Source organism: Kitasatospora sp. NPDC028055 (assembly GCF_040637885.1).
GTDB lineage: Bacteria > Actinomycetota > Actinomycetes > Streptomycetales > Streptomycetaceae > Kitasatospora.
Genome location: NZ_JBEZXE010000007.1, coordinates 1 through 56447, shown reverse-complemented (window position 1 = coordinate 56447; position 56447 = coordinate 1). Strand labels below are relative to the sequence as shown.

Sequence of the window (56447 nt, the reverse complement as noted above, 5' to 3'; positions counted from 1 at the left end):
GGAGCAGCGCGCCGCCTACGCCAAGCCCCGGCCGGACGCCGACGGCACGCTCGAGTCCCGCGGCAACTACGGCCGCAGCGGCACCGAGGAGATCGACCGGCTGTTCGACCGGGCGGCCGCCGAACTCGATCCGGCGGCCCGGCTGGACCTGCTGCAGGAGGCGGACGTCCGGATCTGGCAGCTCGGGCACTCCGTCCCGCTCTACCAGCGGCCGGAGCTGGTGGGGGTACGGACCGGCGTGGTCGGGGCGGGGGCCTTCGGCTTCGGGTGGCCGCGCTTCCAGGACGTGGGCTGGAGCCGGTAGCGGGGCCGCGCGGCCCGGGCCGCCGGAGCGCGAACGGGGGTGTCGGAACTCGACCGCGGGGTGAAGGGCGCGTGACTCGTCTGTGATCTTGGTCCCGCCCGACCTGCTCGTTTCTGCCCCCTTGGGCGCTTCCCCGTACCATAGGGAAAAGCCGAGGCATGTCCAGATGCCCGGCGGGTGGACCGGTAGTAGCAGGCGGAACGGGTGGCGCGGCCGAAGGGCCGCCGATGCGCGTCTCGCGGCCGGGCCCGCCGTAACCCACGATTCCGGGAGAATCCGCTAGGCATGCCCACGCGCAACGACATCCGTAACGTCGCCATCGTCGCCCACGTCGACCACGGCAAGACCACGCTGGTCGACGCCATGCTCAAGCAGGCCGGCGCCTTCGCGGCCCACCAGCAGCTCGACGACCGCATGATGGACTCGAACGACCTGGAGCGCGAGAAGGGCATCACCATTCTCGCGAAGAACACCGCCGTCAAGTACCACCCGAAGGATGGTGGCGCGCCGATCACCATCAACATCATCGACACCCCGGGCCACGCCGACTTCGGTGGCGAGGTCGAGCGCGGTCTGTCGATGGTGGACGCGGTCGTGCTGCTGGTCGACGCCTCCGAGGGCCCGCTGCCGCAGACCCGCTTCGTGCTGCGCAAGGCGCTCTCGCAGCGCCTGCCCGTCATCCTGTGCATCAACAAGACGGACCGCCCGGACTCCCGGATCGACGAGGTCATCAACGAGACCTACGACCTGTTCCTGGACCTGGACGCGGACGAGGAGCAGATCGAGTTCCCGATCGTCTACGCCTGTGCGCGTGACGGCGTCGCCTCGCTGACCAAGCCGGAGAACGGCACCGTTCCGGCGGACAGCACCAACCTGGAGCCGTTCTTCTCCACCCTGCTGGAGCACGTCCCGGCCCCCAGCTACGACGTGGACGCGCCGCTCCAGGCCCACGTCACCAACCTGGACGCCGACAACTTCCTCGGCCGCATCGCGCTGCTGCGCGTCGAGCAGGGCGAGCTGCGCAAGGGCCAGACCGTGGCCTGGATCAAGCGCGACGGCACGATCCAGAACGTGCGCATCTCCGAGCTGCTGATGACCGAGGCGCTCACCCGCAAGCCGGCCGAGATGGCGGGCCCGGGTGACATCTGCGCCGTCGCGGGCATCTCCGACATCATGATCGGCGAGACCCTGGCCGACCCGGAGAACCCGATCGCGCTGCCGCTGATCACGGTGGACGAGCCGGCCATCTCGATGACCATCGGCACCAACACCTCCCCGCTCGTCGGCCGCGGCGGCTCGGGCAAGGGCGCGGACGCCAAGTCCGGCGTCAAGGTGGACCGCAAGGTCACCGCCCGCCAGGTGAAGGACCGCCTGGACCGCGAGCTGATCGGTAACGTCTCGCTGCGCGTCCTCGACACCGAGCGTCCGGACGCCTGGGAGGTGCAGGGCCGCGGTGAGCTGGCGCTGGCCATCCTGATCGAGACCATGCGCCGCGAGGGCTTCGAGCTGACCGTCGGCAAGCCGCAGGTCGTCACCAAGGAGGTCAACGGCAAGACCCACGAGCCGGTCGAGCGCCTCACGGTGGACGTGCCCGAGGAGCACATGGGTGCCGTCACCCAGCTCATGGGCGTCCGCAAGGGCCGGATGGACAACATGTCCAACCACGGTTCGGGCTGGGTCCGGATGGAGTTCGTCGTGCCGTCCCGCGGCCTGATCGGCTTCCGTACCGAGTTCCTCACCAGCACCCGCGGCACCGGCATCGCCCACTCGATCCACGAGGGCCACGAGCCGTGGTTCGGCCAGCTGACCACCCGCAACAACGGCTCGCTGGTCGCCGACCGCGCCGGTGTGGTCACCGCCTTCGCGATGACCAACCTCCAGGAGCGCGGCGTGCTCTTCTGCGAGCCGGGCACCGAGGTGTACGAGGGCATGATCGTCGGCGAGAACTCGCGCTCCGACGACATGGACGTGAACATCACCAAGGAGAAGAAGCTCACCAACATGCGGTCCTCGACCGCCGACGTGGCCGAGTCGATCGTCCCGCCGCGCAAGCTCTCGCTGGAGCAGTCGCTGGAGTTCTGCCGCGAGGACGAGTGCATCGAGGTGACCCCGGAGACGGTTCGCATCCGTAAGGTCGTGCTGGACCAGAAGGACCGCGGACGTACCGCCTCGCGCGCCAAGAAGGCGTGATCCGGACGGCTTGACCGGCCTTTGGCCGGAATGCTTCGCCCCCCTTTCCGATGGAGAGGGGGGCGAACTTTTTCAACTACTCCAAGTTGTCGGGGCCGCTATTAACGGAATAGCGCTCATCACACCCAGGTGTCCGCTGAGCGAACGTGACAGTTCGTCATCCGTGACGACTGTCCGTTTGGTGCCTGTCTGGCTATGTCTCATATGTCCGGTTTTCGAAACTTACCGACTGTTCATGTGACCTAATTGAGATCGTCACTGGTCACTTTCGTGTCCGTGCGTGACGGATAGTGGGTGCAGTCAGGCTCGGGTCAAGGGTGAACGCGCAGGGGTGCGCGCCGAAACCACGAGCGCGGACGGCATTGCGGGCCCGGTGACAACCGATCCGTGGTGCCCTCCTCGTCGCAAACGTCGAATTCAGGAGGCACACCGATGCGTGGTGTGAGCCAGGCCAAGTGGGTTGTCGCAGCTGTCGCTGTCGCGCTCGCCGCGACTGCTTGTAGCAGCAGCGGCAGCAGCGACACCTCCGGCGGGAGCTCGGACAGCGCCGCGGTCGACCCCTCGGGCACGTTCAGCTTCCAGAGCGCGGAGCCGCAGCGCCCGCTGCAGCCGGCCAACGCCATGGAGAACCAGGGCGGTCGCATCGTCAAGCAGCTCTTCACGGGCCTCGTCGACTACGACCCCGCGACCGGTGCTCTTCGCAACCAGGTGGCCGACAAGATCGAGACCACCGACGCCAAGAACTACACCGTCACGCTGAAGTCCGGCTGGACCTTCCACGACGGCACCCCGGTCACCTCCAAGTCCTTCGTGGACTCCTGGAACTGGTCCGCCAACACGGCCAACAACCAGATCAACTCCGACTGGTTCTCGGACATCGTCGGCTACGACGCCGTCCACCCGGAAAAGGGCGACCCGACCGCCAAGGAGATGTCCGGCCTCAAGGTCGTCGACGACACCCACTTCACCATCGAACTGTCGCAGCCCGTCTCGTACTTCACGTACAAGCTCGGCTACTCGGCCTTCTTCCCGCTCCCCACCGGGTTCTTCGCGGACCCGAAGGGCTACGGCGAGAAGCCGGTCGGCAACGGCCCGTACCAGTTCGTGTCGTGGGAGCACAACAAGGCCATCACGCTCAAGGCCTACGACAAGTACACCGGCACCAACAAGGCGAAGAACGGCGGGATCGTCTTCCGCGCCTACACCTCGCCCGAGGCCGCGTACAAGGACCTGATGTCCGACACCCTGGACGTGCTGGACCAGGTCGACTCGACCGACCTGCCCAAGTACAAGGACGACCTGGGCAAGCGCGCGATCGACCAGGCCCAGGGCGCGATCCAGAACATCTCCTTCGCGCTGTACAACGCGGACTGGTCCTCCATGGACAAGGACAAGGCCGCCAAGGTGCGCCAGGGCCTGTCGATGGCGATCGACCGCGACACCATCACCAAGACCGTGCTGAACAACAGCCGTCAGCCCGCCGACTCGTTCGTGGCGCCGGGCGTCATGGGCTACAAGGCCGGCGTCTGCGGCGACGCCTGCAAGTACGACCCGGCGAAGGCCAAGCAGCTCGTCACCGAGAACGGCGGCGTTCCCGGCGGCAAGATCACCATCCTGTACAACTCCGACGGTGGCCACAAGGAGTGGGTGGACGCGGTCTGCAACTCGATCCGCCAGGCGACCGGCGTCGAGTGCCTCGGTGACCCGAAGCCGGACTTCAAGACCTCGCGTGACATCGTCACCAAGAAGCAGGTCCAGAGCATGATGCGGACCGGCTGGGTGCAGGACTACCCGCTGAACGCCAACTTCCTGCGGGACGTCTACGGCACCGGTGCCGCCGCGAACGACGCCGGCTACTCCAGCCCGGAGTTCGACAACCTGGCGAAGCAGGCCGACGCGGCCACCACGGTCGAGAAGACCGCCGAGCTCTACCAGCAGGCCGAGGCCGTCCTGGCCAAGGACATGCCGGCGATCCCGCTCTGGTACTACAAGACCAACTCGGGCTACTCGAACAACGTCCAGAGCGTGAAGTTCAACTCCTTCGGCGACCCGGTCTACACCGACGTCGAGGTCAAGAAGAAGAAGTAATCGGTCGGCACCGCCTGACCCGGTGACAACGGCCGGTGCCCGTCCCATCCCCACAAGGGCGAGGACTGGCACCGGCCGTTGGCACGCCGACTTATCTCTTGCCGGGTTGACGGGCCCGGCAGAGCCATACATGGAGGCACGATGGGGCGCTTTGTCGCGAGGCGACTGCTCCAGATGATTCCGGTGTTCCTCGGAACGACCGCACTCATCTTTTTCATGGTGCACTTGCTGCCCGGTGACCCGCTGGCGGCACTGTGGGGCGACAAGGCGCCGGACCCGGTGCAGCTCGCAGTCCTGAGGCACCAGCAGCACCTGGACCAGCCGCTGGTCCAGCAGTACCTCTCCTACATGGGGGGCCTGCTCACCGGTGACTTCGGCACGGCACTGGACGGACGTCCGGTGCTCGACAAGATCACCGAGGCGCTCCCGGTCACGGTCCGGCTGGCGCTGTTCGCGTTCGCCATCGAGATCGTGGTCGGCATCGGCATCGGCCTGTTCGCGGGTCTGCGCCGCGGCAAGCTCTTCGACAAGGGCGCGCTGGTCTTCACCCTGCTGCTGATCTCGATCCCGGTCCCGGTGCTGGGCTTCCTGTTCCAGACGATCTTCGGCATCAACCTCAAGTGGGTCACGCCGACCGTCCAGCACAGCGACGACATCACCCAGCTGGTGCTGCCGGCCGTCGTGCTCGGCTCGCTGTCGCTGGCCTACGTCGCGCGCCTCACCCGTACCTCCATCGCCGAGAACATCAAGGCCGACTACGTCCGCACCGCGGTGGCCAAGGGCCTGCCGCGCCGGAAGGTCATCGGCACCCACCTGCTGCGCAACTCGCTGATCCCGGTGGTCACCTTCCTCGGCACCGACCTCGGCGCCCTGATGGGCGGTGCGATCGTCACCGAGGGCATCTTCAACGTCCAGGGTGTCGGCCACGCGCTCTACCAGGCGATCAACATGAAGGAGGGCGCGACCGTCTCCGGCTTCGTGGCCTTCCTGGTGCTCGTCTACCTGGCCGCCGGCCTGATCGTCGACCTGCTTTACGCGGTCCTGGACCCGAGGATCCGGTATGCCTGACCTGACCGAGAAGAAGACGGCCGGGAAGATCCCGGCCCAGACCACCGTCGCGCCGGCCGCCAAGCCGGAGAAGCCGCGCAGCCTCGGCTCCGACGCCTGGCACGACCTCCGGCGCAAGCCGATCTTCGTGCTGTCCGCGCTGCTGATCCTGCTGCTGATCGTGATCGCGATCGCCCCCGGGCTGTTCACCTCGGTGGACCCGCGGGCCGGCGACCTGCGCAACCACTTCCACACGCCGCCGAACTACAGCCACTTCTTCGAAGGGGACTGGTTCGGCTACGACGGCCAGGGCCGCAGCATCTACGCCCGCGTCATCTACGGCGCCCGCGCCTCGGTCGTGGTCGGCATCTGCGTCACCGTCGGTACGGCCGTCATCGGCGGCATCACCGGCATGCTCGCCGGCTACTTCGGGGGCTGGATCGACACGATCATCTCCCGGGTCACCGACATCTTCTTCGGCATCCCGCTGCTGCTCGGCGCGCTGGTGATCCTGAACGCCTTCCCCACGCGCACGATCTGGAGCGTGGTCTTCGCCCTGGTCGCCCTGGGGTGGACCCAGATGACCCGTGTCATGCGCGGTTCGGTGATCACGGTCAAGCAGTCCGACTTCGTGACGGCGGCCCGGGCGCTCGGCGCCAGCACCAGCCGGATCATGTTCCGGCACATCCTGCCGAACGCGATCGCCCCGGTGATCGTGGTCGCCACCATCGCGCTCGGCGGCTTCATCGCCCTGGAGGCCACGCTGAGCTTCCTGGGCATCGGTCTGCAGGACCCGACCATCTCCTGGGGCATCGACATCAACTCGGCCCAGAAGCTGATCCGTACGGCGCCGTTCGCCCTGTTCTTCCCCGCAGGCATGCTGAGCCTCACCGTGCTGGCCTTCATCATGCTCGGCGACGCGGTCCGCGACGCCCTCGACCCGAAGCTCCGCTGAGAGAAGAGGTGACGACCCGATGACCACCGTGATCGAGAAGAACAACCAGAACAAGGACCGTCTCGAAGTCGGAACCCCGCTCCTGGAGGTCAAGGACCTCCACGTGGAGTTCCACACCCGGGACGGGATCGCCAAGGCCGTGAACGGCGTCAACTACTCCGTCTCGGCCGGCGAGACCCTCGCCGTCCTCGGCGAGTCCGGCTCCGGCAAGTCCGTGACGGCCCAGACCATCATGGGCATCCTGGACATGCCCCCGGGCAAGGTGACCCAGGGCGAGATCCTGTTCCGCGGCCAGGACATGCTCAAGATGAGCAACGAGGAGCGGCGCAAGATCCGCGGCCGGAAGATCGCGATGATCTTCCAGGACGCGCTGTCCTCGCTCAACCCCGTGCTCAGCGTGGGCTACCAGCTCGGCGAGATGTTCCGGGTGCACGAGGGCGCCTCCAAGGCCGAGGCCAAGGCCAAGGCCGTCGAGCTGATGGACCGGGTGCGCATTCCCGCCGCCAAGCAGCGGGTGAACGACTACCCGCACCAGTTCTCCGGCGGTATGCGCCAGCGCATCATGATCGCGATGGCGCTGTCGCTGCAGCCCGACCTGATCATCGCCGACGAGCCCACCACCGCCCTGGACGTCACCGTCCAGGCCCAGGTGATGGACCTGCTGGCGGAGCTCCAGGCCGAGTACAACATGGGCCTGATCCTGATCACCCACGACCTCGGCGTGGTCGCCGACGTCGCGGACAAGATCGCCGTGATGTACGCGGGCCGGATCGTCGAGACCGCCCCGGTGCACGAGCTGTACGCGAAGCCCGCGCACCCGTACACCAAGGGCCTGCTGCGCTCGATCCCGCGCCTGGACCAGAAGGGCCAGGACCTGTACGCGATCAAGGGCCTGCCCCCGAACCTGCTCAAGGTTCCGGCCGGCTGCGCGTTCAACCCCCGCTGCGACGTCGCCACCGACCTGTGCCGCACGGAGGTCCCGCTGCTGCACCACGTGACCGACGAGGACGGCACGGAGATCACCGGCCGCCGCAGCGCGTGCCACCTCTGGAAGGAGACCCTCCATGGCTGAGAACATCCTGGAGGTCAAGGACCTGGTCAAGCACTACCCGCTGACCCAGGGCGTCCTGTTCAAGAAGCAGGTCGGCGCGGTCAAGGCCGTCGACGGCATCAGCTTCGACCTCAAGAAGGGCGAGACGCTCGGGATCGTCGGCGAGTCCGGCTGTGGCAAGTCCACGCTGGCCAAGGTGCTGATGAACCTGGAGCGGGCCACCTCCGGTCAGGTGCTGTTCAAGGGCGAGGACATCTCCACCCTGGGCGGCGCGGCCCTCAAGGCCGTCCGCCGCAACATCCAGATGGTGTTCCAGGACCCGTACACCTCGCTGAACCCGCGCATGACGGTCGGCGACATCATCGGTGAGCCCTTCGAGATCCACCCCGAGGTGGCGCCCAAGGGCGACCGCCGCAAGGCCGTCCAGGACCTGCTGGACGTCGTGGGTCTCAACCCGGAGTACATCAACCGGTACCCGCACCAGTTCTCCGGCGGCCAGCGCCAGCGCATCGGCATCGCAAGGGGGTTGGCGCTCAAGCCGGAGATCATCATCTGCGACGAGCCGGTCTCCGCGCTGGACGTGTCCGTCCAGGCGCAGGTGATCAACCTGCTGGAGCAGCTGCAGGGCGAGTTCGGCCTGTCGTACATGTTCATCGCGCACGACCTCTCCATCGTCCGGCACATCTCCGACCGCGTCGGCGTGATGTACCTGGGCAAGATGGTCGAGATCGGCTCCGACGAGGAGATCTACGAGAACGCCACCCACCCGTACACCCAGGCGCTGCTGTCGGCCGTGCCGGTGCCGGACCCGACGGCGCGCGAGAACCGCGAGCGGATCATCCTGACCGGGGACATCCCCTCGCCGGCCAACCCGCCGTCCGGCTGCCGCTTCCGCACCCGCTGCTGGAAGGCGGAGGAGCGCTGCGCCGAGGAGATCCCGCTGCTGGCGATCCCGACCACGCTGGAGGGCCCGGCCGCCCACGAGTCGGCCTGCCACTTCGCCGAGGTCCGGGAGTCGGCCGCGGCCTGACGTCCCGTACGCACCAGGAAGGGTCCGCGGCTCCGGCCGCGGGCCCTTCCGGCGTTCCGGGCGCCGGGGAGGATCCGGCGCCGCGTCAACTCGGCAGGGGGTCACGGCACCCGTCCGGGTGCACCCGGCTCGCGCCGTCGCCGGGGCGCGCTTCTCATGGGGTGTGATGCGACACACACCCCTGAGGAGGGACCTCCATGCCCGTAGCCGCCCGTGCTCGCCTGGTCCTCGCCGCTGCGACGTCCGTGGTCCTGGTGGCCACCGGGTGCAGCAGCAGCGGGGGAGGCGGTGGCAGCAGCTCGTCGGACGCCGGCAAGACGTTCAGCTACCAGAGCAATGAGCCGCAGAACCCGCTGCAGCCCGCCAACGCCAACGAGGTGGGCGGTGGCCGCATCATCCAGAACCTGTTCAAGGGGCTGGTGGACTACGACCCCAGCACGGCGAAGATCCGGATGCAGGTCGCGGACAAGATCGACACCAGTGACTCGCAGACCTTCAACATCACCCTGAAGGACGGCTGGAAGTTCCACGACGGCACCCCGGTGCACGCCAAGAACTTCGTGGACGCCTGGAACTGGGGCGCCAACCCGGCCAACGCCCAGATCAACAGCTCCTGGTTCTCCGACATCGAGGGCTACCAGGACGTCCACCCGGCCACCGGCAAGGCGACCACGGACAAGATGTCCGGCCTGACCGTCACCGACGACCTGCACTTCACCGTCAAGCTCAGGAACAAGGTCTCGTACTTCGAGTACAAGCTCGGCTACATCGCCTTCTCGCCGCTGCCGGACGCCTTCTACTCGGACCCGGCCGGGTACGGGCAGAAGCCGGTGGGCAACGGCCCGTACCAGTTCGTCAGCTGGTCGCACAACACCGAGGTGGTCACCAAGACCTTCCCGGACTACCAGGGCGTGGACAAGCCGAAGAACGGCGGCATCGTCTTCAAGATGTACACGACGTCCGAGGCCGCCTACGCGGACCTCCAGTCCAGCAACCTCGACGTGATGGACCAGGTGCCGCCGTCGGCGCTGGCCAACTACAAGAACGACCTCGGCGACCGGGCCATCGACGCCCCGCAGGGCGCGATCCAGAACATCGGCTTCACGCTCTACCAGGCCGACTGGTCCTCGCCGGACAAGGCGAAGGTGCGCCAGGGCCTGTCGATGGCGATCGACCGGGACGTCATCACCAAGACGGTGCTCCAGGGCTCCCGCAAGCCCGCCACCGCCTGGGTCGCCGAGGGCGTCGAGGGCTACAAGGACGGCGCCTGCGGCGACTTCTGCAAGTTCGACGCGGCCAAGGCCAAGCAGCTGATCCAGGAGGGCGGCGGCGTCCCCGGCAACAAGCTGCTGATCACCTACAACGCGGACGGCGGCCACAAGGAGTGGGTCGACGCCGTCTGCAACTCGATCCGGCAGAGCACCGGCGTGGACTGCCTGGGCGACCCGAAGCCCGACTTCAAGACCGCCCGCGCGGCGATCACCGCGCACCAGCTCAACGGCGCCTTCCGCACCGGCTGGGTGCAGGACTACCCGCTGAACGCCAACTTCCTCTCCGACGTCTACCGCACCGGCGCGGCCTCCAACGACTTCGGCTACAGCAACCCGCAGTTCGACGACGCCGCCACCAAGGCCGACGAGGCCGCCAGCGTCGCCGACACGGTGACCGGCTACCAGCAGGCCGAGGCGGTGCTGCCGAGCGGCATGCCGGCCATCCCGCTCTGGTACTACCGCACCAACTCGGGCTACTCGAACAAGGTGCAGAACGTGAAGTTCGACTCCTTCGGCAACCCGGCCTGGACCCAGGTCGAGGTCAAGGGCTGACCCGCCCCCCACGCGGCCCCGTCCTCCCCGCACGGAGGGCGGGGCCCGGTTCTCCCGGCCGGTCGCCCCCGGCCGGTCACGCCCTGGAAGGAGGCTCGGATGGGCAGTTACGTGCTGCGGCGGGTGCTGCAGATGATCCCGGTGTTCTTCGGCACCACGCTGCTGATCTTCCTGATGGTCTACACGCTGCCCGGGGACCCGGTGACGGCGCTGTTCGGGGAGAAGGCGGCCGACCCGGCCGTGGTGGCCAGCATCAAGCACAAGTACTTCCTCGACCAGCCGGTCTGGAAGCAGTACCTGCACTACATGGCGAACCTGTTCCAGGGCGACTTCGGCACCAGCTTCACCGGGCGCCCGGTCTCGGACATCATGGCCGGGGCCTTCCCGGTCACCATCCGGCTCGCGCTGCTGGCCTTCGTGTTCGAGCTGATCCTCGGCCTCGCGCTCGGCCTGGTCTCCGGACTGTGGCGCGGCAGCATCGCCGACACCCTGGTGCTGGTGCTGACCCTGGTGGTGATCTCGATCCCGGTCTTCGTGCTGGCGTACATCGCGCAGACGGTCTTCGCCACCAATCTGGGCTGGGTCACCCCGACCGTGCAGGACAGCTACGACCTCTCCCAACTCGTCCTGCCCGCCGTGGTGCTGGGCTCGCTCTCGCTCGCCTACGTGGCCCGGCTGACCCGGACCTCGATCGGCGAGAACCTGCGGGCCGACTACATGCGCACCGCCGTCGCCAAGGGCCTGCCCCGGCGCACCATCATCCTGCGCCACCTGCTGCGCAACTCGCTGATCCCGGTGGTCACCTTCCTCGGCACCGACCTGGGCGCGCTGATGGGCGGCGCGATCGTCACCGAGGGCATCTTCAACGTGCAGGGCATCGGCAACGTCCTGTACCGGGCGATCAACACGAAGGAAGGGCCCACCGTGGTCGGCATCGTGACCGTCCTGGTGATCGTCTACCTGGTCGCCAGCCTGCTCGTCGACCTGCTCTACGCGGTCCTGGACCCGAGGATCCGCTATGCCTGACATCCACGACGAGGACTCGCCCAAGCCGCACCCCAAGCCCGGTGTCTCGCACCTGGACTACGCGGGCGAGCAGGGCATGGCGGTCGAGCTGGAGACCCTGGTCGAACCCGACGTGGAGAAGCGGGAGGAGGCCCGCAGCCTCTGGGGCGACGCCTGGCGGGACCTGCGCCGGCGGCCGATCTTCCTGATCTCCGCGGTGCTGATCCTGCTGCTGGTGGTGATGGCGGTCTTCCCGTACGCCTTCACCGACGCGGACCCGCGCAGGGCGGACCTGGTGAACAACTACCTGCGCCGGCCGGACTGGGGCGACGTCTTCGGCGCCGGCTGGTTCGGCTACGACGCCCAGGGCCGCTCCATCTTCGCCCGGGTCATCTACGGCGCCCGCGCCTCGATCACTGTCGGCATCTTCGTGACCGCCGCGGTCACCGTGCTCGGCGGGCTGACCGGCATGGTCGCCGGGTACTTCGGCGGCGCCGTGGACGCGGTGATCTCCCGGATCGTCGACATCTTCTTCGGCATCCCGCTGCTGCTCGGCGCCCTGGTGCTGCTGAACGCCTTCTCCACCCGCACGGTCTGGAGCGTGGTCATCGCCCTCGGCGTGCTCGGCTGGACCCAGATCGCCCGCGTCATGCGCGGCGCGGTGCTGACCGTCAAACAGGCCGACTACGTGGTGGCGGGCCGGGCGCTCGGCGCCGGGACGGGGCGGCTGATGTTCCGGCACATCCTGCCGAACGCGATCGCCCCGGTGATCGTGGTCGCCACCATCGCGCTCGGCGGCTACATCGCGGCCGAGGCCACGCTGAGCTTCCTCGGCATCGGCCTCCAGGACCCGACCATCTCCTGGGGCATCGACATCTCCTCCGCCCAGAAGGTGATCCGCACGGCGCCGTACGTGCTGTTCTTCCCGGCCGCGGCGCTCTCCGTCACCGTGCTGGCCTTCATCATGCTGGGCGACGCGGTGCGCGACGCCCTCGACCCGAAGCTTCGCTGAGCGAGGGGAGCGCATCGTGAGTACAGCTGTGGACGCCACCGGGCAGGAGCGGCAGACGCCCTACGAGGGGCCGCTGCTCGACGTGCGGGACCTGCACGTCGAGTTCGTCACCCGGGACGGCGTCGCCCGTGCCGTCAACGGGGTCAACTACAGCGTCCGGGCCGGGGAGACGCTGGCGGTGCTGGGCGAGTCCGGCTCCGGGAAGTCGGTGACCGCCCAGGCGATCATGGGCATCCTGGACATGCCGCCGGCCCGGATCCCGCGCGGGGAGATCCGCTTCCGGGGCCAGGACATGTTGAAGATGGGCAAGGAGGAGCGGCGCAGGATCCGCGGCCGGAAGATCGCGATGATCTTCCAGGACGCGCTGTCCGCGCTCAACCCGGTGCTCAGCGTGGGCTACCAGCTCGGCGAGATGTTCCGGGCGCACCAGGGCGTCTCCCGGGCCGAGGCGAAGGCCAAGGCCGTCGAGCTGATGGAGCGGGTGCGCATCCCGGCGGCCAAGCAGCGGGTGAACGACTACCCGCACCAGTTCTCGGGGGGCATGCGCCAGCGCATCATGATCGCGATGGCGCTGGCGCTGGAGCCGGACCTGATCATCGCCGACGAGCCCACCACCGCCCTGGACGTGACGGTGCAGGCCCAGGTGATGGACCTGCTGGCCGAGTTGCAGGCAGAGTTCCACATGGGGCTCATCCTGATCACCCACGACCTGGGCGTGGTCGCCGACGTCGCGGACAAGATCGCCGTGATGTACGCGGGCCGGATCGTCGAGACGGCGCCCGTGCACGAGCTGTACGCCCGGCCCGCGCACCCGTACACCCGGGGCCTGCTGGACTCCATCCCCCGGCTGGACCAGAAGGGCCAAGAGCTCTACGCCATCAAGGGCCTGCCGCCCAACCTGCTGCGGATCCCCAAGGGCTGCGCCTTCAACCCCCGCTGCCCGCGGGCCCAGGACGTCTGCCGGGCCGAGGTGCCGGAGCTGTTCCCGGTCACCGAGGAGGACGGCACCCCGCTGGAGGGCCGCGGCAGCGCCTGCTTCTTCTGGAAGGAGACCCTCCATGACCGTTAACGGGGCCAGCGCGTCGGGCGTGGCGGTGCCGGAGGAGGTCGCCTTCGAGCAGCCGGTGCCGCGCGGCGAGCCGATCCTGGAGGTCCGGGACCTGGTCAAGCACTTCCCGCTGACCAAGGGCGTGCTGTTCCGGAAGCAGGTCGGCGCGGTCAAGGCGGTGGACGGGGTCAGCTTCGACCTGATGCAGGGCGAGACGCTCGGCATCGTCGGCGAGTCCGGTTGCGGCAAGTCCACGCTGGCCAAGGTGCTGATGAACCTGGAGCCGGCCACCGGAGGGTCCGTCCGCTACAAGGGCGAGGAGATCTCCCGGCTCTCCGGGGCCGGCTTGAAGGCCGTCCGGCGCAACATCCAGATGGTGTTCCAGGACCCGTACACCTCGCTCAACCCGCGGATGACGGTCGGCGACATCATCGGCGAACCGTTCGAGATCCACCCCGAGGTGGCGCCCAAGGGCGACCGCCGCAAGGCCGTCCAGGACCTGCTGGACGTGGTCGGGCTCAACCCGGAGTACATCAACCGGTACCCGCACCAGTTCTCCGGCGGCCAGCGCCAGCGCATCGGCATCGCAAGGGGGTTGGCGCTCAGGCCGGAGATCATCATCTGCGACGAGCCGGTCTCCGCGCTGGACGTGTCGGTCCAGGCGCAGGTGATCAACCTGCTGGAGCAGCTGCAGGGCGAGTTCAACCTCTCGTACATGTTCATCGCCCACGACCTCTCCATCGTCCGGCACATCTCGGACCGGGTGGGGGTGATGTACCTGGGGAAGATGGTCGAGCTCGGCAGCGACCTGGAGATCTACGACCACGCGACCCATCCGTACACCCAGGCGCTGCTGTCGGCGGTGCCGGTGCCGGACCCGACGGCGCGCGAGAGCCGGGACCGGATCGTCCTCACCGGGGACGTGCCCTCGCCGGCCAACCCGCCCTCGGGGTGCCGGTTCCGCACCCGCTGCTGGAAGGCGCAGGAGCGCTGCTCGGTGGAGGTGCCGCTGCTGGCCGCGCCGGGCTGGCTGAGCGGGGCGGCGGTGCACGACTCGGCGTGTCACTTCGCGGCGGAGCGCGGGACCGGGCAGAGCGCGGCGGAGTGGGGGAAACGGCAGCCCGACGACGGCTCCGGCCAGGAGCCTTAGCGGTCGGTGCCACCCAGGGCGCGTCCTCGTACCGAGGGCGCGCCCTTCGCCGTGATGGAACCGAGATCTGCCGCACACTCCCCAAGTGAACGTCGTTCCTTGATAGTTGCTCTGCGCCAGGCGATGGTCGCGGCTGCGCTGAGGAGGGCTGCCCGGATGGATGCGGTCGAGGTGGTCGGCGGCGGACGGGAGAACCTGGTGCCCGGGACGCCGTTGCTGGAGGTCGAGGACCTGCACATCGAGTTCCACACCCGGGACGGTGTCGCCAAGGCCGTCAACGGGGTGAGCTACTCGGTGGCGGCGGGGGAGACGCTGGCGGTGCTGGGCGAGTCCGGCTCCGGGAAATCGGTCACGGCGCAGGCGATCATGGGCATCCTGGACGTGCCGCCCGGCCGGATCACCTCGGGGCGGATCCTGTTCCGGGGCGACGATCTGCTGACCATGAGCCCCCGGCTCCGGCGGACCGTCCGGGGCCGGCAGATCGCGATGATCTTCCAGGACGCGCTGTCCGCGCTCAACCCGGTGCTCAGCGTGGGCTACCAGCTCGGCGAGATGTTCCGGGTGCACCAGGGGTTCTCGCGCGCCGAGGCGAAGGTGAAGGCCGTCGAGCTGATGGAGCGGGTGCGCATCCCGGCGGCCAAGCAGCGGGTGAACGACTACCCGCACCAGTTCTCGGGCGGCATGCGCCAGCGCATCATGATCGCGATGGCGATGGCGCTGGAGCCGGACCTGATCATCGCCGACGAGCCCACCACCGCCCTGGACGTGACGGTGCAGGCCCAGGTGATGGACCTGCTGGCCGAGTTGCAGGCCGAGTTCAACATGGGCCTGATCCTGATCACCCACGACCTGGGCGTGGTCGCCGACGTCGCGGACAAGATCGCCGTGATGTACGCGGGCCGGATCGTCGAGACCTCCCCCGTGCACGAGCTGTACGCGCGCCCGGCCCACCCGTACACCCGGGGCCTGCTGGCCTCCATCCCCCGGCTGGACCAGAAGGGCCAGGACCTGCACGCCATCAAGGGCCTGCCGCCCAGCCTGCTGCGCATCCCGGAGGGCTGCGCGTTCAACCCCCGCTGCGACCGGGTGCAGGACCGCTGCCTGACCGAACTCCCGCCGCTGGTGCCGGTGGCGGACGCGGAGGGGGCCGAGCTGCCCGGCCGCCGCAGCGCCTGCCACTACTGGCGGGAGACCCTGCACGGCTGAGCCGGGGCGCTACTTGGTGAAGCCGACGTTCTCCCAGACGATGTCGGACAGGCCCTGGGCGCCGATGTTGGCGAGGTCGGCGCGGGCGCCGTACAGCTGCGGGCGCTGGTAGAGCGGCAGGACGCCGGCCACCTTCCAGAGCTCGCCGTCGGCCTGGTTGATCGCCTCGGAGGCGGTGCCGGCGTCGGTCGCGCCGGCGGCCCGGTCGAGCGCGGCGTCCACCGCGGGACTGCCGGCGCCGGCCCGGTTGGAGGAGCTGTTCTGGACGTAGCTCGCGCGGCTGCCGCTGGCCGGGAACGGGGTGCCGAGCAGTGCGTAGACGGCGATGTCGAAGTCGTCGCGGTTGACGTACTTGTCGAAGAACTCGTTGGCGGCGGCGGTCACCGGGGTGACCTTGACGCCGACGTCCTTGAGCATCTTCGACACGGAGGCCGTCTCGTTCTGGGCCACGGCCACCCCGGCGGGGACGACCATCCGCAGGTTCAGCTCGCGGCCGTCCTTCTTCCGTACGTCGCCGTCGAGCTTCCAGCCCGCCGCGTCCAGCTTGCGGGCGGCCTCGGCCGGGTCGAAGCGGGACAGCCCCAGGGAGTTGTCGCGGTAGCCGTTCTGGTTGGCGACCAGCAGGTGGTTGTTGAGCGGGACGGCGGGCCAGTCCAGGCCGTTGAGGTCGGTGCGGATCAGGGCGTCCCGGTTGATCGCCTGGAAGACGGCCTGGCGGACGGTCGGGTCGGCGAGCACGGGGTTGCGGGCGTTCAGGGTGAGCTGCCGGAAGTCCGGCCCGCCGGCCCGGCGCACGGCCGCGCCCTTGGTGCTCTTGATGACCTGGTAGCCGGCCAGGTCCGGGCCGTTGTTGAGGAGGTCGATCTCGCCCTTGGCGAAGGCGGTGCGCATCGCGTCGGGCAGCATGGCGTGGAAGACGATCCGGTCCAGCACCGGCCTGTCGCCCCACCAGGCCGGGTCGGCGACCAGGGTGACGGTCTGCGCCGACGGGTCCAGCCGCTCGACCTTGAAGGGGCCGGCGGTGAGCGGGATGGCGTCCAGGTAGGCCGAGTTGAACAGTTCCGGGGTGGACACCTTGCTCGCGGGCAGCAGCGGCGCGTTGGCGGCGCCGTTGAACATCGACTGCCACTCGGAGAACGGCCGGTCGAAGGTCATCACGGCCTGGAAGTCGTCCTTGCCCCGCTCGACCGAGCTGACCAGCTCGAAGCCGGAGGTGCTGGACGGCCGGTACGCCGGGTCCTTGCCGTTCATGGCGCGCCAGTTGGCCTCGATGTCGCGCCAGGTGATCGGGGTGCCGTCGGACCAGTGGGCCTTCGGGTTGAGCGTCCAGGTGACCACCTGGTGGCCGTCCCTGAGCTCGGCGTGGGCCTCCTGGAGGTACGCCGGGTTGACGGTCTGGGTGCCCGCCGCGTCGGAGCGGAAGAAGGTCGGCAGCAGCGGCTTGCTGACCGCGACGGTCGAGGACTCGGTGCCGTCGGTGTGGATCGGCGACCACTGGTGGGAGAACTGGGAGATCGCCAGGTTCAGGGTGCCGCCCTGGCGCAGCTGGGCGCGGTCGTGGGCGTTGATGTCGACCGAGGTCAGCTTGGGCATCCCGGTGGCGGCGATCGGGGCGTCCGCGGCGGCGCCGCCCGACCCCGCGGAGCAGGAGCAGAGCGCGAGGGAGAGCGTCAGGGCGGTGAGACCGGCGAGCAGTGCCGTCCGGTGGTGCTGGAGGCTGCGGCGGCCCATCGTGGTGGCTCCCGGGGTGACTGTGACGGATGGTGTGGCGTCACATCTTGCTGACCGGGAGGAGGAGTTGTCGAGGGGCGGGGCGGCCGCATCCTTGCGGTGCGGCGGGCCAGCCCCTCGTTCGTGCCCGGTTCGTCGGCCGACGCCGCCGGACGGTGGTGCCGCCGGACGGTGGTGCCGTCCGGCGGCGTCGGCCGGTGTCAGGCGTCTCGGGTCAGGCGACGGTGAACTTGAAGGTGCGTTCCTTGTCGCCGGTCTTGTCGAACAGCGAGGTGACGGCGTCCGCGACGTCCTGCGGGGTGATCGCGGCGGTCTGGCCGTTCTTCTTGGCCTTCACCTTGTCGAACGCGCCGTTGAGCTGGGAGCCCAGCGCGTCGAGGTCCCACTTGGGCGCGATCTTGCCGGAGGCGTCCGGGGTCAGGGTGAGCGCCTTGGCCGCGGTCTTCGGGCCGAAGTCCCAGGTCTTGGCGCCCGCCACGATGTGGATCTTCCCGCTGGTCACCTGCTTGCCGAGGCTGTCCGCGGCGGCCTGGAGGGCCTGGGTGGAGACCTTGGGCTGGGCGGCCGTGACGGCCAGGGCGATCGGCTGGTCCGGCTTGCCGGCGGCGCGGTCGCGGTAGGCCTGCTCGACCACGTCCAGCGCGGCGTTGGTGTCCACCGCCTGACCGGCCTTGCCGGGGACCACGACCGGGTCGCCGTTGTCGGCGAACTTGACGTAGCCCTCCTGGAGGCCCTGGCCCGAGCCGGCCGCCAGCGAGTCCAGCGCGGCCTTGAGCTTGGCACGGTCGACCCGGACCTCCGGGGCGACGGCCTTGGTGCCGCCCTGGATCGACTTGATCACGTCGACCGGGTTGTAGCTGTGCGCGGCGAGGCCGTCCACGGTGGCCGTGGTGTCGAAGCTCAGGCCGGCGACCGTCGGGTCCAGGTCGACGCTCTGGTCGCCGATCTTGAGCTTGAGCGGCTGCTGCCCGGCCTTGCCGACCGAGGCGTCCAGTGCGTGGATCGCCTGGTCGCGGCCGTTGCCGCCGATGTCCGTGCCGAGCACCACGGTGCCCTTGGGGATGTCGGACTGGTTGAGCATCAGGCCGGTGCCGTACGCGGCGGCGCCGAGGAAGAGCACCCCGCCGACGGCGTAGACGCCGAGCTTGACCAGCTTCTTCGGGCCGCCGCGCTTGGCCTTCGCCTTGCCCTTGGCCGGGGCGGCCGGCTCGGCCTTGTCCTTGGCGGGGGCGGGGCCGGCCGTGGGGGCCGGCCCGGGGACGGCGCCGGGGAGGAACGGGGCGGCGTCGACCTGGCCGCCGGGGCCGCCGGTCGCGGCCTGGGGGCCGGGGGCGGGCAGCGGGGTGACCTCGGTGGCCTCCGGGTCACGACCCGCCCGCCGGGGGCCGCCGGGGGCGGGCTGCGGGGCAGGCTGGGAGGCGGGCTGGGGTGCGCCCGGGAAGAGCCCGCCGGGGCCCGTCGGGGCGGCGAAGGGGTCCTGGCCGGGGGCGGCCGGGCGCTGGGTGGCGAACGGGTCGGCGCCGGTCGGGGCCGAGGCGAACAGGCCCGGCTGCGGACGGCCGTCGGCACCCTGCGGGGCGTTGCCGTTCGGGGCGGTGCCGTTCGGAGCAGTGCCGTTCGGGGCGGTGCCGTTCCGGGGCAGGCCGGGTATGGCGGCCGGGGGTGCGTCGTGCTCGCGGATCGGCGCGAAGCCGTCCACCGAGGTGTCCTCCGGGCCGGGCCCGGCCTGCGGGAAGCCGCTCTGCGGGAACCCGCCCTGCTGGGGGCCGCCCTGCTGGTGCGGCGACGGCTGCTGCGGACGGCTGCCACGCGGGCCGCGCTGGTCACCGCGGCCGCGCGCACCGGTGGCGGGGCCGGTCGGGCCGGTCGGGCCGGTCGGGGCGAACGGGTCGGCGACCGGTGCGAACGGGTCGGCGCTCTCGTACACCCCCGGCTCCTCGGCCGGGCCCCCCGCGCCGTAGGGCGAGGCGGGGTTGGCCGGGGCGGCGCCCTGGCGCGGGGCCTGGCCCCGGGTGGGCAGCGGGCGGCCGTTCGGCCGGGGGGCGCCGGCGTCCGGAGCCGGGCGGGCACCGTTCGGGGCGGCCTGCGGCCGGGCCTCGGCGCCGGGGCCGGGCACGGCCGGGGCCTCCGGCGCGCTCGGGACGCTCGGGGCGCCGACCGGCACGGCGGCAGGGGCGGGCTCGGCGGCCGGGGCCTTCTTCTGCCGCGGTCGGAACCACGCGCCGGTGGACTCGGACTCCGAGGTCGCCGGCGGGATCGGCGGGATCTGCCACTCCGGCGGCAGGTTCGGCGGGGTGGCGGAGCCGGAGCCGCCCTCCATCACGCCGAGGACGGGCGAGGCGGGCGCGGAGCGGTGTCGCGGGCCGCCCGGCTCGGCGCCGGGCGCGAACGGGTCGGCCGGGCCGTCGTCGCCCCGGGCGGTCTCGTTCTTGACGGTGCTGCGGACGACGACCGGCGGGATCGGGCGCGAGCCGGGGATGTTGATCCGGACCCGGGTGGTCAGGGTGGTCTCGGTCTTCGGACCGTCGTCCTCGCCGCCCGACCCGGTCTCGGTGCCGGCCCGGTCGCCGCCGGGGCCCGCCGGGGTGCCGTAGGGCGGTGTGCCCGACGGGTAGGCGTCCGGACCCGTGCGCCGGGGCGTCGGGTTGGCGTTGTCAGATTCGCGGCTGCTCAATGCTGCTCTGCTCCGGGTTCGCGGGCGGGCCGTGCGGCGCGACCGCGGTTCGTGGTCGCCGGGCCTGGGGCAAACGGCGGTCGGGTACGACGTACTGCGGGACCACCATACTGGGAAGAACTGAGCGGTGAACGGCTTCGGACAGATCCTGATACGTCCGGTTCCTCCGGTATGAGAGTACGGCGGAGTGGTCCTGACTGCGCGTTGTGTGCGCTACCGTACGCGGCCGCCCGCCCGGTTCAGCGCTTGGGGCTGGGCACGCCGGGGAACCAGCTGGTGCGGGTGGGCAGGGTGGCGCAGATCACGCCCAGGATCGAGCCGACGAACAGCCAGGCCAGCGATGTGGCGTTGGACCAGAGCACGTTGTCGCCCTCCGGCCGGGGCACCATCAGCAGCAGGATCGCCATGAACCAGCCGCCCGCGGGCACCGCGGCGCCCAGCTTGGTGCCGGTGACCCGCAGGCCGGCGTAGAAGGTCGCGGCGGTGGCGGCGAGCGCCAGCAGAACTCCCACGGGCGGCCACAGGGCCTGCACAAAGGATCCGCACACCGACACCGCGATGCCCAGCAGGAAGAACAGGACATACGCCGCGATCCGGGCGGCGCGCGGGGGTTGGGGCTCGGCCAGCCGCTCCTCGCGGGTGCCGAGGACGGTCACCGCGATCGAGCGGCTCTTCGGCTTGGCGGCGGGTGCGGTCATCGGGCGTTCCCCTCGCTCGGAATCGGGTCGGCGGCCAGGCCTCTCGGGTCGGTCGCCGTGGGGTCAGTCGCCGGGTCCGCCGGGTCCGCCGGGTCCGCCGGGTCCGCCGCCGGGTCCGCGGCCTCGGTGTCGAGGCCCGCGAAGAGGTCGCGCTCGGGCCGCTCCGGCCCGGCCTGGCCGCGCACCAACTGGTAGTACTCGGTGGCGAACAGCGGCTGGCCGAGGTGGTTGGAGAGCGCGAAGGAGTCACCGGCCACGGTGATCTGGGTGGCGTGCGCGGTCAGCGCGGCGGCCTTGCGGGCCGCGTAGCCGGTGCCGTCCAGCACGGTGGTGACCACCTCGTCGGCCACCACCCCGGGGACGTCGGAGGGTTGTGCGACGCCCGGGAAGCGCGCCTCGGCGGCGGTGGCGGCGAGGCCGGCGTCCAGCACCGAGCGGGGCATCCGGTTCCAGTACACCTTGGCGATCCGCCAGGGAGCGCCCGCCTCCGGGGCGTACGCCGGGTCGGCGGCCAGCTCGTACGCGCGCATCGCGACCCGGTGCGCCTGGATGTGGTCCGGGTGCCCGTAGCCGCCGTTGTCGTCGTACGTGACCAGCACCTGCGGCCGCACCTCGCGGACCACCGCGACCAGGTGGCCCGCCGCCTCGTCCACGTCCGCCCGCCAGAAGCAGCCGGGGGCGTCGTTCTCGGGCACGCCCATCATCCCGGAGTCGCGGTAGCGCCCCGGCCCGCCGAGGAAGCGGAAGTCCGTGACGCCGAGGGCGCGCATCGCCTCGGTCAGCTCGCCGATCCGGTGGGCGCCGAGGGTGTCGTCCCGATCGGCCGTCAGGTGGGCCAGCCCGGGTGGGATCACCTCGCCGCCCTCGCCGAGGGTGCAGGTCACCAGCGTCACCCGGGCGCCCTCGGCGGCGTACCTGGCCATGGTGGCGCCGTTGCCGATCGACTCGTCGTCGGGATGGGCGTGCACCAGGAGGAGGCGGCGGCCGGTAGTCGCGGTCATGGGAGGAAGCCTAGCCACCGGCCGGAGGGGTCAGAGCTTGAGGCCGTTGATCATCCCGGCGAGGTTGCTGGTGACCTGGCTGATCGACGGTGCGATCGAGCTGGAGGCCAGGTAGAAGCCGAGCAGTGCGCAGACGATCGCGTGCGCCAGCTTGAGGCCGGAGCGGCGGATCAGCACCACCACGATGACGAGCATCAGCACGGCTGCGGAGATGTTCATGGCCATGTGGGCTCATACCCCTTCTCGGGCGCCGGCCCCCTGGGGGAGGGCGGCGGTGGGACCGTACGGGAATCGGGGCCGGGTGGCCGGCGGGCCCGGGACGGGGCCCGACGATCACTCGCCTGACCAGTCATACCCGATGGGTAAGGGGAGCATTACATTCAGTGAGTCCGCGCGCGCCGGGGCAACGGGGCACTCGTGGGGCGCACGGGCCGGTCGGAGGGGGTGTGGGGCCCTTCGGGGCGTACTCGGCGGTGATGCTCCGAACGAGTGATCGCCAGTCACCCGGCCGTGGCAGTCGCCCGTCGTAGGGTCTGGTGCCATGACCTCCCACACTCCTGCGGACACCTTCCCCCGGCAGTACGCGCGGACCCTGCGCTACACCGTCGGCGCCCCCCGCTCCTTCTCCGTCGCACCGGACGGCTCGCGGGTCGTCTTCCTGCGCTCGCGCTCCGGCAGCGACCGGGCCAACCTGCTCTGGACCCTCGACACCGCCACCGGCGAGGAGCGGATCGCCGCCGACCCGGCGGTGCTGCTCGGCGGCGGCGAGGAGGACCTCTCGCCGGCCGAGAAGGCGCGCCGCGAGCGCAGCCGGGAGAGCTCGGCCGGCATCGTCGGCTACGCCCTGGACGCCGCCGGCGACCGGGCCGCCTTCGCGCTCTCCGGCCGGCTGTTCACCGCCGACCTGACCGCCGGCACCACCGCCGAACTGCCCGCCGTGGGCCCGCTGCTGGACCCGCGGCTGTCCCCGGACGGCGCCCACGTCGCCTACGCCAACACCGCCGGCGAACTGCGGCTGACCCGTACCGACGGCAGCGGCGACCGGGCGCTCGCCGAGCCGGACGGCCCGAACGTCACCTGGGGCCAGGCCGAGTTCATCGCCCAGGAGGAGATCGACCGCACCCGCGGCTTCTGGTGGTCCCCGGATGGCGAGCGGCTGCTGGCCGAGCGCGCCGACGACAGCCCGGTGCGCCGCTGGTGGATCGCCGACCCGGCCAACCCGGACCGCGAGCCCGCCGAGGTCGCCTACCCGGCGGCCGGCACCGCCAACGCCGAGGTCGGGCTCTGGGTGCTCGACCTGCACGGCGGACGCACCGAGGTCTCCTGGGACCACGCGGCCTTCCCGTACCTGGCCCGGGTGCACTGGTCCGAGGGCGGCGTGCCGCTGCTGCTCGTCCAGTCCCGGGACCAGCGCGCCCAGCGGATCCTCGGTGTGGACGTGGCCACCGGCGCCACCGAGGTGCTGTTCGAGGAGCACGACGAGGTCTGGCTGGAGGCCTTCCCGGGCGTGCCGGCCTGGACCCCGGACGGCAAGCTGGTCCGGATCTCCGACCAGGGCGGGGTGCGGGCACTGGTGGTCGGCGACCAGGCCGTCACCGGGGCCGACCTGCACGTGCGGTCGGTGGTCGCGGTCACCGAGCGGGAGGTGTTCTTCAGCGCCTCCGGCGGCGCCGAGGAGACCGACCCCGAGCCCGGCTGGATCGCCGTCGGCCGGATCAGCCACGACGGCAAGGAACTGGCCTGGGAGTCCGCCAACGGCCGCCCGTTCACCTCCGTCACCAGCGCGGTGCACGCCGGCGGGATCACCGTCCGGGCCACCGCCGAGCCCGACCTGCCCGGCACGCTGGTGCAGGTCGCCCGCGACCTGCCGGAGGGCGTGGTGGTCGACGACGTCGCCACCATCGCCTCGTACGCCGAGACCCCGGCCATCACCGCCCGCCCGGTCTTCCGCTTCGCGGGCGAGCGCCGCATCCCGGCCGCCGTGTTCCTGCCCACCGGCTACGACCGCGAGCGCGACGGCCTGCTGCCCGTCCTGATGGACCCGTACGGCGGCCCGCACGGCCAGCGCGTCGTCCAGGCGCACAACCCGCACCTCAACTCCCAGTGGTTCGCCGACCAGGGCTTCGCGGTGGTCGTCGCCGACGGGCGCGGCACCCCCGGGCGCGGACCGGCCTGGGAGAAGTCCATCGCCTTCGACTTCGCCGGGGCCACCCTGGACGACCAGGTGGAGGCGCTGCGGGCGCTGGCCGGCGAGTTCCCGCTGGACCTCGACCGGGTCGCGATCCGCGGCTGGTCGTACGGCGGCTACCTCGCCGCGCTCGCCGTGCTGCGCCGCCCCGACGTGTTCCACGCGGCGGTGGCCGGGGCCCCGGTGACCGACTGGGAGCTGTACGACACCCACTACACCGAGCGCTACCTGGGCCACCCGGCCGAGCGGCCCGAGGTGTACGCGGCGAACTCGCTCAACGGGTACGCGGCCGGGCTGGAGCGTCCGCTGATGATCATCCACGGCCTGGCCGACGACAACGTGGTGGCCGCCCACACCCTGCGGCTCTCCTCGGCACTGCTGGCCGCCGGGCGCCCGCACACCGTGCTGCCGCTGTCGGGCGTCACCCACATGACGCCGCAGGAGGAGGTCGCGGAGAACCTGCTGCTGCTCCAGGTCGACTTCGTGAAGCGCTCACTGGGCCGCTAGGCGCCCCGGGCCGGGCCGTCGTGCCCGCGGCATGACATCCGTCATACCGAAGGCACGACGGCCGGCACTGCCGCCGGCCCCGGCCCGGGCGGGACCCTGGTCCGGTGCGGACAGCTCCGCACCGGACACACCAGGGAGAGGAGCCGGGCGATGGTTACCGAGGTGGCCGCCTTCCGCGGCGTCGGCAAGAGCTACGGGCGGGTGCGCGCCGTGGACGGGCTGGACCTGGTGCTGCGGCCGGGCGAGACCGTCGCCCTGCTCGGCCCGAACGGCGCCGGGAAGTCCACCAGCCTGGACCTGCTGCTCGGCCTGCGCGAACCCGACCAGGGCAGCGTCACGCTGTTCGGCGGCACCCCGCGGGCCGCGATCGCGGACGGGCGGGTCGGCGCGATGCTGCAGTCCGGCGGGCTGATGACCGACGTCAAGGTCCGCGAGCTGGTCGAGCTCGCCTGCAAGGTGCACCCGCGCGGTCGGTCGGTCACGGGGGTGCTGACCGACGCCGGGATCACCGAGATCGCCGAACGCCGGGTCGACAAGCTGTCCGGCGGCCAGGAGCAGCGGGTCCGTTTCGCCCTGGCGATCGCCGGCGACAGCGACCTGATCGTGCTGGACGAGCCCACCACCGGGATGGACGTCAGCGTCCGGCAGGCGTTCTGGGCGAGCATGCGCGCCCAGGCCGACTCCGGGCGCACGGTGCTGTTCGCCACCCACTACCTGGAGGAGGCCGACTCGATCGCCGACCGCGTCCTGGTGCTGCACCGGGGCCGGCTGATCGCCGACGGCAGCTCCGCGGAGATCAAGGCGCGCGCCGGGGCCCGTCGGATCGCCTTCGAGCTCCACGACGCCGACCTCCCCGCGGACGTCCGCTTCGACGAGGCCGTGCTGCGCTCCCTGCCGGGCGTGCAGGCGCTGGACGTCACCGCAAGGGTCCCGGGGGTGCGGACGGTGCGGATCCGGACCGCGGACGCCGACGCCGGCGTCGCCGGGATCTACCGGGCGGGCCTGTACCCGCGCGGCCTGGAGGTCACCGGGGTCGGCCTGGAACAGGCCTTCCTGACCATCACGGGCGAGCTGGACCGCCGGGCCGACGCCGAGAAGGAGAGCGTGCGATGACCACCCTGATCAAGCTGGAGATCCTGCGGACCCTCCGCAACCGGCGCTACCTGTTCTTCACCGTGCTCTACCCGGCGCTGATGTACGTCTTCTTCATCAACGCCTACGGCTCCGGCAACCAGGCCGGCGGCCTGCCCGTGAAGACCTACTTCATGGTCTCGATGGCCACCTTCGGCGCGGTCGGCGCGGTGCTCACCGGCAACGCGCAGCGGATCTCGCTGGAGCGCAAGAGCGGCTGGACGCGCCAGCTGCGGCTGACCGCGCTGCCCGGCCGGGCGTACACCGTCGGCAAGATCGCGGCGACCGCGGTGACCACGCTGCCGGCGATCCTGGTGGTCTTCGCGGCCGGGGCCGTCCAGGGCGTCTCGCTGAGCGTGCCGCAGTGGATCGGGCTGGCGGCCGCGCTCTGGCTGGGCAGCTTCGTCTTCGCCGCGCTGGGGGTGGCGCTGGGCTACGCGGCGGCGCCGGACGCGGTGCAGCCGATCGTGATGATCACCTACATGGCGATGGCGCTGCTCGGCGGCACCTGGTTCCCGGTGAGCGGCTCGCTGGAGACCTTCGCCCGGTTCAACCCGGTGTTCCTGTACAACAAACTGGCCACCTTCACCCGGCCCGGGCACTCGCTGGACCTGGCCGCGGTCGCCGGCCTGGCCGCCTTCTTCGCGGTGTTCGTCGCCGGCGCAGCGGTGCTGTACCGGCGTGACGCCCGCCGGGCATGATGATCACCATGACCGACGAGCACCGGACCGACCGCCCCGACGAACCGGTGGAGGCCGGTCCGGCGCGCGCCTCCTTCATGAACGTCCCGGGCGCCCCGGTGGAGACCCGGCGGCAGATGACCGTCAAGGTCGCCTGGATGCTGCTGTGGATGACCTACCTGGCCTACCCGGCGAGCAGCCTGCTGAACGGCCGCCACAGCGGGGCCGAGCAGGTCTTCGGCTGGGTCTGCCTGGCGGTCTTCGTGGTCGCCTACGTCCTGCTGGTGATCTTCCGCTCGCAGGCGGGGATGAAGCCGCGGGCCTGCCAGGTGACCGTCGGGACGATGATCGTGCTCGCGGTGGCCTCCGCCGCGGTGCTCGGCGGCGAGTTCCTGACCATGTTCATCTACGCCTCGGTGTGCCTCGCGGTGATCACCCCGGTGAAGCACGCGCTGCGCGCCCTGGTCGCGATGGCCCTGCTCACCGCCGGGACCGGCCTGGCGATCCACGCCGACAACGACAGCACCACCACCTTCGCCCTCAGCGCCTTCCTCTCCGGCGTCGCGATGACCGGCCTGCAGCGGCTGGTCGCCACCATGAACGAACTGCGCGAGGCCCGGGCCGCCGTCGCCCACCTGGCCGCCTCCGAGGAGCGGCTGCGGCTCGCCCGCGACCTGCACGACCTGCTCGGGCACTCGCTCTCGCTGATCACCCTCAAGAGCGAGCTGGCCGGCCGGTTCATGGACGCGGGCAAGGACGAGGCGGCGCGGGCGCAGGTCGCCGACATCGAGCAGGTCGCCCGGCAGTCGCTGATCGACGTGCGGGAGGCCGTGACCGGCTTCCGCCGCCCCACCCTGCCGGTCGAACTCGCCGCCGCCCGTACGGCGCTGGCCGCTGCGCAGGTCCGGCTGGAGGCCGCGCCGTCGCTGGTGGACGCCTGGCCGTCGCTGGCCACCGAGGAGGCGGGCGCGCTGGCCTGGGCGCTGCGCGAGGCGGTCACCAACATCGTCCGGCACGGCGAGGGGGCCACCGTCTGCACGGTGACGGCGGACGAGAGCTGGGACGGCGGCGGCGAGCGGTACGCCGTCCTGGAGATCACCGACAACGGTCCCGGCCCGGGCAAGTCCCAGCCGGGCAACGGCCTGTCGGGCCTGGAGGAGCGCCTCGCCCTGGTCGGCGGCCGGCTGGAGACCGGCCCGGGGGAGCGCGGCAAGGGCTTCCGCGTCCGGGCCTCGGTACCCCTACGAACGGCACCCGCACCGGCCGAGCCCTCGAAGGCCGGTTAGCCGGACGGGCCGCGACTGAGCGGTGCCCCCTTCGAGTGATACGCATTGCGCTTGCTTCGAATGTTGCGAATAATTCACTTGGGGTGATGAGAGGAGGCCGCCATGTCATCGATCACCGAGGGCCGGAAGATTCCGCCGGGCGCGGTTGACGCCGAGTCCGCAGCGCGAGCGTTGCGCAGAGTCAAGGACTACCTGGCACACACGGCTCGACCGGACGAGGACATCCGGATCCACGCGGAGACCGGCGACGACGTTCTGGTGCTTCCCCGGCCGACCGTCGAGATGTTCGCGGCGATCCTCGCCTCCCTGGCCGCCGGCCAGGGCGTTCAGCTGGTTCCGGTCAACGCCGAGCTGTCCACCCAGGTGGCTGCCGAGATGCTGAACGTCTCACGGCCCTACTTGATCGGGCTGCTGGAGCGGGGGGAGATCCCCTTCCGGCTCGTCGGCCGACACCGCAGGGTCCGGTTCGACGACCTGGTGGCCTACCAGCGGGAGGACGACCGGCGGCGCAAGGACGCGGCCGACGAACTCACGCGACTCGACCAGGAGTTGGGACTGGACTGACCCATGGCGTTCGTTGTCGTCTACGACGCATGCGTCCTCTACCCGAACACTCTGCGCGATCTACTGATCAGGCTCGCCCGCGCGGGCATGGTGCAGGGCCGACGTCGTTAGGGGTATGGCCACCCGTTCTGATGTGCCTCTGCGCAGGAAGTCGGCGCGGCCGACTTCCTGCGCAGAAGGACGTTGAGATCCGGTCATCCGGGGGCGCGGGCGCTCAGTGTGGGCGTTCAGTCGCCGCCGGCGAGGGAGCGGTGGTAGCGGAGGCCGGGGCGGTCATCGAGGAGGCACTCCCCGGTGGCCGTGAAGCCGTTGCGGGTGAGGACGGCCTGGGAGGCCGGGTTGTCGAGGGTGGTGGCGGCCGTCAGCGAGTGGAGGCCGTAGTCGTGGGCGGCGAGGCGGCGGGCCAGGCCGACGGCGGCGGTGGCGATGCCCCGGCCCGCCGCGGATTCGGCGATGCGGTAGCCGAGTTCGGCGCTGCCGTCCACGAGGTCCAGCAGATTGAGCCGGCCGACCAGCGTGCCGTCCGCGTCGAGGACGAGGTGGAAGCGGCAGACGCCCGCCGCCTGTTCGGCGAGCAGGGCGGCGTGCCGGGCCGGGAACTCGGCGAAGTAGGCGTCGCCGCGGTCCGGGACGGTACGGGCGAACCAGGCGCGGTTGGCGAGTTCGAAGGCGAGCACGGCGTCGGCGTGGTCGGGGTGCAGTGGTTCCAGGGTCGGCATCCGGTCAGTCTGCTGCGCAGGGCCTCGGTGAACCACTCGAATACCTTCCGCAGGCCTTGACGGAGAGTCCGGTGCGCCGGGAGAGGTCGCCGATCGAGTAGAGCGGTTCGCTGCCGTCCATGGGCACCACTGCGGGGTCTCCCCCTGCCGGAGGCTCAAGTCCCTCCCCCTCTAAGGTCGTGGCCATGGGTACTGCAGAGAACGGCCCCTCGATCCGCGTGCTGCTCGCCGAGGACCAGGGGATGGTCCGGGAGGCGCTGGCGGCGCTGCTCGGCCTGGAGGGGGACATCGACGTCGTGGCGCAGGTCGGCCGCGGGGACGAGGTGGTGGCGGCGGTGCTGGCGAACGAGGTGCAGGTCGCCGTGCTGGACATCGAGATGCCGGGGATGACGGGCATCGAGGCGGCCGCCGAGCTGCGCAGCCGGGCGCCGGGGACGCGGGTGGTCATCGCGACGACCTTCGGCCGCCCCGGCTACCTGCGCCGGGCGATGGAGTCGGGGGCGGACGCCTTCCTGGTGAAGGACGCGCCGGCGTCCGAGCTGGCCGAGGCGATCCGCCGGGTGCTGCGCGGCGAGCGGGTGATCGACCCGGTGCTGGCGGCGGCCGCGCTGGCCGAGGGCGCCAACCCGCTGACCGCGCGCGAGCGGGACGTGCTGGGCGCGGCCGCGGACGGCGCGGTGAACGCGGACATCGCCAGGCGGCTGCACCTGTCGGAGGGGACGGTCCGCAACTACCTCTCGATGGCGATCCAGAAGACCGAGGCCCGCAACCGCACCGAGGCGGTCCGGATCGCCCGCGAGAAGGGCTGGCTGTGACCGTCCGGGCAGAGGCCGGGTCAGCCGTCGGTCAGTTGAGCCGGTGGCGGGCCGCCCGGGCCTCCTGGCGGACCTTGGCGGCGGTGTCCGGGTCGAAGGCGTCCAGGATCCGCGCGTAGTCGTCCATCTCCGCCGAGCCGCCGAGGAAGTCGCCCATCCGCACCAGGAGTTCGGCCCGTTCCAGGCGAAGCTGGGCCGGGTGCCGGGGGAGCAGCAGGGCGAGTTCGGTGGCCCACAGCTGGGTGCGGGCCTGTTCGGGCCGGTCGGCGGCCCAGGCCCGGATGTTGCCGAGCACCCGCAGCACGATGTCCAGCGGCTGGGCGGGGGTGAGCAGCGCGGGGGTGAAGTCGTGTCCGGAGGCGGCGACCAGGCGTTCGACGTCGGCGGGGTCGAGCAGTCGCCCGCCGTGGAAGGGGTCGGCGAGGACGTACTCCTCGCCGCCGGCCGGGCCGCCGACCGCGACGATGAAGTGGCCGGGCAGGGCGATGCCGTGCACGGTGAGCCCGGCCCGGCGGCCGACGGCCGTCCACACCAGCGAGAGCATGATCGGCAGTCCGCGCCGGCGCCGCAGCACGTCGGGCAGCAGGGAGGACTCCAGCCGGCGGTAGTCGGACTGGCGTCCGTGGAAGCGCTCCCGGCCGCCGAGCACGGCGGCGAGCAGCGCGGCGGTCTCCTCCGGCCCGGACGGTGAGCGTTCGGCCACGGCGAGCCGGACGGCGGCCGCGTGCCGGTCGAGCGCGGCCTCGCAGGCGGCCAGCAGGGTGTCCACGCCGGGCGGCTCGCCCGGATCGCCCGGGTCGAGGACCGGGTCGTGCTCGGCGGCGGCGAGCAGGCAGAGCAGCACCGGGTCGGGCTGCTCGGAGCGGGCGGCGGTCCGGAAGCGGTCTCTGCTGTGCTCGGTCACGGTGACGGCGACGGCCTTCGTACGACGGACGGACAAGCGGACATACCAGGATGGAACGGTCGGTCGGCTACTCCTGGGGGAGGAGCGCGTAGTGGTAAGTGTGACTGGTCGTGAAGCCGAGTCCGTCATAGAGCGCCCTCGCACCGTCGTTCTCCGCCTCGACCTGCAGGTACGCGCCGCTCGCCCCCTCCTCCGCCGCACGGGCGGCGAGCACCGCCATCACCGTGGTCGCCAGTCCGGCCCGCCGGGCGTACGGCTGGACCTCGATCGCGCCGAAGCCGGCCCACGGGCCGTCGATGACGCAGCGTCCGATCGCCAGCGGCGGCTGCCCGGGGGCGCCGGGGACGCTGGCGAACCAGACCGAGGGCCCGCCGTGCAGTACCCGGCGGGCCGCCTCCTCCACGGCCGGGTCCCCGCTCACCCGCCGGTACAGCGACATCCAGTCGGTGTCCACCGTCCGGGCGAGCCGGACCCGCTCGTGCCCGGCGCCGGTCCGGGCGAGCGCGGCGAGCGGGGCGGTGCGCACCAGGGTGGGGGCGTACCCGGCGCCTAGCCGGTCGAGTTCGCCGCGCAGCTCCTCGGGCGAGCCGGGGCTAATTACCTCGACGTAGGCGGGCAGCCCGCGCGCCGCGTACCAGGACCGGACGGCGGCCAGGGCCTCGGGCAGCGGCACGCCGGGATCGCCGAGCGCCTGGACGGAGTTGGCCCGCCGGGTGAACCCGGCGGCCGCGCGCAGCGTCCACTCGCCGAGCGCCTCCTGCTCGACGGCCGGCCAGCCGCGCCCGGCGGTCCGCTGGAGTTCGACCGGCGTGGCGGCGGGCAGCGGCGCGCGCCGCGCCGGGAAGGGCGGCACGACCTTGCCCGCGACCAGCAGCTTCTCCGGGAAGCTCACCGGACCGCCGGAACGGGGCTCGACCGTGAGCCCTTGATCGTCCCACGATGTGAGCACGCCGATCACATCGCGGAACACCGGACGGTCGCCCACGAACTCCGAGAGGCGTCGCACGGAGACCCGAAGTCCCACGTCAGAGGGATCTATCCGGACTTCCGGGCGCCGTTCCAGCTGGTCTCGGGTCATGATCCGGCCACCTCCTGTGCATTTGCCTGCTCCGACCCGCGATACTAGGTGCGGGCATCGACGACGCCGCGCTCACACCGCGCACGGCAGCAGAACAGCACGGGCCACCAGGCCCTTCCGAGGAGGAACGACAGCGTGACCTACGTCATCGCGCAGCCTTGTGTCGACGTGAAGGACAAGGCGTGCATCGAAGAGTGCCCGGTTGACTGCATCTACGAGGGCCAGCGCTCCCTCTACATCCACCCGGATGAGTGTGTCGACTGCGGCGCGTGCGAGCCGGTCTGCCCGGTCGAGGCGATCTTCTACGAGGACGACACTCCGGAGGAGTGGAAGGACTACTACAAGGCGAACGTCGAGTTCTTCGACGACCTGGGCTCGCCCGGCGGCGCCTCCAAGCTCGGCCTGATCGAGCGGGACCACCCGTTCATCGCCGCGCTGCCGCCGCAGAACGCCGACCACTGACGATCGGTGGCTACTGAGCTGTGAACACCAACAGCACGCGCGCGCCGTTCCCGGGTCACCCGGGGGCGGCGCGCCGCGTTTCCGACCGGCTCCCGGTCTTCCCCTGGGACAAGCTGGAGCCCTACAAGGCCACCGCCGTCGCCCACCCCGGCGGCATCTGCGACTTCTCCGTCGGCACCCCGGTGGACCCGGTCCCCGAGCTGATCCAGAAGGCGCTGGCGGCCCACACCGACACGCCGGGCTACCCGACCGTCTGGGGCCCGCTGGAGCTGCGCGAGGCGATCGCCGACTGGCTGAACCGCCGCTGCGGCGCCGAGATCGGCCCGCGGGCCGTGCTGCCGACCGTCGGCTCCAAGGAGCTGGTGGCCTCGCTGCCGACCCAGCTCGGCCTCGGCCCGGGCGACCAGGTCGCCTACCCGCGGCTGGCCTACCCGACCTACGAGGTGGGCGCCCGGCTGTGCGGCGCCGAGCCGGTCGAGTACGACTCGGTGGACGAGCTGGACGGCTCCCGGGTGCGGCTGCTCTGGGTGAACTCGCCGTCCAACCCGACCGGCCGGGTGCTCGGCGCGGACGAACTGCGCCGCGCCGTCGAGTGGGCCCGGGAGCACCGGGTGCTGCTGGTCAGCGACGAGTGCTACTTCGAGCTGGGCTGGGAGGCCGAGCCGGTCTCCGTGCTGCACCCGGACGTCTGCGGGGCCGACCACGAGGGCCTGCTGGCCGTCCACTCGCTCTCCAAGCGCTCCAACCTGGCCGGCTACCGCGCGTCCTTCGTGGCGGGCGACCCGGTGGTGGTCGAGGAGCTGCTGGGGCTGCGCAAGCACGGCGGCATGATCGTGCCGGCGCCCGTCCAGGCGGCGACGATCGCGGCGCTCGCCGACGACGCGCACGTGGCCGAGCAGCGGGAGCGGTACGCGGCCCGGCGCTCGGCTCTGCGGGCGGCGCTGGAGGCGTACGGCTTCCGGGTCGAGCACTCCGAGGCGAGCCTGTACCTGTGGGCGACCCAGGACCGCCCGTGCTGGGAGACCGTGGCCGAACTGGCCGGGCTGGGCATCCTGGTGGCGCCCGGTGACTTCTACGGGCCGTCCGGCGCCGGCTTCGTCCGGGTCGCGTTCACCGCGACCGACGAGCGGGTCGCCGCGGCCGTGGAGCGGCTGGCCGCGGCGCGCTGACGGCGGCGCGCTGACGGCGGGTACGACGGAGGGGCCGGTGTTCCGAGACGGAACACCGGCCCCTCCCGCGCGTGCGGACCGCGGCGGGGGCTGCCGCGGTCGACCGCGGGTCTAGAGCGGCAGGCCGCTGATGCTGCCGCCGTTCACGCCGCCCAGCAGGCCGCCGACCGGGCCGAGCGAGTTGGTGAGGCCGGACAGCGGGTTGTTCGGGCCGAGGTCGGCGCCGCCGAGCCGGTTGGCCGAGCCGTGCTCGGCCAGGCCGAGCACGTCGGTGGCGGGCAGGCCGCCGGGCAGCGCGTGCTCGACCGAGCCGAGCGGCAGGGCGCGCTCCACGGCGCTGGTGGGCAGCGCGTCGGTGACGGCGCCGGTGCTGGGGACGGCTCCGGAGAGCTTGTCGGCACCGGGCAGCGCGTGGGCGAGCGCACCGGCCTGGCCGAGGCCGCCGACCGGGCTGCTGCCCGCGTTGGCGCTGCGGGTGCCCATGCCCTTGCCGGTGACGGCCTCGCCGAGCTTGCCCGCGAGCGCCGAGGCGACCTTCGGGGTGACGGCGGAGAGCTGGCCGGTGGTGGCGGCGGTCTGGTCCACCGGGGCGGTCAGCGAGCTGGCCTTCTCGTTCGCCTCGGGGAGCTGGTGGGCGACGATGTTCCCGGCGGCGTCGGCGGAGGCCGGTACGCCGGCGGCGACGGTGGCCGCGCCGGTGGTGCCGGCGGCCTGGCCGAGCTGGTGGGTGGTGTGCTGCAGGGTGGAACCGGTGTCGGTGTTGGTCAGCTGGCCCAGCGGCGCCGCGAGGTCGCTCTTGGGAAGCAGGGCGTCCCCGCCCAGGGCGGACGCGGAGCCGGCCGCGACCAGCGGGGTCGCTCCGGCGGCCACGACGAGCGCGGCCTGGGCGATCCGGCGCGTGAGGGGGTGAGACATGAGGCTCCTCGAAGGGGTCTGGGTCCGTCCCGTCCGCCGGGTGGACGTTCCGGGTGCGGACGGGACCTGGCGGACGACGTTGTTACCGCTTGAGAAGCCAGAAGGTTTCGGTCGGTGCAAGGAACGAGCCTGACCGACCATCGGATCGTATGACCGCAGCGGGCGCCCTTTCCGGCCTCGCGAGAGGGCGTCGGACCGGCCCGGGCAAGGGGAGTGACGGTTCTCCGGTCGGGGTCGCCGGAACGGGCGGCCGGTCCATCGCGGTTGACCGGAATCACCCGTCCGGCGGCTACCCGAACGTGAGTGCGTCAGCCTTTCCCGTACGGGGCCAGGGTGACCTGGACGAGCTTGGTCGAGGTCCCCGAGGTCTGGGTCTGCCAGCCGTCCTCGGACTCGGACTTGCGCCAGATCTTCCCGTCGTAGGCGACCGTCGCGATGCCCAGCTGCTGGGCCTGGGCGACCGCCCAGTGGGCCACCTCCCAGCCGCTGGCCCGCTCGGCGGGCGCCCCGGCGTCGGCCCCGGCGTCCGCCGAGGTGGTCAGCGCGGCGGCGGCCGGGTCCGGGGTCAGCGCGACGGCGTTCTCCGCGCCCTTGATCGTCGAGGCGTAGCCCGCCGCCGGGGTGACCGTCTTGCCGAACTCCCGGCGCACCCGGTCGGACAGCACCTGGGTGCGGTCCGGCTGCGCGGCCGGGGTGGCCGTGGCGCCCGCCGTCGGCGACGCCGAGTCGGCCGGGTCCGGTTTGGCGTAGTCCTTCACCACACAGCTGAACGACGCGGGCTCCCGGCCGGCCAGCGCCGAGGTGAGCAGGGTCGCCTTGGTCTCGTGCTTGGCGTATGCCTGGGGGTAGCCGCTCTTCTGCACCGCCTGGGCCGCGTCGGTCAGCGGCAACCGGGTGTAACCGGGCACCTTGACCAGACCGTCCAGGAACTTGTTGGTCGCGTACACCGGGTCCGCGATCTGCTCCGGGGTGCCCCAGCCCATCGAGGGCCGCTGCTGGAACAGGCCGATCGAGTCCCGGTCACCGCCCGCGAGGTTGCGCAGCTTGGACTCCTGCATCGCGGTGGCCAGCGAGATCGCCGTCGCCCGGTCCGGCAGGCCCCGCGAACGCGCCACCGCGGCGATCGTCGCCGCGTTGGCGGCCTGCGGCAGCTCCAGCGTGCCGCTGCCGGCGGCCGTCTTCACCGAGCACTCCTCCGTGGCGCCCTGCCGGAAACCGAACCACCAGATCCCGACCACCGCCAGGCCCGCGACCATCGCCAGGCCGAGCAGCCCGACCAGCACGAGCAACAGCGCACGGACCGGACCACGACGGCGGGGCGCCTCTTCGTCGCCCAGCTCGTCGCCCAGCTCCTCGCTGTTCCTTCTCCTGGCCACCGTCGCCCCTCTCGCGCCCGCTACTTGATCCGACACCGTACCCACTCGGACGGATGTGCGGCGCATTCCGGTTGCCGGTCCGTGGGCGTTCCACGTCACAGGACGACCACGCGGAGTGCCGATCCGACGGCACTAGGCTGACGTCATGAGCAGCCCGAACCCGACGCCCCTGGACCTGACCCTCGACGGCGGCACGCTGACCGCGCGCCTCGTCGACTTCCCCTCGGTGAGCGGCGACGAGCAGGCACTCGCCGACGCCGTCGAGGCCGCCCTGCGCGGCTACCCGCACCTGACCGTGGATCGCTACGGCAACAACGTGGTCGCCCGGACGAACCTGGGCCGCGCCGAGCGCGTCGTGCTGGCCGGCCACCTGGACACCGTGCCGATCGCCGACAACCTGCCCTCGTACGTCGACGGCGACCTGCTCTACGGCTGCGGCACCTCCGACATGAAGTCCGGCGTGGCGGTGGCGCTGCGCCTCGCCGCCACCCTGACCGAGCCCAACCGCGACCTCACCTACGTGTTCTACGACTGCGAGGAGGTGGAGGCCTCCCGCAACGGCCTCGGCCACCTCGCCAAGGACCACCCGGACTGGCTGGCCGCCGACTTCGCGGTGCTGATGGAGCCCAGCGGGGCCATGGTCGAGGGCGGCTGCCAGGGCACCCTGCGGGCGCAGGTGCGGCTCAGCGGCGTGCGCGCCCACGCGGCCCGCAGCTGGCTCGGCGACAACGCCATCCACCACGCCGCCGAGGCGCTCACCAGGCTCGCGGACTACCGGCCGCGCCGGGTGGAGATCGACGGCCTGGAGTACCGCGAGGGCCTCAACGCGGTGCGGATCGACGGCGGCGTGGCCGGCAACGTGATCCCGGACGAGTGCGTCATCACGGTCAACTTCCGCTACGCGCCGGACCGCAGCGAGGCCGAGGCGGAGAAGCACGTCCGCGAGGTCTTCGACGGCTTCGAACTGACCGTGACCGACTTCGCCCCCGGCGCCCTCCCCGGCCTGTCCCAGCCCGCCGCCAAGGCCTTCCTGGCGGCCACCGGCGGCCAGGCCCGGGCCAAGTTCGGCTGGACCGACGTCGCCCGCTTCAGCGCGCTCGGCGTCCCGGCGGTCAACTACGGACCGGGCGACCCGAACTTCGCGCACAAGCGGGACGAGCACTGCTCGCTGACCGCCATCGCCGAGACCGAGGACCGCCTGCGGGCCTGGCTGACCAGCTGACTCGACAGCGTTCGTGGTCGATCCGGAAGCCGGGCGAACGCCATCTTCCGGTTGCTTGACCGACCTTCCCCCGTTGCCTGAAATCGGGGGGAGGTCGGCGTAGGGTTCCGTCATGACAGGCACAGGAGACGACAGGCAGTACGGACACGGCCCCGAGCAGGTCGGCGTGCCGCGGAAGAAGAAGGCCTGGCCCGAGAAGCAGAAGGGCCCGGTGCTGGTACGCCGGGACCAGGTCGGCACCAGCACCACGGACCAGCGCCTGCTGGACACCACCGGCCCCACCGACTGGCTGCACACCGATCCCTGGCGGGTGCTGCGGATCACCTCCGAGTTCGTCGAGGGCTTCGGCGCCCTCGCCGAACTCCCGCCCGCGATCAGCGTGTTCGGCTCGGCCCGGACCCCGGCCGACTCGCCCGAGTACGAGGCCGGGGTGGCCATCGGCCGGGCCCTCGCCGAGGCCGGCTACGCGGTGATCACCGGCGGCGGCCCGGGCGCGATGGAGGCCGCCAACCGCGGCGCCACGGAGGCCGGCGGCCTCAGCGTCGGGCTCGGCATCGAGCTGCCCTTCGAGCAGGGCCTCAACGAGTTCGTCGACCTCGGGCTGAACTTCCGCTACTTCTTCGTCCGCAAGACGATGTTCGTGAAGTACGCCCAGGGCTTCGTGGTGCTGCCCGGCGGGCTCGGCACGCTGGACGAGCTGTTCGAGGCGCTCACCCTGGTGCAGACGAAGAAGGTCACCCGCTTCCCGGTGATCCTCTACGGCAGCGCCTACTGGGGCGGCCTCTACGAGTGGTTGAAGAACACCCTGGTCGCGCAGGGCAAGGCGGCCCCGCACGACCTGGAGCTGTTCCACATCACGGACGAGATCGACGAGGTCCTCAAGATCCTCGCGGACGCCCGCCGGCCCGTGAACGAGATCTAGCACGGGCCACGCGAGCGCTTCGGAGGCGGGCCGGGCGCCGATGAGGGCCGCGGCTAGGCCAGCCCCCGGCGGGCGACCGCCGGGGGGCGGGTGCCCCGGATCGAGGCGACCATGTCCAGCACCTGGCGGGTCTCCTCGACCTGGTGGACCCGGTAGATCCGGGCGCCCAGCCAGGCCGAGACCGCCGTGGTGGCCAGGGTGCCGAGCAGCCGCTCGTTCACCGGCCGGTCCAGGGTCTCGCCGACGAAGTCCTTGTTGGAGAGCGACACCAGCACCGGGAAGCCGGTCGCGGTCATCTCCGGCAGCCGCCGGGTCGCCTCCAGCGAGTGCCGGGTGTTCTTGCCGAAGTCGTGCCCCGGGTCGATGATCACCGCGTCCCGGCGGACGCCCAGGCCCACCGCCCGCTCGGCCAGCCCGACGGTGACCCGCAGGATGTCCGCCATCACGTCCTCGTACCCGACCCGGTGCGGCCGGGTGCGCGGCTCGGCGCCGCCCGCGTGGGTGCAGACCAGCCCGGCGTCGTACCGGGCGGCCACCTCGGCGAGCTTCGGGTCGACCCCGCCCCAGGCGTCGTTCAGCAGGTCCGCGCCGGCCTCGCAGACCGCCTCGCCGACCTCGTGCCGCCAGGTGTCCACGCTGATCACCGTCCCGGGGTGGCGCTTGCGCAGCTCGGCCACGAACGGCACGGTGCGCCGCAGTTCCTCCTCGACCGTGACCTCGTCGCCCGGCCCGGCCTTCACCCCGCCGATGTCCAGGACGGCCGCGCCCGCGGCCACGGCGCGGTCGGCGGCGGCGAAGGCGGCCTCGTCCGCGAAGGTCGCCCCCTTGTCGAAGAACGAGTCCGGGGTCCGGTTCACGATCGCCATGATCACCAGCTCGTCGTCACCGAATTCGCGCGGTCCCAGGCGCAGTGCCACCGATGTCTCCTCCACAGCTGCTGCGGGTGCGATGATGGCCCCCGGCCTCACTAGGGACCATGCTGTCATGATCAGCCCGGTTCCCTGGCCCCTCGGAGGAGGCCGACCGGGAGTTCGGGAGGACAGCTCGTGTTCTGGGTGATCGTGGTCGCCATGGCCGTGGTGGTCGGCGGCGCCGCGCTGGTTGCGCTCGGTGGGGGCGGCTCGATGCCGGAGGCGGTGCCGGACCGCATCGCCGCGCGGCTGCCGCAGGACCGCCCGCTGAGCAAGACGGACGTGGACGAGCTGCGCCTGCCGATGGCCGTGCGCGGCTACCGGATGGACGAGGTGGACGACGTCCTGGACCGCCTCGGCGCCGAACTCGCCTACCGCGACGCGCGGATCGCCGAACTGGAGGCCGCCGCCCAGCTGCGCGGCGCGGTCGAGGCCACCGGCGCCCCCGACCCGACCGCCCAGCCGCTGCCCGGCCTGGAGCAGTTCGCCACGGTGGTCGAGCCCGCCGTCGCGCTCACCAAGTCGCAGGCCCCCGAGGACGCGAAGCCGGTGGAGGACCGGTGACCGAGACGCCGGGTGGCACCGTGCTCGGCGCGGACGGCCTGCGCCGCTGCGGCTGGGGCGACTCCACCGACGACTACCGGGTCTACCACGACACCGAGTGGGGCCGGCCGGTGCACGGCGACGACGCCCTGTTCGAACGGGTCTGCCTGGAGGCCTTCCAGTCCGGCCTGTCCTGGCTGACCATCCTGCGCCGCCGGGAGGGCTTCCGGGCCGCGTTCGCCGGCTTCGAGATCGGCAAGGTCGCCGAGTTCGACGAGGCCGACGAGGAGCGGCTGCTCGCCGACCCCGGCATCATCCGCAACCGCGCCAAGATCCGGGCGGCGATCGCCAACGCCCGGGTCGCCCGCGACCTGGACGGCGGTCTGGACGCGCTGATCTGGCAGTTCGCCGCCGACCCGGACCGGCCGGCCCCCCGCACGATGGGCGAGGTGCCGGCCGTCACGCCCGAGTCGACGGCGCTGGCGAAGACGCTCAAGAAGGCGGGCTTCCGCTTCGTCGGCCCGACCACCGCCTACGCCCTGATGCAGGCCTGCGGCCTGGTCGACGACCACCTGGCGGACTGCCACGTCCGCACCGGCGGTCGCGGGGGCCGGTAGGGCCCGTCAGCGGCCGACGTACTTCGGCTTCTCCTTGGCGATGAAGGCGCGCACCGCGATCCGGTGGTCCTCGCTCTCCCCGGCCAGGGTCTGGAGTTCGTCCTCCTTGTCGAGCAGCTCGTCCAGCGAGTGCGAGGCGCCGTACGCCAGCGACTCCTTGACGGCGCCGTAGGCCACCGTCGGGCCCTCGGCCAGTTCGCGGGCGAAGACCCGTGCGGTGGCGGCGAGTTCGTCGCCCGGCACGACCTTGGTGGCCAGGCCCAGCTCCATCGCCTCGGCGGCCTTGACCGTCCGGGGCAGCATCAGCAGCTCGGTGGCCTTGGCGTGCCCGACCAGCCGGGGCAGCGTCCAGGACGCGCCGGAGTCGGCGGTCAGGCCGATTCCGACGAAGGCGGTGTTGAAGCCGGCCCGGTCGGACAGGATCCGGAAGTCGCAGGCGAAGGCGAGCGAGGCGCCCGCGCCGGCCGCCACCCCGCCCACCGCGGCGACGGTCGGCTTGCGCATGCCCGCCAGCGCGCGGGTCAGCGGGTTGTAGTGCTCGGCGACGGTCCGCAGCGCGCCCTCGCCGGTCTCCTCGAAGCGCTTGAGCAGCGCCAGGTGCTCGTTCAGGTCCTGCCCGACGCAGAACGCCCGCTCGCCCGCCCCGGTGAGCAGCACCGCGCGCACGGCCGGGTCCCCGGCGGCCTCGATAACGGCGTCCCGCAGCGCCACCTTGGTGGCCACGTCCAGGGCGTTCATCGCCTCCGGGCGGTTGATGGTGATGACGGCGAGGCCGCCGTCCAGCTCGTACAGCACGGAATCGGACATGGGTGAGGGCTCCCTCGACGGTCGTCACGCGGGTGGTCGTGCCAGGATGCCGGAGTGGAGGGCGGACTGGGGAGTGTGAGGTATCGCACCTTCCGGTGCCGTCAGCACCGCCGCCACGCCGGGGCTTTTGGTGCCGATTGCGGTGGTTGCTGCCGGTCCGGCCGTGGTTGCACCGAGAGTGATGTTGGTCATCAGGCCGTGGCATGCGGGATAATGGCTTCCGATCAATGCGTTCGATACCGGCGGTGGACGGACTGCCGGTGCGTAGCTGAGCGGTTGCAGGAAGGGGAACGAGCATGGCGGCCATGAAGCCGCGGACGGGTGACGGCCCGCTCGAAGTCACCAAAGAGGGGCGGGGCATCATCATGCGCGTTCCGCTCGAAGGCGGCGGACGTCTCGTGGTGGAGCTCACTCCCGACGAGGCCGACGCCCTGGGCGAGGCCCTGAAGAAGGCCTGCGGCTGACCGCAGCGTTCGCCGTCTCCTGGAGACGTACCGCCGGGCCCGGGCACGACGTCATGTCGGCCCGGGCCCGTGTGTTCTCCGGGGGCGTTCCCCCGGGGGCGGTTCCGGCGTCCCCGGCGGTCCCGGGGCTTCCTAGCGCTTCACGGCGCAGAGCAGCCCGTCCGAGACCGGCAGCAGCGCGGGCAGCAGGGCGTCGCTCTCCCGCACGTCCCGCACCAGGTCGCGCACCGCGCCGGTCTGCGGGTCCTGGAGCTCGGGCTCGGCGAGCCGGCCCTCCTGGAAGACCCCCTCGAAGCAGACCATCCCGCCCGGCCGCAGCAGCCGCAGCGACTCCAGCAGGTACTCCCGCGACTCGGCCGGGTCCCCGTCGCAGAACACCAGGTCGTACTGGCCGTCGGCGAGCCGGGGCAGCACCTCCAGGGCCCGGCCCGGTATGAACCGCGAGCGGTTGGCCGCGAACCCGGCCGCCTGGTAGGCCTCGCGGGCCAGCTGCTGGCGCACCGGCTCCGAGTCGACCGTGGTGAGCACGCCGTCCGGCCGCATCCCGCGCAGCAGGTAGACGCCGGAGACGCCGGTGCCGGTGCCGATCTCGGCCACCGCCTTGGCGTCCAGGGCGGCGGCCAGCAGCCGCAGGCAGGCCCCGCCGCTCGGTCCGATGGCCCGTATGCCGGTCCGCGCGGACTGGGCCCGGGCGTAGGTCAGCACCGCGTCCTCGCCCACGTAGGTGTCGGCGAGGGCCGCGCGCGCGGGCCCGAACTCGCTGATGGCTGCCTCTTTCGGAGCCCCGGGTGGCGGCCCGGTGCCGGAGGATGTCGATATTTCCTGCCACAGATTACTGGCCGGGCGGGAACCGCGTACGGCGGCGGGCCGTTGTCACTGACGACCGGGTGCGCAAGACCTCCCGGGCACTTTTATCCGGGCTTGACGGGTGAGGTGGATATGGTGGTGGCCCTGCTGGGCAGAAGAGCCGACCGAGGAGGTGTGGCCGAGGGCGACGTCCCTGTGCGGCGGCACTCCCGCGGCACCGCGTCGGCCCGTACGCCGAAGCCCGTGATGAACCAGCCTGCGCACTCCGACCTGGACCAGCCCGCCGCCGCCACGCCGGCCGCCGGTACCGCCGAGGCCCCTGTCCTCGCGACCTTCGCCGAGGGTCCCGACGCGCAGAGCTGGACTCCGCCCACGTGGGAGGAGATCGTCGAGGCGCACAGCGCCCGCGTCTACCGCCTCGCGTACCGGCTGACGGGCAACCAGCACGACGCCGAGGACCTCACCCAGGAGGTCTTCGTCCGGGTGTTCCGTTCGTTGTCGACCTACACCCCCGGCACCTTCGAGGGCTGGCTGCACCGGATCACCACCAACCTGTTCCTGGACATGGTCCGCCGCCGCCAGCGCATCCGCTTCGACGCGCTCGGCGAGGACGCGGCCGAGCGGCTCGCCTCCCGCGAGCCCAGCCCGGCCCAGCACTTCAGCGACACCCACTTCGACGCCGACGTGCAGCAGGCCCTGGACACCCTCGCCCCGGAGTTCCGCGCCGCCGTGGTGCTCTGCGACATCGAGGGCCTGTCCTACGAGGAGATCGCCGCCACCCTGGGCGTCAAGCTCGGCACCGTCCGCAGCCGCATCCACCGCGGCCGCTCCCACCTGCGCGCCGCCCTCAAGCACCGCGCCCCTGGCTCGGCCCCGGGCCGCGAGCGCCGCGGCGGCTCGGAGGAGCCGGTGCCGGTCGGCGTCGCTGCCGAGGTGGCGACGGCGCCGGGCGGGCGCGGACGGAGGCGATCGTGAGCGGAACCGGCTGGTCCGGTCCGGACCGTTCGGATGCGTCCGAACGGTCCTCGACCCGGCGGAGCTGGGCCCTGCCGGGCCGCCGTGCCGCTGCGGATCCGGTGGGTGCCGACCTCGGGGACCCGCTGCTGCCCGCCGTCCCGCTGCCCGCCGACACGGCGCTGCGCGCGCTGCCCGTACGGCCCGCCGAACCCGCGGCCGAGGAACACCACCTGGGCGACCGGCTGTCCGCCTTCCTGGACGGCGAACTCGGCCACGACTCCCGCGAGCGGGTCCTGGCCCACCTGGCCACCTGCCCGCAGTGCAAGGCCGAGGCCGACGAGGGCCGGTCGGTCAAGCACCTGCTGACCCGCACCGACACCCCCGGCCCCTCCTCCGCGCTGATGGCCCGGCTGATGGCCGTCGGCAGCCTCCCCGAGGACGCCCCGGCGGACGCCGGCCGGCCCCGCGGCCGGGACGACGACGACCTCCCCGGTGGCGGCCTGAACGCCACCGGGACGCTCGGCGGCAGCCGGCTGACCGGCGGCTCCTTCGGCCGCGGCGCCGGGGCCTCCTTCGGCGCGGGCGCGCTCGGTGCCGACACCCCGGTGCCCGGGGTCGACCCGCGCGCCTTCGGCCGCGGCTCGGTGCTGCGACCGCTCATCGGCCGGCGCACCGGCCGCCCGGAGGCCGTCGCCCGGCCCGACCGGACCGCCGCCCGCCCGCAGCCCGCAGCGGCCGCCCTGCGGCCCTCCCCGGCCCGCGGCCGCCGCCTGGTGTTCGCCGCCGCCGGCGCCTTCTCGGTCGCCGCGGTGACGCTCGGCGGCGTCGGCGTCGGCGGACTGACCCAGGGCGAGGAGCAGCACGGCACCACGGTCAGCCCGGTGGGCGGCACCAGCGGCCGGGGCGGCTACGTCCCGATGAACGCGCAGGTCCCGGTGGACTTCCCGGGCCGCCCGGTGGCCGCCACCCGCCCGGCGCAGCCGACCTCCTCCCCGGAGCGCTACCCGGGCAACGTCGCCGCCCTGCGCCAGCAGATCCGCTAGCTGATCGTCGCCGCGCCCCCGGCCACCGGCTGGTCTTTACCACGGCTTCATCCCGCCGTGGACCAGGGACTCGCCGGTGGCCATTACCCTGTAGGAACCGTCGTCCGATGAGCTAGGGAGCCCAGGTGTTCACCGATGTAGGCGGGCTGAAGCTGCTGACCCTGGCGGTACTGGCGATCGTCGTCTTCGGCCCGGACAAGCTGCCGAAGCTGATCCAGGACACCATGGGCTTCATCCGGAAGATCCGTTCCTTCGCCGACACCGCGAAGGAGGACATCCGCAGCGAGCTGGGGCCCGACTTCAAGGACTTCGAGTTCGAGGACCTCAACCCCAAGACCTTCGTCCGCAAGCAGCTCATGGGCGACCAGCAGGACCCGCTGGGCCTCAAGGACATGAAGGAGTCGCTCGACATCCGCTCCGTCCTGGACGACAGGCCGGCCGGGCCGGTGAACGGCCGGACGGGCAGCGTGAGTTTCGAGAAGGCCGCGGCGCCCGCCTCGGCCGGCGCCCCGCTGCAGCCCGGCGAGCGGCCCCCGTTCGACCCCGACGCCACCTGATCCGGGCCGGCCGCCCGCGGCCCGGGGCGCGCCCGACAATTCCGGCCGGCCCGCCCGGCTGAGCGGGGCCCCGGCGTGCGCGCCGCTATTGTGCTGATTGTTCCCGTTGAGCCGTCCGTCACATCCGCGCCCGCGCGGACCAGGAACGGCCCCCGGGAACGCCGAGGTGCGCCACCATGGGAGCGCGCCACGGCAGGCACACGTGCGTTTGAGGAGGCCCGGGGATGGACGCGACGAGTCAGGCGGGAGGGGCGACGGTCACGGCCGGCGGCCCGGTGGTCGGCGGGCAGGCCGGCCCGGCGGACCCGCTGGTGCCCTACCTGTCCGCCGACTTCCCCTGGTACGGCCTGGACGAGGGCTGGACCGGCCGCCGCTTCCTGATGCAGGCGGGCGCCGGCGGCCCCCGCGGCGGGACGGCCGGCGGCGTCGACTACGGCACCCTCGGCCACGGCGACGAGCCGGCCAAGCAGTACGAGCCGCGCGACGTGCGGAAGTTCGCCGTGGTGGTCACCGTGGCCCGCCGGGACAGCCGCCGCAGCGCCGACAACACCGGCACGCTGGAGGCGACTTCCGCCTCGTCCGCGGCCTGGCTGGCCGGCTCCGGCCTGCTCGCCGCGACCTGGCCCGGCCAGCTGGACCGGGCGCTGCGCCAGGACTGGCTGGACCAGCAGAGCAACCTGGCGTGGGACCTCGCCGACGACCTGGCCGGGCCCGGCTGGTCGACCCTGAGCCTGCCGGTCAACGGGCTGCCGCAGCCCTTCCGCTACCGGGAGTCCGAGTACGGCTGGGTGCTGGCCGGCGAGGCCCCCGGCGTGCTGCTCGGCGCCTTCGGCCGGGGCGTCAGCGCCTACGGCGTCGGCTTCGCCACCGTCCCCGACCTGGGCGGCTACGCCCGGCCGTAGCCGCGCGGCGCCGCGGACACGCAGCGGGGCCGGACGGTGATCCGTCCGGCCCCGCCGCGTACGCCCGCGCGGAACGTCAGAACTTGTTCTTGGGCGTCAGCCCCAGCGACATGCCGGACAGGCCGCGCTGGCGGCCGCCGAGCTTGCCGGCCACGGCGCGCAGGGCGGCGCCGGCCGGGGAGTCGGGGGCGGCGAGCACGACCGGGCGGCCGTCGTCGCCGCCCTCGCGCAGCCGGACGTCGATCGGGATCGAGCCGAGCACCGGGACGGTGGCGCCGACGGTGCGGCTCAGCGCGTCGGCGACGGTCTGGCCGCCGCCGGTGCCGAAGACGTCGATCATCTCGTCGCAGTGCGGGCACGGCATGCCGGACATGTTCTCGATCACGCCGACGATCTTCTGGTGGGTCTGCACCGCGATGGTGCCGGCCCGCTCGGCCACCTCGGCGGCGGCCATCTGCGGGGTGGTGACGATCAGGATCTCCGCGTTGGGGACGAGCTGCGCCACCGAGATCGCGATGTCGCCGGTGCCGGGCGGCAGGTCCAGCAGCAGCACGTCCAGGTCACCCCAGTAGACGTCGGCCAGGAACTGCTGCAGCGCGCGGTGCAGCATCGGGCCGCGCCAGACCACCGGGGCGTTGCCCGGGGTGAACATGCCGATCGAGATGACCTTCACGCCGTTCGCCTGCGGCGGCATGATCATGTCCTGGACCTGGGTGGGCCGGCCCTCGACGCCCAGCATGCGCGGCACGCTGTGGCCGTAGATGTCGGCGTCCACGACGGCGACCTTCAAGCCGTCCGCGGCCATCGCGGCGGCCAGGTTGACGGTCACCGAGGACTTGCCGACGCCGCCCTTGCCGGAGGCGACGGCGTAGACCCGGGTCAGCGTGCCCGGCTTGGCGAACGGGATCTCCCGCTCGGGGGCACCGCCGCGCAGCAGCTGGGAGAGCTCCTTGCGCTGCTCGTCGCTCATCACGTCGAGCTCGACCTCGACGCCGGTCACACCGGGCACCCGGCCGACCGCGTCGCGGACCCGGGTGACGATGGTGTCGCGCATCGGACAGCCGGAGACGGTCAGGTAGACCGCGACGCGCACCGCGCCGTCCTCGGCGATCCCGACCGATTTCACCATGCCGATCTCGGTGATCGGGCGGTTGATCTCCGGGTCGTTGACGGTCGCCAGCGCCTGGCGTACGGAGTCCTCCGTGACGCCGGCCGCGACCTCTGTCTCGTTGGCCATGCCTTGATGGTACGGCTCCGGGCGAACCGCTCGACCGGCCGGTGGCGTGCCGCCGGTCACAACGACTCGGGGGCGCCCCGCCGTTCGTCGATCTCCTTGAGCAGCGCGTGGAGTTCGGAGCGGATGCTGCCCAGTTCGGAGGTGATGAAGGCGCGGGTGGCCACCTCGCCGAGCCCGTGCCGCAGCGCCGCGACCTCGCGGGCCAGGTACTCGGTGTCGGCGATGTTGCGGTCGCTGCGGGCCCGGTCCTGCTCCATGTTGACGCGGTCCCGGTTGTCCTGGCGGTTCTGCGCCAGCAGGATCAGCGGCGCCGCGTAGGAGGCCTGGAGCGACAGCACCAGGGTCAGGAAGATGAACGGGTACTCGTCGAAGCGCGCGGCCGGCGGCAGCATGGTGTTCCACAGCACCCAGACGATGATCACCACCGTCATCCAGACGATGAACCGCCCGGTGCCGAGGAAGCGGGCGATCCGCTCCGACAGCACGCCGAAGGCCTCGGGGTCGTAGGACGGCAGGGTCAGCAGGCCGGGCCGCGCGGTGCGGGGCTGGTCGAGCCGGACGCGGTTGGAGCCGGTGATGGGGGAGGTCTCCAGGCGCTCCCGGCCGCCGCCCTCGCGGGTGCGCAGTTCGCGCAGCTGGCGAAGCTCCCGCAGTTCGCCCTGCAGGCGCCGGCGGGCGGACTCGCCCCGCCGGCCGTTGCGGTCACCGTCCACCGTGCACCTCGTCTCTGTCGTCGTCCCCGGCGTGCAGCGCGGCGTCGCGCCAGTCCTCGGGCAGCAGGTGGTCGAGCACGTCGTCGACGGTCACCGCGCCGAGCAGGTGGTCGGCCTCGTCCACCACCGGCGCGGCCACCAGGTTGTACGTCGCCAGGTAGCTGGTGACCAGCGACAGCGGGGTGTCCGGCGGCAGCGCGTCCAGGTCGTCGTCCACCAGCGAGCCGACCAGCACGTACGGGGGCTCGCGCAGCAGCCGCTGGAAGTGCACCGCGCCCAGGTACTTGCCGGTCGGGGTCTCGTTCGGCGGCCGGCAGACGTACACCTGGGCGGCCAGCGCGGGCTTGTGGTCGCGGATCCGGATCCGGGCCAGCGCCTCGGCGACCGTCGCGTCCGGCTCCAGGACGATCGGCTCGGTGGTCATCAGACCGCCGGCGGTGTCCTCCTCGTAGGAGAGCAGCCGGCGGACCGGCTCGGCCTCCTCCGGCTCCATCAGGCCGAGCAGCCGCTCGGCCTCCTCGCCGGGCAGCTCGGAGAGCAGGTCGGCGGCGTCGTCCGGGTCCATCGCCTCCAGGACGTCGGCCGCCCGCTCCTCCTTGAGCTTGCCGATGATCTCGACCTGGTCGTCCTCGGGCAGCTCCTCCAGGACGTCCGCGAGCCGCTCGTCCGGCAGCGCGGCGGCCACCTCGGCGCGGCGCTTGGCCGACAGGTGGTGCATCACGCTGGCGAGGTCGGCCGGGCGCAGCTGCTCGAAGGTGGCGAGCAGGTTCGCCGCGCCCTGGTCCTGTTCGGGCAGCGCGAAGCCGGTGACGTCCTGCCAGTCCAGGGTGAGCCGCTCGCCCTTGCCCTTGCGCAGCCGGGTGGCCCGGCCGACCTGGACGAAGACCTTGGTGACCTCCCACTCGCGCAGCCGGGTCTGCACCATGCCGACGTCCAGCACGGTGACGTCCTCACCGGTCTTGGACCAGGTGACGGTGCGGTCCAGCAGCTCGGCCAGCACCAGGGTCTCGGACGGGCGCTGCTCGAAGCGGCGCAGGTTGATCACGCCGGTGGTGAGCACCTGGCCGGACTCCAGGCTGGTCACCCTGGTCATCGGCAGGAAGATCCGGCGCCGGGCGACGACCTCGACCACCAGGCCGAGCACCAGCGGAGGGCGGCCGCCGAGGCGCAGCGAGACCACCACGTCGCGGACCCGCCCGACCTGGTCGCCGTTCGGGTCGAACACCGCGACGGCGGAGAGGTGGGAGATGAAGACCCGGCTTCCTGGCCCTGCCATGAACTCCCTCGACTCCCTCGACCCTGCCCGGGCGGTCCGACCTGCTCGACGCCGTACGGTGCGCACCGGGGCGCACGTCCGGCCCAGGCTACCTGTGCCGCCTGCACCCGGCCCGGTGAGGCACGGTAGCGGGCCCAGGAGTCCTCGGCATGAACCTTTAGCGGCGCTTGAACAGCAGTTTGGGCAGCCCGGCGGGGATCGGGCGGCGGGTGGTGGCCGGGGTGGGCATCGGCTCGGCGGCGAGCGAGCCGTCCGGCATGGCGCCCGGACGCTCGGTCAGCGCCCCTACCGGCCGCAGCCGCAGCACCCGGCACTCGCGGGCCCAGCGCTCGGCGATGGTGTCCGTGTCGGGCGCGTTCAGCCGCTTGCCCTTGAGCTCCTCGACGGCGGCCAGCCAGGCCTCGCCGTCCGGCGCCAGCTCGACCACCTCGGCGGCCCAGCCGGTCAGTCGGCCGCCCTTGTCCTTGCTGCGCACGGTGATCACGGCGCGGCCGCCCGCGGTCAGGCCGTGCAGGGGCTGCTCGCCGCCCCCGCCGACCACCACCACGGCGCCGTCGTGCCAGGCGTGCCAGAGCGGGCGGGCCTGCGCCTCGCCGTCCGCGCGCACCCAGAGCAGTCCGGACTTCTTCGCGGCCTCCTCCAGCAGGGCCTGGTCGAGGAAGTCGTCGGCGACGGGGGCGGCGGAGTTGCGGTCCATGGCGACAGCGTACGGGTTCGCCGCCCGCGCCCGCCGGGCCGGACGTCTCAGCCTCCGGGCGACAGTTCCATTGACGCCCCACGGGCCTTACCGTATGAGCGCCACACCCCCGCGACCAGCGAAGGAGCGCCGTGCCCGCCGCCCGGCCCGCGACCGCCCCCGCCCCTGCCACCACCGCCGCCGGCCAGCGGCCCGCGCACCCGCTCCCCACCGTCGACCTGCTGCTGCTCGCCGTCTCGATCGGCGGCATCTCCCTCTCCGGCCCGCTGATCTCCGCCACCGCCGCGCCCGCGCTGGCCATCGCCTTCTGGCGCAACGTCATGTCGGTCGGCGCCCTGGGCCCGTACGCGCTGCTGCGCCACCGCGCCGAGCTGCGCGGGATCGGCCGACGGGCGCTGCTGCTCGCGGTCGCCGCCGGGGCGCTGCTCGCGGTGCACTTCGCGCTCTGGATGCCCAGCCTGCGGATGACCTCGGTGGCCTCCGCGACCGCGCTGGTCACCACCACCCCGCTGTGGACGATCCTGCTGATGCGGCTGTTCGGCGTCCGGGCGCCGAGGATGGTCTGGCTCGGGACGGTCGTCGCCTTCGCCGGGGTGCTGGTGCTGACCGGCGTCGACCTCTCGATGTCCCCGCGCGCCCTGCTCGGCGACGCCCTCGCGCTCGCCGCGGGCCTGGCCGCGGCCGGGTACATGCTGCTGGGCGCGGAGGTCCGCAGGACGGTCAGCACCACCGCGTACACGCTGGTCTGCTACGCGACCACGGCGGTCGGCCTGCTGGTGCTCTGCCTGGCCACCGGCACCCGGCTGTCCGGCTGGTCGGCCGGGGCCTGGTGGCAGATCGTGCTGCTGATGGTCACCGCGCAGCTGCTCGGGCACTCGCTGAGCAACCGGGTGGTGCGCACCCTCGGCCCGTCGATCACCTCCACCGCGATCCTGCTGGAGACCCCGGGCGCGGCCCTGATCGCCGCGCTCTGGCTCGGCCAGTGGCCCCCGGTGGCGGCGTACCCGGCGGTGGTGCTGATCCTGCTCGGCCTGGTCCTGGTCGCCCGCGGCGGACGGCGCTGACGCCCCGCGGGGTCCCGCCCTGCGGGCCCCGGCCCCCGCGGGGCGTGACCCCGGGGCGGGCGCGGGCGGGGGCGGGCGCTACAGCCAGCCGTTGCGGCGGAAGCCCCGGTACATCCCGATGCAGATCAGCGTGATCGCGGTGAGCACCATCGGATAGCCGTAGGCGTGGTGCAGTTCGGGCATGTAGTCGAAGTTCATGCCGTAGACGCCGGTGATCATGGTGGGCACCGCGAAGATCGCCGCCCAGGCGGTGATCTTGCGCATGTCCTCGTTCTGCGCCACCGACACCTGCGCCAGGTTGGCCTGGAGCAGCGAGTTCAGCAGTTCGTCGAAGCCGTGCACCTGCTCGGTGACCCGGGCCAGGTGGTCGGCGACGTCCCGGAAGTACTTCTGGATGTCCGGGTCGACCAGGCCCTGCTGCGGCTCCGACAGCTGCTGCATCGGGCGCAGCAGCGGTGCCACCGCGCGCTTGAACTCCAGCACCTCGCGCTTGAGTTGGTACACCCGGCCGACGTCCGCGGTGCGCGCGCCCTTGGCCGAGAAGACGCCGTACTCGATCTCGTCCACGTCGTTCTGCAGCCGTTCGGCGACCAGCAGGTAGTTGTCCACCACGTGGTCGGCGATCGCGTGCAGCACCGCGGCCGGGCCCTTGGCGAGCAGCCCGGCCTCGTCCGCGTCCGCCTCCAGCCGGTGCCGCAGCTCCTGCAGTGAGCCGTGGCCGCCGTGCCGGACGGTGATCACGAAGTCCCGGCCGGCGAAGACCATCAGCTCGCCGGTCTCCACCACCTCGCTGGTGGGCGTCAGTTGGTCGTGCTCGACGTAGCGGATGGTCTTGAAGACGGCGAACAGCACGTCGTCGTAGCGCTCCACCTTCGGCCGCTGGTGGGCGTGCACCGCGTCCTCCACCGCGAGCGGGTGCAGACCGAAGCGCTGGGCGATGCCCTCGAACTCGGCCTCGGTCGGCTCGTGCAGCCCGATCCAGCTGAACGACCCGGCGGTGTCCGGGAGTTGGTGCGCGGCCTTGACCCGGCGGGCGGCCTCGCGGGGGCTGCAGGTCTCACCGTTGCGCCGGCCGTGCTGGTAGACCGCGCAGTCCACGACCGCCGAGCCGACGCCCTCGGGCACGGCGTCGTACGCCCCGACGGGGCCCCGTCGGCGGTTGGTGCGGACGGCGGCGCGCAGGCTGTTGATCATCGACATGACAGGCTCCCTGGGGCAGGAGCCGTCGCACGGTGGCGCGGTAGGGACGCGGAAGGGCCGTGGTGCGACGGCGAGGAACACCGGTGAAGGGGACGAGGGGTGCTCTCCCGGCCGGTCCGTCCGCCGACGACCCGCGCCCGGGCCACTGGGGCTCGGTCAGCCGCTGAGGCCTGCGGGGCGGGGGTCACGGGGAAGTCGGGGCCGGGCAGAGCTGCCGGTACTGCATGGTCGGCCGGTATCCACCGCAACCACCTCCTTCGCTCGCCGCCCCGGAACCTGCGATCCCGGTGGCCAGTCGCTCACCCTAACATCTGACCGGGCATCGGTGCCCCGGGGTTTCCCGGGCCTTCGCCCGTACGCCCCCGCGCGGACGCCGGGGCGGCCCGGGTTACGCTCACCGGCATGGCGCACGACTTCCTGTCCTTCGGCGACCCCCACGGCGGCAGCTCCCCGGAACTCACCCGGGAGGCGGTGCTGGCGGCCGTCGAGGCCCGGCTGATCTCCACCTTCGGCGAGCCGAGCGGCCGCGCCGCCGTCACCTTCCTCGGCACCGACCGGATCGAGGTGCTGCGCTTCGGGCCGGACACCGACGGCCTGGTCCGCTACGCGACGCTCGGGATGTCGGCCGCCCCGATGGCCGACCCGACCCAGCCGGTCGCCGACCAGCTGCGCGGACCGCGCGTCGAACTGGTGCTGACCGTACGCGGCGGGCGCGACGGCGTGCTGCGCAGCCTCGCCACCTTCGCCGCGACGCCGCAGGTCGAGGGCCTGGTGGTGGCCCCGGGCGGCTCGCTGGACCTCGGCGCCCCGCTCTGGGAGGGCGCTCCGTTCACCTCGGTGCTGGCCGCCGAGCCGGGCGGGCTGGTCGAGGACCTGGAACTGGCCGAGCCCGCCGAGCCGGTGCGCTTCCTGCCGCTGCTGCCGATGACGCCCAACGAGGCGGGCTGGAAGCGGGTGCACGGCGCGGCCGCGCTCCAGGAGCGCTGGCTGGACCAGGGCACCGACCTGCGCGACCCGGGGCGGCGCGGCGTCAGGCTCGACTGACCCCCGGTCGGGACCGGGCCCCGGCGTCGGTTCCCAGCGGGGAGGGCGTACGGGCGGGCCCGCCCGCCGCACCGCGCCCCGGTGCGCCGGAGCGCGGCCCCGCCCGCCGTCAGCGCTCGATCGGCTTCGCCCCGGTGGCCTGGGCCAGCAGCGCCTCGTACACCCCGGGGTCGGTGGTGTGCTCGCCGAGCCGGACGGTCTTGCGGCTGCCGTGGTAGTCGCTGGAGCCGGTGACCAGCAGGCCGAGGTCGCCGGCCAGGCCGCGCAGCCGCTGCCTGGTCTCCTCGTCGTGGTCGGTGTGGTCGACCTCCAGCCCGGCCAGTCCGGCGGCCGCGAGCTCGGCGATCACCCGGTCGGGGACGGTCCGGCCGCGCTTGACCGCGCCAGGGTGGGCGAAAACCGGCACCCCGCCGGCCGCCCGGACCAGCCGGACGGCCCGCACCGGGTCGGTCTCGTGCTTGCGGACGTCCGCCCGGCCGCCGTTGGCCAGCCACTGCGGGGTGAAGGCGTCCGAGACGGTGGCCACCACGCCCGCCTCGACCAGCGCGCTGGCGATGTGCGGCCGCCCGACCGAACCGGTCCCGGCGATCCGCCGCACCTGCTCCCAGCTGATGTCCGCGCCGAGCTCCCGGCAGCGCTCGACGACCGCCCGGCCGCGCCGGAACCGGTCGGTGCGCACCAGCTCGCGCTCGGCCGCGAACTCCGGCTCCTCGGGGTCGAACAGGTACGCCAGCAGGTGCATGCTGACGCCGTCCACGACGCAGGACAGTTCGGCGCCGGGGACGACGGTCAGCCGGGTGCCGTCCGGCAGCGCGTGCAACGCGGCGGCGGCTCCGGCGTGCCCGGCGACGGTGTCGTGGTCGGTGAGCGCGACCACGTCGAGGCCGGCCGCGACCGCCGCCGCGACCAGCTCGGCCGGGCTGTCGGTGCCGTCGGACGCGGTGCTGTGGGCGTGCAGGTCGATGCGCACGGGGCAGAACTCCTCAGGCTGGTGGGTGCCGCCCAGGATAGGCCGTGCGGCCCGCCGTCAGCCCAGCAGCCGGGGGGAGAGCGCCCCGCAGGGCAGCAGGTCCAGTTCGGCGCCGGCCTCGCGCAGGTCGGTGAGCACCAGTTCGTCGTACATCACCAGCGCGGACTGCTCGGGCCAGGCGATCGCCCAGAGCCAGAGCCCGCGGGCCTCGCCGACGAACACCGCACGGTCGGCCGGGGCGTCCGGGACGTGGAACATCGGGGTGGGCCGCCCGGCGGCCATCAGCTTGGCGTCGGCGGGCTTGTAGAGGCCGACCGAGTCACCCGGGTCGGGGCCGGGCAGTCCGGCGTAGCGGGCGCCGAGCCCGACGCCCAGTTCCTCGGCGACCAGCACCAGTTCGCCGAAGCCGCCGAGAGGGGCGGGCCCGGAGCAGGCGACGGCGGTGGCCCGGGCGCCCGAGATGTCGTCGCCGACGTGGGCGATGCCGGTGTAGAGCCAGCCGACCGGGAGCGGCCAGGGCAGCCAGACGGGGACCTGGGAACGGACGACGGCGACGCCCAGGGCTTCCACGCTCGGGGGTAGTACGGGTTGCATCGGGTGCACGGCTCCGTGCCGGTCGCACTGCCAGGTGTCCGAAAAAAGACCGGGGGCGCGGACCCGACCGGCGCACCTCGGACAGCTTGGCTCGCCCCTCATAGCCGACAACGCTCCTCCCTCCGGACCGCCGCGTCAAGGACGATCACCCGTACGGACGGCTCGGCGGCACCCTGTCGGTGCTGGACGCCCGGCCGGCGCGGGTGGGTGCGGCGCGGGCGGTTCCCGTTGGGGGATGTCCCGTGGCGGGCGGAGGCAAACGTTCCGGGGCCGGGGCGGGGTCGGGGCCGGGCCGGGGTCGGGCTGAAGCCGGGTCGGGGCGGGGTCGGAGCCGGGTGGGGGCCGGTTCGGGGCCGGACACACTGACGCCCCGTCAACGGCGATCGCGGTGACGGGGCGTCAGTCGGGTATCGGTACGTCCGGATCGGACGCTCCCGGCTCGTCGGCGGCGGGTGGGGCCTCCCGGTCGGAGGCGCCGCGCCGGGTCAGACGGTCGGGCACGGGCGGATGAGCAGGCGCTCGCCGGTGCGGGCGGCGTCCTGGACGAGCTCGCGGACGGTCTCGGCGTCGGCGATCACGCGGTCGGTCGCGGAGCCGTTGGCGTCGTCCAGGCGGAGGATCTCGAAGCGCATGGGCTTGGTCATGGGCGTCTCCTTTCCGGGCCCCGCGGTGCGGGGCGGTTGCGGCTGAGTCGGTATCAGCCCTTTCGGGGTCCTGCGGATCCGGCGCTGCGGCCGGACCACGCGGGTGGTACGTGTGGCGGTCTGCTGCGGCAAGGGCTCCCCCTGGGCTTGCCTGGTGCGTCCAGTCCCTCGTGCACCACGGTGTCGTGGCGGTGCTACCGGGCCATTGCCCGTCCGTAACGTCCGGGTTTCGGCTGAAAGGCACCCCGGTGGGGGTCGCCGATGATTCCCGGACAGAATCAAAGATTACCGTAACTAACGACTTTTGTCCTGTGCCGAGAGCGGTCGAACCCCCGGAAGTGGTACAGACCACGCCGGGGGAGGGGGCGGTCGGAGGCCGGGCTCAGGCCCAGAACGCGGCCAGCGCCTCGGCCGTGGCGGCCGGCCGCTCGGCGTTGGGGGAGTGGGCCGCGCCCGCGACGACCACCCGGCGGGCGCCCAGCCGCCGCGCCATCGCGCCCTGCTCCGGCACCGGCCAGGCGTAGTCCTGCTCCCCGGACACCACCAGCACCGGCAGCGTCCCGGCCGTCACCGCGGCCAGCTCGTCCACCCGGTCCGGCGCGGCCACCAGGTGCGCGCCGGTGACCGCCAGCGACCGCGGCACATTGGCCACCCAGCGGCGGTGCAGGAACTCCGCGACCCCCGGCGCCAACGCCGGCTTCGGGCTCCCGCTGCTCTCGTCCATCTGCCGCATGACCTGCCAGATCTCCTCCAGGCCCATGACCGGCAGGACGTCCAGCAGCATCCTGGTCCGGGCCGCCTCGGCCGGGTCGATCGCGCCCGGCCCGGTGGCCATCAGGGTCAGCGAACGCCACGGCAGGGGGCCCTCCTCGGCCGCCGCGAGCACCGCCTCACGGACCACCTGGCCGCCGAAGGAGTGCCCCAGCAGGTGCACCGGCCCGTCCTCCGCGGCCAGCACCTCGGTCAGCGCCCGGACGTCGGCGCCCAGCGCGCTCACCTCGTACGCCGCCTCGTCGTCCGGCCCGCCGGTCTCGTACTGCCCCCGCTGGTCCACGGCCGTCACCCGGTACCCGGCGGCCGCGAGCGGCGCGAGCAGCGCGATGAAGTCCTCCTTGCTGCCGGTGAACCCCGGCACCAGCAGCGCCGAGCCGCGCACCGGGCCGTCCGGCTCCGCCCGCAGCGCCGCGAACTCCCCGCGCGCGGTCGGCACGCGCTGCGCCCGGGCGCAGCGGGGCAGGTCCAGGAACGGCGGAGTACTCATGAGCGGGTTCCCTCCCGGGGCAGGCGATGCCACGAGCCTATGCCGTCCCGGTACCCCTCCCACCAGGCGGGACGCCCGGGAATGCCCGAGGGGGCGGGGGGGGGCAGCCCGCCGGGGGGGCCGCCGGGGGGGGCACGGGCAGGGGCAGGCGGGGGGGCGTGGCGCGCGCGGGCCCCCCCGCGGCCGGC

54 protein-coding genes (1 of these 54 running past the window's edge) are annotated in these 56447 nt (G+C 72.6%); 32 read left to right on the top strand and 22 right to left on the bottom strand.

What is annotated here, in order from left to right; genetic code table 11:
* The 13 genes from AB0F71_RS11095 to AB0F71_RS11035 form a co-directional block, all read left to right on the top strand.
* Positions 1 to 304: the 3' portion of an ABC transporter family substrate-binding protein gene (locus AB0F71_RS11095; protein WP_360230922.1), read on the top strand. It extends 1547 nt beyond the left edge of the window; the window shows 304 of its 1851 coding nt (coding positions 1548-1851); its start codon lies beyond the left edge, outside the window; its stop codon occupies positions 302 to 304.
* Positions 305 to 589: 285 nt separating this feature from the next.
* Complete coding sequence (typA, locus tag AB0F71_RS11090) at positions 590 to 2494, top strand: translational GTPase TypA (protein WP_360230920.1); 1905 nt, start codon at positions 590 to 592, stop codon at positions 2492 to 2494.
* A gap of 432 nt (positions 2495 to 2926) precedes the next feature.
* Positions 2927 to 4582, top strand: coding sequence for an ABC transporter substrate-binding protein (locus tag AB0F71_RS11085; protein ID WP_360230918.1), 1656 nt, complete (start codon positions 2927 to 2929; stop codon positions 4580 to 4582).
* A 141-nt stretch (positions 4583 to 4723) separates the two neighbouring features.
* Positions 4724 to 5650, top strand: a complete 927-nt coding sequence (locus AB0F71_RS11080; protein ID WP_360230916.1) for an ABC transporter permease — start codon at positions 4724 to 4726, stop codon at positions 5648 to 5650.
* On the top strand, positions 5643 to 6584 hold the full coding sequence (locus AB0F71_RS11075) for an ABC transporter permease (protein WP_360230914.1): 942 nt from the start codon (positions 5643 to 5645) through the stop codon (positions 6582 to 6584). The genes AB0F71_RS11080 and AB0F71_RS11075 overlap by 8 nt, the downstream gene beginning before the upstream one ends.
* A gap of 19 nt (positions 6585 to 6603) precedes the next feature.
* Positions 6604 to 7656 carry an ABC transporter ATP-binding protein gene (locus AB0F71_RS11070; protein WP_360230912.1) on the top strand — a complete coding sequence of 351 codons (1053 nt, stop codon included), beginning with the start codon at positions 6604 to 6606 and terminating at the stop codon, positions 7654 to 7656.
* Positions 7649 to 8665, top strand: a complete 1017-nt coding sequence (locus tag AB0F71_RS11065; protein WP_360230910.1) for a dipeptide ABC transporter ATP-binding protein — start codon at positions 7649 to 7651, stop codon at positions 8663 to 8665. The genes AB0F71_RS11070 and AB0F71_RS11065 overlap by 8 nt, the downstream gene beginning before the upstream one ends.
* Positions 8666 to 8862: 197 nt before the next feature.
* Positions 8863 to 10488, top strand: coding sequence for an ABC transporter substrate-binding protein (locus AB0F71_RS11060; RefSeq protein WP_360230908.1), 1626 nt, complete (start codon positions 8863 to 8865; stop codon positions 10486 to 10488).
* A gap of 99 nt (positions 10489 to 10587) precedes the next feature.
* Positions 10588 to 11514, top strand: coding sequence for an ABC transporter permease (locus AB0F71_RS11055; protein ID WP_360230906.1), 927 nt, complete (start codon positions 10588 to 10590; stop codon positions 11512 to 11514).
* Positions 11515 to 11590: 76 nt separating this feature from the next.
* On the top strand, positions 11591 to 12505 hold the full coding sequence (locus tag AB0F71_RS11050; RefSeq protein ID WP_360231295.1) for an ABC transporter permease: 915 nt from the start codon (positions 11591 to 11593) through the stop codon (positions 12503 to 12505).
* A gap of 16 nt (positions 12506 to 12521) precedes the next feature.
* Positions 12522 to 13574 carry an ABC transporter ATP-binding protein gene (locus AB0F71_RS11045; protein ID WP_360230904.1) on the top strand — a complete coding sequence of 351 codons (1053 nt, stop codon included), beginning with the start codon at positions 12522 to 12524 and terminating at the stop codon, positions 13572 to 13574.
* Positions 13564 to 14703: a dipeptide ABC transporter ATP-binding protein gene (locus tag AB0F71_RS11040; RefSeq protein ID WP_360230902.1), complete on the top strand. Its 1140-nt coding sequence runs from the start codon at positions 13564 to 13566 to the stop codon at positions 14701 to 14703. Before AB0F71_RS11045 ends, AB0F71_RS11040 begins: the two co-directional genes overlap by 11 nt.
* A gap of 156 nt (positions 14704 to 14859) precedes the next feature.
* Positions 14860 to 15909, top strand: a complete 1050-nt coding sequence (locus AB0F71_RS11035; RefSeq protein ID WP_360230900.1) for an ABC transporter ATP-binding protein — start codon at positions 14860 to 14862, stop codon at positions 15907 to 15909.
* Between the two features lie 9 nt (positions 15910 to 15918).
* Here the strand turns inward: AB0F71_RS11035 and AB0F71_RS11030 are convergent, their stop codons facing one another.
* The 5 genes from AB0F71_RS11030 to AB0F71_RS11010 form a co-directional block, all read right to left on the bottom strand.
* A complete protein-coding gene (locus AB0F71_RS11030) occupies positions 15919 to 17640 on the bottom strand; it encodes an ABC transporter family substrate-binding protein (protein ID WP_360230898.1) in 1722 nt (573 codons plus the stop codon).
* Between the two features lie 214 nt (positions 17641 to 17854).
* Entirely contained in the window at positions 17855 to 20314 is a 2460-nt protein-coding gene (locus AB0F71_RS11025; protein WP_360230896.1) for a peptidoglycan binding domain-containing protein, read from the bottom strand.
* Positions 20315 to 20553: 239 nt separating this feature from the next.
* Positions 20554 to 21012, bottom strand: coding sequence for a DUF6113 family protein (locus tag AB0F71_RS11020; protein WP_360230894.1), 459 nt, complete (start codon positions 21010 to 21012; stop codon positions 20554 to 20556).
* Complete coding sequence (mshB, locus tag AB0F71_RS11015; protein ID WP_360230892.1) at positions 21009 to 22013, bottom strand: N-acetyl-1-D-myo-inositol-2-amino-2-deoxy-alpha-D-glucopyranoside deacetylase; 1005 nt, start codon at positions 22011 to 22013, stop codon at positions 21009 to 21011. Before mshB ends, AB0F71_RS11020 begins: the two co-directional genes overlap by 4 nt.
* A gap of 30 nt (positions 22014 to 22043) precedes the next feature.
* Positions 22044 to 22238: a DUF2304 family protein gene (locus AB0F71_RS11010; RefSeq protein WP_030062563.1), complete on the bottom strand. Its 195-nt coding sequence runs from the start codon at positions 22236 to 22238 to the stop codon at positions 22044 to 22046.
* Positions 22239 to 22554: 316 nt separating this feature from the next.
* Between AB0F71_RS11010 and AB0F71_RS11005 the strand changes: the two genes are divergently transcribed.
* The 5 genes from AB0F71_RS11005 to AB0F71_RS10985 all read left to right on the top strand — a co-directional run bounded on the left by AB0F71_RS11005 (position 22555) and on the right by AB0F71_RS10985 (position 28369).
* Positions 22555 to 24708: a prolyl oligopeptidase family serine peptidase gene (locus tag AB0F71_RS11005; RefSeq protein ID WP_360230890.1), complete on the top strand. Its 2154-nt coding sequence runs from the start codon at positions 22555 to 22557 to the stop codon at positions 24706 to 24708.
* 150 nt (positions 24709 to 24858) lie between these two features.
* Positions 24859 to 25821: an ABC transporter ATP-binding protein gene (locus tag AB0F71_RS11000; RefSeq protein WP_360230888.1), complete on the top strand. Its 963-nt coding sequence runs from the start codon at positions 24859 to 24861 to the stop codon at positions 25819 to 25821.
* Positions 25818 to 26540 (top strand): ABC transporter permease, encoded by a 723-nt coding sequence (locus AB0F71_RS10995; protein WP_360230886.1) that lies wholly within the window; start codon positions 25818 to 25820, stop codon positions 26538 to 26540. The genes AB0F71_RS11000 and AB0F71_RS10995 overlap by 4 nt, the downstream gene beginning before the upstream one ends.
* 8 nt (positions 26541 to 26548) lie before the next feature.
* The gene (locus AB0F71_RS10990; RefSeq protein ID WP_360230884.1) at positions 26549 to 27805 is read left to right on the top strand and encodes a histidine kinase; all 1257 of its coding nucleotides are present in this window, start codon (positions 26549 to 26551) and stop codon (positions 27803 to 27805) included.
* 102 nt (positions 27806 to 27907) lie between these two features.
* Entirely contained in the window at positions 27908 to 28369 is a 462-nt protein-coding gene (locus AB0F71_RS10985; RefSeq protein WP_360230882.1) for a helix-turn-helix domain-containing protein, read from the top strand.
* A gap of 227 nt (positions 28370 to 28596) precedes the next feature.
* On the opposite strand, the gene AB0F71_RS10980 is transcribed toward AB0F71_RS10985, so the two are convergent.
* Positions 28597 to 29088, bottom strand: a complete 492-nt coding sequence (locus AB0F71_RS10980; RefSeq protein ID WP_360230880.1) for a GNAT family N-acetyltransferase — start codon at positions 29086 to 29088, stop codon at positions 28597 to 28599.
* Between the two features lie 185 nt (positions 29089 to 29273).
* Between AB0F71_RS10980 and AB0F71_RS10975 the strand changes: the two genes are divergently transcribed.
* On the top strand, positions 29274 to 29903 hold the full coding sequence (locus tag AB0F71_RS10975) for a response regulator transcription factor (RefSeq protein WP_360230878.1): 630 nt from the start codon (positions 29274 to 29276) through the stop codon (positions 29901 to 29903).
* 31 nt (positions 29904 to 29934) lie between these two features.
* Here the strand turns inward: AB0F71_RS10975 and AB0F71_RS10970 are convergent, their stop codons facing one another.
* The gene (locus AB0F71_RS10970) at positions 29935 to 30807 is read right to left on the bottom strand and encodes a transglutaminase-like domain-containing protein (RefSeq protein ID WP_360231292.1); all 873 of its coding nucleotides are present in this window, start codon (positions 30805 to 30807) and stop codon (positions 29935 to 29937) included.
* A gap of 67 nt (positions 30808 to 30874) precedes the next feature.
* Positions 30875 to 31813: a GNAT family N-acetyltransferase gene (locus tag AB0F71_RS10965; RefSeq protein WP_360230876.1), complete on the bottom strand. Its 939-nt coding sequence runs from the start codon at positions 31811 to 31813 to the stop codon at positions 30875 to 30877.
* Between the two features lie 207 nt (positions 31814 to 32020).
* Between AB0F71_RS10965 and fdxA the strand changes: the two genes are divergently transcribed.
* Positions 32021 to 32347, top strand: coding sequence for a ferredoxin (gene fdxA / locus AB0F71_RS10960; protein WP_030287402.1), 327 nt, complete (start codon positions 32021 to 32023; stop codon positions 32345 to 32347).
* A 20-nt stretch (positions 32348 to 32367) separates the two neighbouring features.
* On the top strand, positions 32368 to 33516 hold the full coding sequence (gene dapC, locus AB0F71_RS10955; protein ID WP_360230874.1) for a succinyldiaminopimelate transaminase: 1149 nt from the start codon (positions 32368 to 32370) through the stop codon (positions 33514 to 33516).
* A gap of 111 nt (positions 33517 to 33627) precedes the next feature.
* On the opposite strand, the gene AB0F71_RS10950 is transcribed toward dapC, so the two are convergent.
* Together AB0F71_RS10950 and AB0F71_RS10945 are read right to left on the bottom strand one after the other, a co-directional pair.
* Positions 33628 to 34431, bottom strand: coding sequence for a hypothetical protein (locus AB0F71_RS10950; protein WP_360230873.1), 804 nt, complete (start codon positions 34429 to 34431; stop codon positions 33628 to 33630).
* A 308-nt stretch (positions 34432 to 34739) separates the two neighbouring features.
* Positions 34740 to 35807, bottom strand: a complete 1068-nt coding sequence (locus tag AB0F71_RS10945; RefSeq protein WP_360230871.1) for a hypothetical protein — start codon at positions 35805 to 35807, stop codon at positions 34740 to 34742.
* A 145-nt stretch (positions 35808 to 35952) separates the two neighbouring features.
* Between AB0F71_RS10945 and dapE the strand changes: the two genes are divergently transcribed.
* Together dapE and AB0F71_RS10935 are read left to right on the top strand one after the other, a co-directional pair.
* Entirely contained in the window at positions 35953 to 37029 is a 1077-nt protein-coding gene (dapE, locus tag AB0F71_RS10940) for a succinyl-diaminopimelate desuccinylase (protein ID WP_360230869.1), read from the top strand.
* 112 nt (positions 37030 to 37141) lie between these two features.
* Complete coding sequence (locus AB0F71_RS10935; RefSeq protein WP_360230867.1) at positions 37142 to 37951, top strand: TIGR00730 family Rossman fold protein; 810 nt, start codon at positions 37142 to 37144, stop codon at positions 37949 to 37951.
* A gap of 53 nt (positions 37952 to 38004) precedes the next feature.
* Here AB0F71_RS10935 and folP read toward each other — a convergent pair whose 3' ends face one another.
* On the bottom strand, positions 38005 to 38817 hold the full coding sequence (folP, locus tag AB0F71_RS10930) for a dihydropteroate synthase (RefSeq protein WP_360231289.1): 813 nt from the start codon (positions 38815 to 38817) through the stop codon (positions 38005 to 38007).
* A 180-nt stretch (positions 38818 to 38997) separates the two neighbouring features.
* Here folP and AB0F71_RS10925 point away from each other — a divergent pair, with 180 nt between their 5' ends.
* Positions 38998 to 39426 (top strand): DivIVA domain-containing protein, encoded by a 429-nt coding sequence (locus AB0F71_RS10925; RefSeq protein ID WP_360230865.1) that lies wholly within the window; start codon positions 38998 to 39000, stop codon positions 39424 to 39426.
* On the top strand, positions 39423 to 40022 hold the full coding sequence (locus AB0F71_RS10920) for a DNA-3-methyladenine glycosylase I (RefSeq protein WP_360230863.1): 600 nt from the start codon (positions 39423 to 39425) through the stop codon (positions 40020 to 40022). The genes AB0F71_RS10925 and AB0F71_RS10920 overlap by 4 nt, the downstream gene beginning before the upstream one ends.
* A gap of 6 nt (positions 40023 to 40028) precedes the next feature.
* On the opposite strand, the gene AB0F71_RS10915 is transcribed toward AB0F71_RS10920, so the two are convergent.
* Complete coding sequence (locus AB0F71_RS10915; protein ID WP_360230861.1) at positions 40029 to 40829, bottom strand: enoyl-CoA hydratase-related protein; 801 nt, start codon at positions 40827 to 40829, stop codon at positions 40029 to 40031.
* Positions 40830 to 41125: 296 nt separating this feature from the next.
* On the opposite strand from AB0F71_RS10915, the gene AB0F71_RS10910 reads away from it, so the two are divergent.
* Complete coding sequence (locus AB0F71_RS10910) at positions 41126 to 41293, top strand: DUF3117 domain-containing protein (RefSeq protein WP_014137929.1); 168 nt, start codon at positions 41126 to 41128, stop codon at positions 41291 to 41293.
* Positions 41294 to 41425: 132 nt separating this feature from the next.
* On the opposite strand, the gene AB0F71_RS10905 is transcribed toward AB0F71_RS10910, so the two are convergent.
* On the bottom strand, positions 41426 to 42058 hold the full coding sequence (locus tag AB0F71_RS10905; RefSeq protein WP_030287423.1) for a class I SAM-dependent methyltransferase: 633 nt from the start codon (positions 42056 to 42058) through the stop codon (positions 41426 to 41428).
* Between the two features lie 174 nt (positions 42059 to 42232).
* Here AB0F71_RS10905 and sigE point away from each other — a divergent pair, with 174 nt between their 5' ends.
* From sigE to AB0F71_RS10885, 4 genes are all read left to right on the top strand, one after another.
* A complete protein-coding gene (gene sigE, locus AB0F71_RS10900) occupies positions 42233 to 43075 on the top strand; it encodes an RNA polymerase sigma factor SigE (protein WP_360231286.1) in 843 nt (280 codons plus the stop codon).
* 101 nt (positions 43076 to 43176) lie between these two features.
* The gene (locus AB0F71_RS10895; RefSeq protein ID WP_360230860.1) at positions 43177 to 44100 is read left to right on the top strand and encodes a zf-HC2 domain-containing protein; all 924 of its coding nucleotides are present in this window, start codon (positions 43177 to 43179) and stop codon (positions 44098 to 44100) included.
* Positions 44101 to 44225: 125 nt separating this feature from the next.
* Positions 44226 to 44657, top strand: a complete 432-nt coding sequence (locus tag AB0F71_RS10890) for a sec-independent translocase (RefSeq protein WP_360230858.1) — start codon at positions 44226 to 44228, stop codon at positions 44655 to 44657.
* Positions 44658 to 44881: 224 nt separating this feature from the next.
* A complete protein-coding gene (locus tag AB0F71_RS10885) occupies positions 44882 to 45559 on the top strand; it encodes a hypothetical protein (RefSeq protein ID WP_360230856.1) in 678 nt (225 codons plus the stop codon).
* A gap of 76 nt (positions 45560 to 45635) precedes the next feature.
* Here AB0F71_RS10885 and AB0F71_RS10880 read toward each other — a convergent pair whose 3' ends face one another.
* From AB0F71_RS10880 to AB0F71_RS10865, 4 genes are all read right to left on the bottom strand, one after another.
* Entirely contained in the window at positions 45636 to 46796 is a 1161-nt protein-coding gene (locus AB0F71_RS10880; RefSeq protein WP_360230854.1) for an Mrp/NBP35 family ATP-binding protein, read from the bottom strand.
* 56 nt (positions 46797 to 46852) lie between these two features.
* The gene (locus AB0F71_RS10875) at positions 46853 to 47389 is read right to left on the bottom strand and encodes a DUF1003 domain-containing protein (protein ID WP_360231283.1); all 537 of its coding nucleotides are present in this window, start codon (positions 47387 to 47389) and stop codon (positions 46853 to 46855) included.
* Positions 47390 to 47498: 109 nt separating this feature from the next.
* Positions 47499 to 48785 carry a CBS domain-containing protein gene (locus AB0F71_RS10870; RefSeq protein WP_360230852.1) on the bottom strand — a complete coding sequence of 429 codons (1287 nt, stop codon included), beginning with the start codon at positions 48783 to 48785 and terminating at the stop codon, positions 47499 to 47501.
* Positions 48786 to 48942: 157 nt separating this feature from the next.
* A complete protein-coding gene (locus AB0F71_RS10865) occupies positions 48943 to 49482 on the bottom strand; it encodes a hypothetical protein (protein WP_360230850.1) in 540 nt (179 codons plus the stop codon).
* Between the two features lie 131 nt (positions 49483 to 49613).
* Here AB0F71_RS10865 and AB0F71_RS10860 point away from each other — a divergent pair, with 131 nt between their 5' ends.
* Positions 49614 to 50546, top strand: a complete 933-nt coding sequence (locus tag AB0F71_RS10860; protein WP_360230848.1) for a DMT family transporter — start codon at positions 49614 to 49616, stop codon at positions 50544 to 50546.
* A 78-nt stretch (positions 50547 to 50624) separates the two neighbouring features.
* On the opposite strand, the gene corA is transcribed toward AB0F71_RS10860, so the two are convergent.
* Positions 50625 to 51746: a magnesium/cobalt transporter CorA gene (gene corA, locus AB0F71_RS10855; protein WP_360230846.1), complete on the bottom strand. Its 1122-nt coding sequence runs from the start codon at positions 51744 to 51746 to the stop codon at positions 50625 to 50627.
* Positions 51747 to 52148: 402 nt separating this feature from the next.
* Here corA and AB0F71_RS10850 point away from each other — a divergent pair, with 402 nt between their 5' ends.
* Complete coding sequence (locus AB0F71_RS10850; protein ID WP_360230844.1) at positions 52149 to 52790, top strand: suppressor of fused domain protein; 642 nt, start codon at positions 52149 to 52151, stop codon at positions 52788 to 52790.
* A gap of 109 nt (positions 52791 to 52899) precedes the next feature.
* On the opposite strand, the gene AB0F71_RS10845 is transcribed toward AB0F71_RS10850, so the two are convergent.
* From AB0F71_RS10845 to AB0F71_RS10830, 4 genes are all read right to left on the bottom strand, one after another.
* Entirely contained in the window at positions 52900 to 53760 is an 861-nt protein-coding gene (locus AB0F71_RS10845) for a PHP domain-containing protein (RefSeq protein ID WP_360230842.1), read from the bottom strand.
* A gap of 57 nt (positions 53761 to 53817) precedes the next feature.
* The gene (locus tag AB0F71_RS10840; RefSeq protein WP_360230840.1) at positions 53818 to 54456 is read right to left on the bottom strand and encodes a DUF6758 family protein; all 639 of its coding nucleotides are present in this window, start codon (positions 54454 to 54456) and stop codon (positions 53818 to 53820) included.
* Positions 54457 to 54839: 383 nt separating this feature from the next.
* Complete coding sequence (locus AB0F71_RS10835; protein WP_188305309.1) at positions 54840 to 54998, bottom strand: hypothetical protein; 159 nt, start codon at positions 54996 to 54998, stop codon at positions 54840 to 54842.
* 382 nt (positions 54999 to 55380) lie between these two features.
* The gene (locus tag AB0F71_RS10830; protein WP_360230838.1) at positions 55381 to 56259 is read right to left on the bottom strand and encodes an alpha/beta fold hydrolase; all 879 of its coding nucleotides are present in this window, start codon (positions 56257 to 56259) and stop codon (positions 55381 to 55383) included.
* Between the last annotated feature and the right edge of the window lie 188 nt (positions 56260 to 56447).

Coding starts and splice junctions, on each gene's coding strand:
- AB0F71_RS11055 (WP_360230906.1), top strand. CDS start 10,588: ATGGGCAGTTACGTGCTGCGGCGGGTGCTGCAGATGATCCCGGTGTTC.
- AB0F71_RS10980 (WP_360230880.1), bottom strand. CDS start 29,088: ATGCCGACCCTGGAACCACTGCACCCCGACCACGCCGACGCCGTGCTC.
- AB0F71_RS11060 (WP_360230908.1), top strand. CDS start 8,863: ATGCCCGTAGCCGCCCGTGCTCGCCTGGTCCTCGCCGCTGCGACGTCC.
- AB0F71_RS10950 (WP_360230873.1), bottom strand. CDS start 34,431: ATGTCTCACCCCCTCACGCGCCGGATCGCCCAGGCCGCGCTCGTCGTG.
- AB0F71_RS10835 (WP_188305309.1), bottom strand. CDS start 54,998: ATGACCAAGCCCATGCGCTTCGAGATCCTCCGCCTGGACGACGCCAAC.
- AB0F71_RS11085 (WP_360230918.1), top strand. CDS start 2,927: ATGCGTGGTGTGAGCCAGGCCAAGTGGGTTGTCGCAGCTGTCGCTGTC.
- mshB (WP_360230892.1), bottom strand. CDS start 22,013: ATGACCGCGACTACCGGCCGCCGCCTCCTCCTGGTGCACGCCCATCCC.
- sigE (WP_360231286.1), top strand. CDS start 42,233: ATGGTGGTGGCCCTGCTGGGCAGAAGAGCCGACCGAGGAGGTGTGGCC.
- AB0F71_RS10985 (WP_360230882.1), top strand. CDS start 27,908: ATGTCATCGATCACCGAGGGCCGGAAGATTCCGCCGGGCGCGGTTGAC.
- AB0F71_RS10880 (WP_360230854.1), bottom strand. CDS start 46,796: ATGGCCAACGAGACAGAGGTCGCGGCCGGCGTCACGGAGGACTCCGTA.
- AB0F71_RS10975 (WP_360230878.1), top strand. CDS start 29,274: ATGGGTACTGCAGAGAACGGCCCCTCGATCCGCGTGCTGCTCGCCGAG.
- AB0F71_RS10830 (WP_360230838.1), bottom strand. CDS start 56,259: ATGAGTACTCCGCCGTTCCTGGACCTGCCCCGCTGCGCCCGGGCGCAG.
- dapE (WP_360230869.1), top strand. CDS start 35,953: ATGAGCAGCCCGAACCCGACGCCCCTGGACCTGACCCTCGACGGCGGC.
- AB0F71_RS10915 (WP_360230861.1), bottom strand. CDS start 40,829: ATGTCCGATTCCGTGCTGTACGAGCTGGACGGCGGCCTCGCCGTCATC.
- corA (WP_360230846.1), bottom strand. CDS start 51,746: ATGTCGATGATCAACAGCCTGCGCGCCGCCGTCCGCACCAACCGCCGA.
- AB0F71_RS11080 (WP_360230916.1), top strand. CDS start 4,724: ATGGGGCGCTTTGTCGCGAGGCGACTGCTCCAGATGATTCCGGTGTTC.
- AB0F71_RS11005 (WP_360230890.1), top strand. CDS start 22,555: ATGACCTCCCACACTCCTGCGGACACCTTCCCCCGGCAGTACGCGCGG.
- AB0F71_RS11020 (WP_360230894.1), bottom strand. CDS start 21,012: ATGACCGCACCCGCCGCCAAGCCGAAGAGCCGCTCGATCGCGGTGACC.
- AB0F71_RS11000 (WP_360230888.1), top strand. CDS start 24,859: ATGGTTACCGAGGTGGCCGCCTTCCGCGGCGTCGGCAAGAGCTACGGG.
- AB0F71_RS10935 (WP_360230867.1), top strand. CDS start 37,142: ATGACAGGCACAGGAGACGACAGGCAGTACGGACACGGCCCCGAGCAG.
- AB0F71_RS10990 (WP_360230884.1), top strand. CDS start 26,549: ATGACCGACGAGCACCGGACCGACCGCCCCGACGAACCGGTGGAGGCC.
- AB0F71_RS11075 (WP_360230914.1), top strand. CDS start 5,643: ATGCCTGACCTGACCGAGAAGAAGACGGCCGGGAAGATCCCGGCCCAG.
- AB0F71_RS11065 (WP_360230910.1), top strand. CDS start 7,649: ATGGCTGAGAACATCCTGGAGGTCAAGGACCTGGTCAAGCACTACCCG.
- AB0F71_RS10840 (WP_360230840.1), bottom strand. CDS start 54,456: ATGAGGGGCGAGCCAAGCTGTCCGAGGTGCGCCGGTCGGGTCCGCGCC.
- AB0F71_RS11040 (WP_360230902.1), top strand. CDS start 13,564: ATGACCGTTAACGGGGCCAGCGCGTCGGGCGTGGCGGTGCCGGAGGAG.
- AB0F71_RS11030 (WP_360230898.1), bottom strand. CDS start 17,640: ATGGGCCGCCGCAGCCTCCAGCACCACCGGACGGCACTGCTCGCCGGT.
- AB0F71_RS11070 (WP_360230912.1), top strand. CDS start 6,604: ATGACCACCGTGATCGAGAAGAACAACCAGAACAAGGACCGTCTCGAA.
- AB0F71_RS10995 (WP_360230886.1), top strand. CDS start 25,818: ATGACCACCCTGATCAAGCTGGAGATCCTGCGGACCCTCCGCAACCGG.
- AB0F71_RS10910 (WP_014137929.1), top strand. CDS start 41,126: ATGGCGGCCATGAAGCCGCGGACGGGTGACGGCCCGCTCGAAGTCACC.
- AB0F71_RS10865 (WP_360230850.1), bottom strand. CDS start 49,482: ATGGACCGCAACTCCGCCGCCCCCGTCGCCGACGACTTCCTCGACCAG.
- typA (WP_360230920.1), top strand. CDS start 590: ATGCCCACGCGCAACGACATCCGTAACGTCGCCATCGTCGCCCACGTC.
- AB0F71_RS11010 (WP_030062563.1), bottom strand. CDS start 22,238: ATGGCCATGAACATCTCCGCAGCCGTGCTGATGCTCGTCATCGTGGTG.
- AB0F71_RS10870 (WP_360230852.1), bottom strand. CDS start 48,785: ATGGCAGGGCCAGGAAGCCGGGTCTTCATCTCCCACCTCTCCGCCGTC.
- AB0F71_RS10850 (WP_360230844.1), top strand. CDS start 52,149: ATGGCGCACGACTTCCTGTCCTTCGGCGACCCCCACGGCGGCAGCTCC.
- AB0F71_RS10885 (WP_360230856.1), top strand. CDS start 44,882: ATGGACGCGACGAGTCAGGCGGGAGGGGCGACGGTCACGGCCGGCGGC.
- AB0F71_RS11050 (WP_360231295.1), top strand. CDS start 11,591: ATGGCGGTCGAGCTGGAGACCCTGGTCGAACCCGACGTGGAGAAGCGG.
- AB0F71_RS11035 (WP_360230900.1), top strand. CDS start 14,860: ATGGATGCGGTCGAGGTGGTCGGCGGCGGACGGGAGAACCTGGTGCCC.
- folP (WP_360231289.1), bottom strand. CDS start 38,817: ATGGCGATCGTGAACCGGACCCCGGACTCGTTCTTCGACAAGGGGGCG.